Here is a 57,671-nt window from a genome sequence, read left to right as displayed (position 1 = left end):
ACCGCGCCACGCTGCATGGCTCGCTGAACCGTATCGTCGTCACCGTGCGCGGACATGAACACCACCGGAATGTCCCGATGCTCGGCGTTCAATCGACGTTGCACATCGAGCCCCTGCATCCCTCGCATTTTGATATCGAGCAGAACGCACATGGCATCGTCGACGGCCGACGATGCAAGGAACTCCTCGCCCGACGAGAACATTGCGGTCGCGTAGCCAACGGCCTTGAGCAAATTGCCGACGCCGCGTCTTACCGAGGCGTCGTCATCGACGATGCAGACAAAGCTCATGTATGCCAATGCTCCCGTGGCTCGCGTCGCGGCAGATTCATCGGGAAGCGGCCGATACCAACACGAGCCTGCCGCCGCGCGCCGCAGCACCTAGCGTTCGCATGCGCGGCTCAGTGCGTGCAGACATCAAGACGCCAGCATCGTCGGACTCGCCCGACTTGCGCAACGCATAGTCGCGCGTCGTCTCCAGCAGGAAATAGTCACGAGTCGTGCTGTCGAACGAAGTCATCAGAAGACACTTCGAGGCGAGGCCGACGATCGCCTCCATGACCTCGTTTCGCGATAACCATTCGCACGCGGCGACTGTGCAAGCCTCATCCAGCGAAAAGCGGTCGGGGAATACGGCGAGGCGTCGCAGCACTACGCGTTCGGCCGCGCCGAGCAGTTTGTAGCTCCAGTCGAGCGAAGCGGCCAAGGTCCGCTGCCGAGGCGGCGCAGTCCTGCGCCCGCCCGTCAGCGAATGGAACCGATCATCGAGTTCCGCGGCCAGCCTGCGTATGCCGAACACAGCCGCCCGCGCTGCGGCGAGTTCGAGTGCCAACGGAATGCCGTCGAGCCGGCGGCAGATCGTCGCGAGCATGTCGAGACTGCCGCGGTCCCGTTCGACCGACACATTTAGCGCGCTCATCTGCGCGAGAAACATCCGCACCGAGGCGCTGGCGAGAATCGCTTGCGAGGTGGACTCGACATCGGGCATGTCGAGCGGCGCGACCCGGTAGCACTTTTCGTCGTGCGTGCGCAGTGGCTCACGGCTCGTCGCCAAAATTCGCAGCGCCGCGCATGCTTCCACGAGTTGTTGGGCGAGCGACGCGGCTGCCTCGATTACATGCTCGCAGTTGTCCAGCAACAGCAGTATCTTGCGGCTCTGAAGAACTGTGATGAGCGCTTTGATCGAACCATCGCTCATGGAACGGTCGATGCCAAGTGCTTCGGCGATGGCATACGCGACCATGCGCGCATCGTTCACGGCCGCGAGCGAGACGAAGCACGCATCGATCTGTGCGTTAGCCGCAATCGAACGCGCCGCCGCGATGCCAAGCTGCGTCTTGCCAATACCGCCCGAGCCCAGCAACGTGACGAGATGCGCTTCCTGCAACGCACCGACGATCTCCGCAAGCGCGCTCTCGCGTCCGATCAAAACCGCGCGACCATGCGGCAGGGCATCGAGATGCATCGCTTTCGGATCAATTGAATCGGCAGGCGCAGACACGTCGACCGCATTCGCCAGCCGATAACCTCGACCGGACACGGTATGGATAGCCTGACCGTCAGCGCCGAGGACACGCCTGAGCGTCGAAAGCTGCACATGGATGTTGTTCTCGCCGACCACCGATTTCGGCCACACGTGGCGCAGAATCTCATCCTTCGTGACCGTTTTGCCATTTGCGCGAATCAGCAATTCGAGGATGTCGAACGCGCGCGAACCGACCTCGAGCAGTCGCCCATCCAGACGCGCCTCGCGCATTTCCAGCGACACTACGATTCGACCGATCTTGATCATGCCGCACTCACGCCTGGTTGATTAACGGAACCGCCACGTTGCGCGCATGCGCAATCAGTCCTCGTACGGACGAGCATCCGCGGATACGAGACACACGAAGGCGCTCGCCTTCAGCACGCATTCCACCGAAGACAGCAGAAACAGCAGCGGCGACACGCGGAACTCGACCGGCAGCCCGAATGACATTGCCATCAGACCGATCGTGCAGAGCAACGCATAGACGATGCGCGCGACGCGGCTGCCAGTCAGCACGAACCCAGCGAGCGCCAGCCACAAGAGTTTGCCGACGATGCATGCAAGCGCATCGCGCGCCGAGAGACTGATCCATAACTCGAACGGCAACTCGACGAGCGCCCATAGACCGGTCGCGAGAATCAAGCGGCGCGTCCACGCCCCAAGCGCGATGCGGCCGCTCAAGAACGTATTGGCAGAACTGGCTCGTCGTGAGGAGACTGGATCGTCGAGATAGCGCATGACAGTGGTTCCTTGGCGGACTTCCGCGCGTAACGACGCGGCCTTTATCGAACAACACGCATTACCCGGCGACGTTCGTCTTCGTCTTCCAGCAGTACGGGGTATCGCCGACCATTCGCTTGAATACGGTCGTGAAGTGAGCCTGCGAGCGGAAGCCGCAACTCAGGGCGACATCGAGCATGTTTTGCTTCGACTCACGCAGCAGGCGCTGCGCGTATTCCACGCGGCGGCGCAGGAGAAACTCGTGCGGCGGCATGCCCGTCGCGCGGCGAAACTGCGAGGCGAAATGCATGCGCGTGAGCCCTGTGCTACCGGCGATATCCGCGAGGCCGATCGAATCGGCGAGATGGGCATCAATAAATTCGATCGCGCGATTGAGCCGCCACGCGGGCAAGGCGCTGGCCTCGCGCTTTTGCCGGTCGGCCAGCGTGAAGTGCCGTGCGACCAGGCGCGACACGATGGCGAAGCTGACGCTATCGGTGAACACCTTGCCCACCGCCGCGTCCTCCGATTGCGATACCGCGAGCGCCTGTCCGAGCCGTTCCAGCGCGGGGTCGCGCACGAGCTTGGGATCGTCGATACGAATATCGCCTGCATGCGGCCGCCCGAACATGTCCTCGAAGCATTCGCTCAAGACCTGTTGCCCGACGAAAAGATGCAGCACGTCGGCAGGCGACTCGAACACTGCGCTGCAGCGCACGTCGGGCGCCGTGATCTGCACGGCTCCGGCGGCGACGCGTCCGCGCACGAGCGTCTTGCCTGCATGAGAAAACGTGAGTGACGTGCACTTGAGACTCAGTGCAATGCAATGATGCGTCGCGCTCTCGACACTCGCGACTTCCACCGGCGACTTATCGTTGCAGGTCCATCGCGAGAGGAGAATGCCGCCGCGCGGACGGCTGCTGCCAGCGTCGTCAGGAGGTGTGCGCCATGCATGTTCCATTCCGATTCCGTTCGCCCGGCTCTTCTGCGCGACCTCGATTACGGGCTCGGGATACGACATCGACGAAATGGTCATGACCGGTCATCCAGTGAAGTTGTTTGAGCGACTTTGCATGGACTCCACGGTATCGCACGGCAATTCGTACAGCCAGTCGTACGTTGGGGTGGCTTGAATGACCGATGGTTGGTTCAGATCATACGGAGGTTTAGTCGGGGTTCGATGCGGCGCGGGCGGGTTGACTAGCGCGAGGTCTAACGCGGTGCGGTTGTTCAGACGGAGGCGGCAGGTGAGTTATACGTGGGTATAGGGTGTGAGCGGTTCGTCGTCGCGTGATTCAGTACGCACACTGCGCAATGCCAGTCGCCCTCGCCCAAGGCCAACCATCTCAAACCCCACCCCGCGCGCGCCTCACCGGCAATGCGACTCCCAACGCCTCCGCCTTCCTCACGAAATCAGCAAGGGAGCGCGCCCCCATCTTCCGCATGGCCTGCCCGCGATAGATCTTCACCGTGATCTCGCTCAAGCCCATCTCCGCCGCGATCTGCTTGTTCATCAGCCCCGAAGCGACGAACGCCATGACCTCACGCTCACGTGCCGTCAACGTGTCGTAGCAATGCCGCAAATCCGCTACCGAACGGTTCGTCGCGCGACGCTGCGCATCGTTGGCCAGCGCCTGTTCCACTGCATCGAGCATGTCCTGATCGCGGAACGGCTTGGCCAGGAAGTCCTGCGCGCCGGCCTTCATCGCCTTGACCGTCATCGCGATATCGCCATGCCCCGTCATGAAGATGATCGGCAGACTCAGTTCGCTCGATGCAATCTGCTCCTGCACCGCAAGTCCGCTTTGTCCCTTGAGACGCACGTCGAGGATCAGGCAACTCGGCACATCCGGCATGTCGAACGCCAGAAACTCCTGCGCGGAGCCGAAGGTTTCGACCTTGAGGCCCACCGAACGCAGGAGATTGCTGACGGCTTGGCGCATCGATTCGTCGTCGTCCACCACGTACACCATGGCGCTCGCGGTGTTGTTGCTGGCGTCAGCGCTCGCATCGCTGCGCGGATGACTGCTCATCACATCTCCCTTCGTGAGCGGACAGAAGAAGATGCAAAGGCGCGCGGCCTTTTACATCGCCGAAAGCGCGCTGGAAGGAGCGGTCGAAGTGACGCGCTCCAGGAAAAGCGTGCTTCCCAAGCGATGATGCGCGAGGCCATCCACGCGACGGTACTTATTTTTCCTTAATCGTTCAAAAGGCGGCGCCGCGAGGCTCACCCACGACCGCTCCCATACGGCTGCAACGTCACCGTGCAAGTCATCCCCATCGCGAGCCTCATTCCCTCGGGAACACGATCGATATGAATCCGCACCGGCACTCGCTGCGCGAGCCGCACCCACGTAAAAATCGGGTTGACGTCGGCGAGCAAATCGCCGCTCGTCGGATTGTCACGGTCGGCGATCCCGCTTGCGAGACTATCCACGTGACCTTGAATGTCTTCACCGCCCGATAGCAGTCTGATCGTCGCCCGATCGCCCACTTGCACGTGCGGCAGCTTCGTTTCCTCGAAGTAGCCGTAGACCCAGAACGAGTGCGAGTCGATCAGCGCCATGCGCGCGGTCCCGGCCGTGGCGAAATCGCCCGGATAAAGGTTCAGGTTCGTGATGAAACCATCGGACGGCGCGCGCACCTCGCTGCGCGTCAGGTTCAGCGCGGCCGTCTCTTGCGCCACTACCGCTGCCTTCACGGCTGCCTCGGCCGCGTTGTAGGCGGCGACATCGGCGGCATGATCCGACGCCGATTGCCTGGCGAGCGATGCCGAATCCAGCCGGCTTTCGTCCGATATCACGTCGCCCGCAAGATTGGCGCGGCGCGCCGCCTGAGCGCGTTTCATCGCAAAACCGGATTCGCTCGCGGCCATGCGCGCCTTCGCCTGCGCCATTTGCGCCTGCGCACGCGCGAGATCGGCATCGGCCTGCGCCACGGCGTAATGGAAGCGAGCCGGATCGAGCACGAACAGAATGTCGCCCTTGCGCACGAGCTGGTTGTCCTTCACGCGTACGTCGCTGACGAGGCCGGAAACATCCGTCGCGACTTGCACGACCTGCGCGCGCACGCGCCCGTCGCGCGTCCACGGCGAGTACATGTAGTCGAGCCACAGCATGCGAACCAGCACGATCGCCACGACCAGTATCGTGAGCGTGAACCCCGCGCGCAGGATGGATTGCGTTTTCATCTTGATGTCATTGGGTGGTTTCATCGCCATGAGAGCAGCGAAGCGCCGCTGAACATCGCAGCGAAGAGCGCGACGCGAAAGAGGCTCGCGTGCCACGTAAAGCGATAAAACCCGAGCCGCGCCAGCACGAGATCGAGAACGACGAACAGCAGCACGCAGCCAGCAAGTATCGGCAGCAAGCCGGGCATGAGAAGCGAGAAGACGTCAATCTCGCGTGGCATCGGCGACTCCTTGCGTTGCTTCCCGCGGCATGGACGATGCAAAGCCGCCGCCCAGTTCCTTCATCAATAACGCCCAGGCATCGAGACGTTTCGCCCGAATCGTCGCGAGGCTTTGTTCCTGCTGCAACTGCGCATCCTGCGCGGCCAGCACGTTCAAAAACTCGGTGATGCCGCTGCGATACCCCGTGTCGGCAAGCTGAAACGACTTGCGCGCCGAATCGAGCGTGTCCTCGATCGATGCCTGCTGCTCGCCGAGCGAACGCAAGGTTACGACTTGCGTGGCAACGCCCTGCATTGCGCCGATCACGCTCTGGTTGTAGGCGTCGACGGCGGCATCGCGCGACGACACCGCGACGCCGTAGTTGCCGCGCCGCCGTCCGCCGTCGAAGATCGGCAGCGAGATCGCCGCGCCCACGCCGTGGCCCATGCCGTTGCTATCGACGAAGTTAAAGAAGCCGCCGAAAGTCGCCGCCGATCCCAGCGATGCCGTCGCCAGCAAGTTGATGTCCGGATAGAAATCCGCATGCGCCGCGTCGATGCCCTTGTCCGCTTGCAACACGCGCCAGCGCCCGGCCACCACGTCCGCGCGATGCCCGACGAGCTCGGCGGGCAGCGTCGCCGGCAGATCGACCGGCACGCTCAGCGCGAGGCCGGGACGGCGCAAGGCATCGGCATAACCCGGCCCCTTGCCCGCCAGCCCCGCAATGCCGATGCGCGAAAGCGCGAGTTGTTGCTGCGCTTCCTGCACGCGTGTCGTGCTCATGGCAAGTTGCGTCTGCGCCTGACTGACTTCGAGACCGCTGCCGACGCCCGCATGCCAGCGGCGCGTGGCGATATCGAGCGTGCGCTGCTGTTCGTTCTGCACGTCGCGATAGACATCGAGCAATGCGTATTGCAGCGACAACTGCACATAGCTGCGCACCACGGCCGTCTGCAGCTCGACTTCGGCGAAGCGCGCGTCGGCCGCCACCGCTTGCACGTTGTCGAGCGCGGCTTCGCGGATCGCGCGATTCTTGCCCCACAGATCGAGATCGTATGAAAGGTCAGCCTCGACATTGTTGCTCCACACGGTCGTGCCGCCAGGCGGCGCGGGCGTGGTGTAGCGGGCATAACGTCTGCGCTCGAAGCTGCCGTTCGCGCTGACTTGCGGCAACTCGGCCGCGCCTGCGATCTGCGCCTGAAAACGCGCCGCGTCGATTCGCTCTTGCACCGCGCGCAGCCCGGGATTGCCTGCGGTCGCGTCCTGCACCAGCGTATCCAACTGCGGGTCGTTCCATTGACGCCACCACGCGTCGGCGGGCCATTTCGCATCGGCTTGGGTCGCGCGCAGAGCGGCACCGGCATCGAGCGTGGCGGGGTCGATCATCGACTCGTGTGGGTGGATGCCGCCGCTCGTGATGCAGGCGGAAAGAAGCAGCGCGCAGCCGCTCGACGACAAGACCCACGACAGGCGGCGCGTGTTCATGCCGGCGTCTCCTTCGTTTGCCATAACGCGAGGCTGTCATCGCGCAAGGTCAGCTCGGTGAAATGCAGCAACGCGCGCATGCGATACCGCTTGAGCGTCGCCGTATCGGTCGCGATGTTGTCTCCGAGCGGCAGCATGTCGAGCGCCCGGCGCGTCGCTATGAGCGCGTTCTGCGCGGCTTCGGGCGTCGTGTTCGAGAACACGCTCGCCAGCGCCGCAAGCCATGCGTCCTGTTCCGCCGCCCAGCCTTCCGGCAAGGTCGCGCCGAGTTGCGCGGTGTCGAGACGAATCTGAATCATCGAGCGGCCGATCTCGAGCGCCGCGAACGCCCAGCCGATCAGACGGTCACGATTCACGCGGGCATCTACCGGCGCGGATGCAATCTGCAAGATGAAATCGCGCAAGCTCAGTTCGAATGTATAGAGCAGGTCGGCGAGGTCGCCATTGCGCGCGTCATGCACGATCAACCCGCGAATCTGCTTCATGTACCGCGCGGAGATCCAGTCGCCCGCGCGCGGAACGAGCACCGAGAACGCGACCGCCGCCACCGCGATTCCGCCTAGCAGCGCGAAGCCGGTGTCGAGATAAGCGCTCGGGTTATAGACCGTCGGGTTCGTAATGCCGACGATGAAGCAGAAGTACAAGCTGAAGCCGAGCCCGAGAATCGCCGTCTTCGGGAACGTGTTTAGATAGCTGCCGATCATCACCACGATCGCCATCGACGCCGCCAGCAACTCGAACGTCTCGATGCGCGGCAGCACGAAGAAATTAAACGCGAAGCCTGCAAGCCATCCTCCAAGACAGCCGCCGAAAATTTGCCAGCTCGCGACCGTCGGGTTCGGTGCAAGCGCGAACAACGCGCTCGTGATCGCCACCGCGACGATGGCGGTTGCGCCTCCGACCCAGCCCGAGGCGATCCACGCCGCGCCGACCGCGAGCACGGCGACGGCGGCGCGCGCACCGGCGATGGTCGCGGCCGTGCGATTAGCCGTGGCCCGAGTCCTGCCGATGCGGCCGATTGCCTGCAGCACCGACTGCGACCACGGCAAGCGGCCGATGGTGCGCGCGTCGATATAGCTTCGGCACATCAGGCGCAGATCGGCCATCGAAAAGAACAGTGCCGCGCCCGTCGTCGATACGAACTGACGCTGATGCGCCGACAGATCCGCGAGCGCCTGCAACAGCTTGCCGAGGCGCGTGGGCAAGGCATCCTCGAAGGCATCGAGATCGCGCATCAGCGTTTCCACCGCTTCGAGCGTGACGAGTTGCGCGTCTGCCTCGTTCGGCACGACGGCGAGCAACGCGTCGATGAGATCGTAAGCGGCCGCGAGAGCGCGCGGGTCAGCTTCGGCGGCGACACTTAACTTCAGTTGATGCAGCGCGTGAATCCACGCGACGGTATCGAGAAAACCGCGGTCGAGATCGAGATAGACATGGTTGTGAAGACGGATAGCCGGGTCTTCGAACACGGCGCCGCTGCGCAGGCTTTCCACTTCCACACGCTCGCGAATCAGCGAGAGGAAGGTGTCGAAACCGGTAAGCGTCGCGGTGCGGTCGAGCATCGCGTGCATGGCGTTGAGCAAGTCCGTGAAGTTCTTGCGGCTGGCCGCATAGAGCGCGGGCGTGACAGAGCGCGGAAAGATCACCGCGCTGACCACGCTCGCGCAGACCACGCCGATCACCACCTCGCTCACGGTGAATACGACGTTGTCGTACACGCCATAAGGATTGGACCACGCCGGTATGGCCGTGATGGCGGTGCCGTATCCTGTCAGCACGAAACCATACGACTGAAAATTGCGGTAGTAGGACGCGCCGAACACGCACACGCCGATCCACACCGCGAGCGCGATCAAAAAAAGCCACGGCTGCTGCGGAAACAGCGCGATGAGCACGAGCCCCGCAAAGCTGCCGCACACCATGCCGAGCCCGCGATAGAAGCCACGCGCGATCACCATGCCGCTTTGCTGATGCATCATCACGATGATGCACGAGACCATGGCGGTGGCCGGCGTGCGTAGTTCGAGCCGCATGCACACGCCCATTGCGAGCGACATGGCAAGCGCCACCTTCGCGATATGCCTGAAGCGCGGTCCGTCGTCGTTCCAGTATGTCTTCAGCTCTTCCCGCCATCGAAGCAGGGCCGCGCTGCCGGCATCGGCTTGCAGGGTCATGGGGCGCTCGTCGCTTGTTCGTGCGGATATTCGCGTGGTATGGAGTCTGCTGCGAACGCGGACCAGGCAATTGCACAATCGCACGCTTTTTGCGCATGCGCTGCATGAAATGACCGGCCATGAGACGTGCTCGCGTAGTCAGGTCCGGCTAATCTTTGTATGATGCGTCCCAACACAACAGGTACCAGCCAGCCATGCCGAGAAAAGCGCGGAACAGCGAAACCCCGCCGAAGATCGAAGACGTCGAACAGGAAAAGCTCGTCACGCGCCGCTTGGCGCCGGAGGTTCGCGAACGGCAGATCGTGCTCAAGGCCGTCGATCATTTCGCCACGCATGGATTCTCCGGCAGCACGCGTGAACTCGCGCGTCAACTCGACATCACGCAGCCGCTTCTGTACCGCTATTTTCCGAGCAAGGAAGCGTTGATCGACCGCGTGTACGAAGAGGTCTATCAGTGGGACACGAGCTGGGAGAACCTCATCAAGGACCGCGACCTGCCCATTCAGGAACGCATGGTGCGGTTCTATTCGGCGTATTCGGTGGTGATCCTGCGGCGCGAGTGGATTCGCATCTTCATCTTCGCGGGACTGACGCGCGAAGGCATCAACTCGAAATATCTGACGCGTCTGCGTGAGCGCGTGTTTCTTCCGGTGATGGCGGAGATTCGTCTTGCCTATGGACTGTCCGCGCCCGCCAGCGCGCGTCAGCGGGAGATCGACCTCGAACTGATCTGGAGCCTGCACGCCAGCATTTTCTATCTCGGCGTGCGCAAGTGGATCTACGGTCTGCCTGTCACCGACGACGTCGAAGATCACATCGCGCGTCAGGTCGACGCCTTCTTGAACGGCGTGCCCGCCGCGCTCAAACACGCAACCAAGCAGCCCGCGCGCATCAAACCGGGCGCCAAAGCCTGAGTCCGCTTCCAGGCCGGCAAACGCGCCGGCCGTTCGTCTTATTCCCATCGCATCACTCCCGCCTCGTGGTTTTTCAGGGTAAACACCGGCGATGCGCCGCTTTATCCCGCTCCTCGCTTCACCTACAATTTATCAAACGATCACTAATCGATCGATAAATAATTTGTCAGGAGCCGAAGATGCCTGTTACGAAACTTGCCCACTACTCGATCCGCACGACCGATCTCGAACAGTCGTGCCACTTCTATGAACGCATCCTCGGCTTCAAGCGCGGCTATCGTCCGCCCTTCGACTTTCCCGGCGCGTGGCTCTACAAAGGCGGCGACGAAGTGGACTTCGGCACGGTTCATATCATTGGCGTGGATCCGAACAAACCCGAAGGACTCACCGCATATCTCGGCGACAAGGCCTTGCCCGCGAGCGGAACGGGCACGGTCGATCACATTGCGTTTCTCGCGACGGGCGTCGAAGAGATGTGGCAGACGCTGACAAGCGAAGGCATCGCGTGGCGCGATCGCACGGTGCCAAGCCTCGGCTTGCATCAAGTGTTCATCGAAGATCCGTCGGGCGTGACTATCGAACTCAACTTCCCCGCCGAAGAACTGAGCCGCCTCACGCATGCACGACCGTCGAGCAAGCAAAACCCCGTCAGCGAAGGAGAATGAGCATGGTCCAGAGTTCCAAACGATCCAGAGCGATCATCGTCGGCGGTTCGCTCGGCGGGCTTTTCGCAGCGAACCTGCTGGTGCGTAACGGCTGGGATGTAGACGTGTTCGAGCGCGTGCCGGATGAACTCGCCGGACGCGGCGCGGGCATCGTGACGCATCCCGAACTTTTCGATGCACTCGGCGCAGCCGGCATTCAAATTGACGATGGCATCGGCGTGAAGGTGCGTTCACGCGTGACCTTCGCGCAGGACGGCGCGGTGCTGTCCGAACGCGATCTGCCGCAAACGCTGACCGCGTGGGGCAAGATGTATCACGTGCTGCGCGCTGCGCTTCCCGACGTGCACTATCACGCTGGAGTAACGGTGGCATCGGTGGAAGATGACGGCGATCGTGCAACCGTCACGCTCGGCGACGGGGCGGTATTGCATGCCGATCTCGTCATCGCGGCGGATGGCTTCAAATCGGCTATTCGCGAGCGCTTGATGCCCGAAGTGAAGCTGCAATATGCCGGTTATATTGCGTGGCGCGGTCTTGTCGATGAAGCCTCGCTGTCGCGTGAAACCCGCGACGCGCTCTTCGACAAGTTCGCGTTTTGCCTGCCACCGCGCGAGCAAATTCTCGGCTATCCCGTGGCCGGCCAGGGCAATAGCACGACGCCCGGCGAGCGCCGCTACAACTTCGTGTGGTATCGCGCAACGAGCGAAGATGTCCAGCTTCCCGATCTGCTGACCGATGCATCGGGCAAGCGCTGGACCGGCGGCATTCCGCCGACGCTCATTCGCGCCGACGTGCTCGCCGACATGGAAGACGCCGCGCTCACGCTGCTCGCACCGCAATTCGGCGAAGTCGTGACGCGCGCGACGCAACCGCTCTTTCAGCCTATCTTCGATCTCGAAGTGCCGCGCATGGCGATCGGCCGCATCGCGCTGCTGGGCGATGCCGCGTTCGTTGCGCGTCCGCATTGCGGAATGGGCGTGACCAAGGCAGCCAGCGACGCCATGACGCTCGTCAAGGCACTGAAGACGCATGGCGATGTGCAGGACGCGCTTGCCGGCTACAGCCTCGAACGCACGCAAGTGGGCACGGCTATCGTGCAGCACGCGCGCCATCTCGGCGCATACATGCAGGCGCAGTTGAAGACGGAAGTCGATCGCGAGATGGCCGAGCGCTACCGCACGCCCGATGCCGTCATGCGCGAGACCGCCGTTCCCGCGCGGTTCTGATGACAAAGGAGACGACGTGGACCACAGCGCCCCAACCTATGCGATGAACGCGCACGTCATCGCCGAAGAACCGCCGCCGCACATGGCGAACCCGTTGCTCGACGACCCGCGCTTTCAGGCGCTCGTGCAAAAACGCCGCGCCTTCTCGTGGATGCTCACGCTCCTCATGCTCACGGTGTACTTCGCCTTCATCCTCACGCTGGCATTCGCGCCCGCGTTGCTCGGCCGGCCGATTGTCGCCGGTTATCCCGCGACGTGGGGCATTCCAGTCGGCTTCGGCATGTTCGTCTTCACGTTCGGCATCGTGGCGGTGTATGTCGCGCGAGCCAACACTTTCCATGACCGCGCCGTGAACGAAATCCGGCAAGGAGCACGGCAATGAAACGTATCTCTCTTTCGCTCGGCGCGTTGATGGGCGCTGTCACTTCGATCTCTGCCGATGCCGCCGAAGTCACGTCGGAGTCACGCTCGCATAATCCGATAGCGATCGGCATGTTCCTCGTTTTCGTCGCATCGACATTGTTCATCACGCGCTGGGCGGCAAGGAAGAACCACAGCGTGTCCGATCACTACGCTGCGGGCGGCAAGATCACCGCGTTCCAGAATGGCTGGGCAATAGCGGGCGATTACATGTCGGCCGCGTCGCTGCTAGGCATCTCCGCGCTGGTATTCACGAGCGGCTACGACGGTCTCATCTATTCCATCGGTTTTCTCGCGAGCTGGCCGATTATCCTTTTCCTGATCGCCGAACCGTTGCGCAACCTCGGCCGTTATACGCTCGCCGACGTGGTGTCCTATCGCCTGCAACAACGGCCGATTCGCGCGTTCGCCGCGTGGAGCTCCATCGTGATCGTGCTGCTGTACCTCGTCTCGCAGATGGTCGGCGCGGGCAAACTCGTCGAACTGCTGTTCGGCTTCGACTACACGGCGGCGGTCGTGCTGGTCGGCGTGCTGATGGTGGTGTACGTGTTCTTCGGCGGCATGCTCGCCACCACATGGATTCAGATCATCAAGGCAGCGCTTCTGCTGGCGGGCGCGGCTTTCATGGCGTTCATGGTGTTGAGCCGCTTCGGCTTCAGCATGAACGCGCTCTTTGCACAGGCGATCCTCGCGCATCCGAAACACGCCGCGATCATGAGCCCTGGCGGTTTGGTATCCGATCCCGTCTCCGCCGTTTCGCTCGGCCTCGCGCTAATCTTCGGCACGGCCGGACTGCCGCATATTCTGATGCGCTTCTTCACGGTCGGCGACGCCCGCGCCGCGCGCAAGAGCATTCTGTACGCGACGGGCATCGTGGGAATCGGCTATGCGCTCATCATCGTCATCGGCTTCGGCACGATTGCGCTCGTGGCGACCGATCCGCTCTATCACAGCGCATCCGGCGGCGTGATCGGCGGCGTGAACATGGTGGCCCTGCATCTGGCGCATGCGGTGGGCGGCAACGTGTTCCTCGGCTTCATGTGCGCGGTCGCGTTCTCGACGATCCTGGCCGTGGTCGCGGGCCTGACGCTCGCCGGTTCCTCGGCGGTATCGCACGACCTGTATGCGAACGTGCTGCGCCGCGGACGCGCGACGGATCGCGAGGAAATGCGCGTGTCGCGGCTCACCACGCTCGTGCTCGGCGTGCTGGCCATCTTGCTTGGCATTGCGTTCGAGAAGCAGAACATCGCGTTTATCGTGAGTCTCACGTTCTCGATCGCGGCAAGCTCCAATTTTCCGGTGCTGTTGCTGTCGATCTACTGGCGCGGCCTCACCACGCGCGGCGCGGTGATAGGCGGTTCGCTCGGTCTGATCTCGGCCGTCACGCTCACCATCCTGAGCCCGACCGTCTGGGTCCAGGTGCTTGGTCACGCGCACGCCATCTATCCGTACGAATATCCCGCGCTCTTTTCCATGCTCGTCGCCTTCGTGAGCGTGGTCTTCTTCTCGATCACCGATCACTCGGCCCGCGCCGTGCGCGAACGTGCGCTCTATGGCAATCAGCTCGTGGACTGCGAGCTCGGCATGATCAAAAACGGCTGAGACAGGCCGATCGAAAATCCATCACGGAGACATGACTCATGGATTGCACTTGCTGCATCTCGCCGAAGCGCCGTCGTCTGCTTGGAACCATGGCCGCGCTCGCGGGCGGCTTCGCTTCGGGCCTTCCGAACGCATCCGCCCGAGCCAATGCGACAGTCAAAGGCAAATCGATCGACATTCACGCGCACTACTACCCCGAAAGCTATTGCGAACTCGTCGGCAGCGACGGCGACAGATTCGGCGGCAAGTTCACCTGCGATGCGAGCACCTTCAGCTTTCAGACGCCTGCTGGCGGCCTCGGTCCGCTGCCGCTCAAATTCATCCGTATCGACGAACGGCTTGCCGATATGGACGCGTCCGGCGTCGACGTACAGGCGCTCTCGCTCAGCGTGCCGATGGCCTATTGGGCCGACCGCGCCTTCAACGCGAAGCTGGCAACGACATGGAACACGGCGGCATCCGCGGTGCACGTGCAGCATCCGACGCGCTTCGTCGTCCTCGCGACGCTGCCGATGCTGAACGCGCACGACGCCATCGACGAACTCGAACGTGCGTCCGAATTGCCGGGCGTACGCGGCGTCTATATGGGCACGAACATCAACAACCGCGATCTCGACGATCCGTTGTTCGAGCCGGTCTTCGCGCGCATCGAACAACTCGATTTGCCGGTGTTCCTGCATCCGCAACAGACGGTCGGCGGCGCGCGGCTCACCGACTTCTACCTGAGCAATCTGCTCGGCAATCCATTCGATACCGCCATTGCCGGATCGCATTTGATTCTCGGTGGCGTCATGGACAGGCATCCGCGACTCAACGTCACCTTGCCGCACGCGGGCGGCGCGTTGCCTATCCTCATGGGCCGTATCGATGCGGGCTGGAACGTGCGGCCCGAAACGCGGAGGCTTGCGCAGAAGCCGAGCAGCTACCTGCGCCGCTTCAATTACGACACGGTGTCGCATTCCGGGCCGGTGCTCGATTTCCTGATAAAGAACATCGGCATAGACAGGCTCGTGCTCGGCAGCGACTACTGCTTCGATATGGGTTATGAACAGCCGGTCACGTTTCTGGACCGCCTAGAGCTGCCGCCCGAGCAGAAGAATCTGATCCTCGGCGGCAACGCGGCGCAATTGCTCAAGATATGAGATTGACGCCCGGCGACTGAACGAAAATTAATATTTGTTGCGGACAATTTCCAAGATAATCCACGGATTCCGCCGGTTATGACCATCGCTTGATTATGGCAACGCAAACGCCGCATGCGTGAGTGCAGCGTGACGAGCAAGGGTGACGGACCATGTTCAACCAGACAGATATTTCCAGCACCACGGCGCCGCGTCAGAAAGACTCGCTCGGCTGTCTTTCGACGCAGCTGCACAAGGACCTCGAACTGCGCGCGGGCGACTTCACGTTCTATCGCAAATGCAGGCGCGAGGAAAAGACGAGCGAAGTCGTCACGCCCGCGTCCGATCGCGGCTTTCTCATCGGTGTCTCGCTCGCGGCGGGACATCGCCGGCGCATCATCACGGGTAGCCGTTCGGCGCTGCACGAGTTCAGGAAGGACTCGGTCTATATCCGCAATTTCGAGGACAACTACCGCGCCGATCTGCATGGCGCGTTCGACTTCGTGCTGATGGAATTTTCGCGGTCGTTCATCGTGAACACGGGCTATGAGCGAAACGGCACGACCATTTCCGGCTTCTCGGCGCCGCCCGGACGCGAGGACGCCATCTTCGGCCAGCTCGCGCAGGTGCTCGCGCTGACGCTGGATCGTTCGTCCGAGACCAGTGCGCTTTTCCTCGAACAACTCGGCGTCACCATCGGCACGCATCTCGTGGATCGATACGGCGACGCGACCGCGAAAGCGCTCAAGCCGGGGCCGCGTCTTTCGAGTATTCAGGAAGCGCGCGCCAAGGAGATGCTGCTCGCCAAAACCGATGACAACGTATCGCTCGAAGCCATCGCGAGTGCATGCAACTTGTCGCGCAGCTACTTCATCCGCGCGTTTCGCGAGACCACGCAGCGCACGCCGCATCAATGGGTGCTGGAGCAACGCATCGAACATGCGCGCATGCTGCTTAGCAAATCGACGTGGTCGCTTGCGGAGATCGCCATTGCATGCGGCTTCTCCGATCAAAGCCACTTCAGCCGCACGTTCTCGCAACTGGTCGGCACGCCGCCCGGAAACTGGCGCAGGCAAGCGGGTAATTGACACAGCCTTTCTTCAGTCGATACCTCGCGTCGTCACATCCATAGACTTTCATACAAAGCATCGCACTTACGTGCAATACGCATGAACGGCGCTGCGCTAACTTGATCGTGCCGAGGCTGCGCACGCCACTTTCTTATCCCGCGCCGACCTTAGCTTCTCCCTCCCGTCTCGCTCCCTTTCCCCAACCTGGAAACGTCACGATGCAAATAGGCGGATTTCAGATCGATCTGGAGATGCGCGCCTTATGGCGAAACGGCGAACTCGTGCGTCTCGGCTCGCGCGCTTTCGATATCCTCGCCGTGGTCGCGGCGGCTGGCGGCCGTCTCGTCTCGAAGGACGAGGTGATGAACGCCGTATGGCCCGACACCGTCGTCGAGGAAAACAATATTCACGTTCATCTCTCGGCGTTGCGCAAGGTGCTCGGCGCGGACCGCGACCTGATTCTCACCGTGCCCGGCCGTGGCTATCAACTCCTGCAACGCAAGCCGAGCACGCCATCCGATGAAGCGCGGCTCAAGCCCGCTTGCGGCCGCCGTCTTCCGCCGCAAAAATCTGCGTTGCTCGGACGCGATACGGAAATCGCCACGATCCGCGCCATGCTGCGCAACTCGCACGTGTTGACGGTGACGGGCGCGGGCGGCATCGGCAAGACGCGGCTCGCTATCGAGGCGGCCCGTCACAGTGCCGAAGACTTTCCAGAACCGGTGTGCTTCGTCGAACTCGCCGCGTTGACGACGCGCGAGGGCGTGCTGTGCGCCATCGCGGAGAGTTGCGGCATTGCCTTGCCCGATACGCATATCGATGTAGCGCGCGTGGCCGCGACACTCGCCGGCCAGTCGAAACTCCTGCTGCTCGATAACGCCGAACATGTGGTCGGCGCCGTGGCGCAGATCGTCGATGCACTCGTCGCCGGCAACGAAAAGCTGCGCGTGCTGGTGACGAGCCGTGAGCCGTTGCGCGTGATGGCAGAGAGCATCTTCCGAGTGGAGCCGCTCGACGTGCCTCCCGCCGATGCCGCGGACGCCGATATTCTCCGATGCTCCGCCGTGAGCCTCTTCATCCTGCGCGCCGATTCGTTGCAGGAAAGCGTGGCGACCGACAGCGCGGAGATCCGGCTCGTCGGTGAAATCTGCCGGCGTCTGGACGGCCTCCCGCTTGCCATCGAACTGGCCGCCGCGCGCGTCGCCGCGCTCGGCGTGGAAGGCGTCTGCCGCAGGCTGGACGACCGCATGGCGATTCTCGCGGGCGGTTACCGCACCGCGCTGCCGCGTCATCAAACCTTGCGCGCCACTTTCGACTGGAGCTTCGCGCTGCTGGACCGCGACACGCAATCCGTGTTCTGGCGGCTCGCGCTTTTTAGCGGCAGGTTCTCTTTCGAGTCGATGTGCGCGGCAGTCTGCGACGAAGAGCACACGACAGCGGACGCCATCGGCGGCATCACCGAACTGGTCGCGAAGTCGCTCGTGAGCGTCGAATTCGAGCGCGCCACCGCGCGCTATCGTCTGTCGGAATCGACGCGCGCCTATGCGCTGGAAAAGCTGCGCGCCAACGGCGAATTGCGCGAGATCATCCGCCGCAATGCGCGTCATGTTGCACGACAGATCGCGGCCACAGCCTGCGGCCTCGACGACCATCCGGCCGCCTTCCAGCACACGCTGGACGATGCGCGCGTCGCGCTCGACTGGGCGATGTCCGTGGACGGCGATGTCCGCGTGGGTATCGAACTGGCGTCGCATCTCGTCGGCGCACTAAGCGTCGCGCATCTTTTCGACGAGTGCCGCATGCGCGCCGCGCTCGCCGTCGATGCCATCGCGAAGCTGCCGGCGGGAACGGCAGACGCAGCGATCGAGAAGCGGCTGCGCGCGGCGTTGACAGCGGCGGCGCCCGTGGTCCACGAGACGCCGCCGCTGCCTGCGCGACCCGCCCGCTGGCCGCTTTCCAGGCGCTTGCACAAGCCTGCGCTGACCGCCACGCCGCTTACGACTGGATGAACTCCAGCAGGTCCGCGTTGACGCGATCCGCGTGCGTGGTGCACATGCCATGCGGCGCGCCTTCGTAAATCTTCAGCTTCGCGTTCGGCATGAGCTTCGACGAGAGCTTGCCGGAATCGTCGAGCGGAACGATCTGATCGGCGTCGCCTTGCAGCACGAGCGCGGGCACCGTGACCTGCTTCAGGTCTTCGGTGAAGTCCGTCTCCGAGAACGCCTTGATGCAGTCGTACATGCCTTTGATCGAACCCAGCATGCCGAGCAGCCAGAACGAATCGATCGTGCCTTGCGACACTTTCGCGCCGGGCTTGTTGAAGCCGTAGAACGGCATCGCGAGGTCCTTGAAGAATTGCGCGCGGTTATCGTGCACGCCTTTGCGAATGTCGTCGAACACGGATAGCGGCAGGCCTCCCGGGTTCGCTTCGGTCTTGAGCATGATCGGCGGCACGGCCGAGACCAGCACGACCTTCGACACGCGCTTTGCGCCATGACGCGCGATATAGCGCACCACTTCTCCGCCGCCGGTCGAATGGCCGACCATCATGATGTCTTGCAGATCCAGCGCTTCGATCAGCTCGGCAAGATCGTCGGCATAAGTGTTCATCTCGTTGCCGTTCCACGGTTGCGATGAACGGCCGTGGCCGCGACGGTCATGCGCGATCACGCGATAACCGCGTTCGGCGAGGAACATCATCTGCGCGTCCCACGCGTCGGCATCGAGCGGCCAGCCGTGAGAAAACGTGATCGCCGGGCCCGTGCCCCAGTCCTTGTAATAGATTTCCGTGCCGTCCTTGGTCGTGATGTAAGCCATGTCCGCTACTCCTTCTCGATTGATTGACCGGCCCGTGCCGGTGTGTCATGCGTGAAGGGAGTATTCGCGATTCGTGGCACGGCACGCTTGGTTATCGCCCGGCTTTTGTGGATTTGCACGATAGCTTCACGCAACGACTTCAAGCGACCGACGACAGCGTGAAGACGAACACCGTCCCACGCGGATACGCCGGTCCCGCGGTGAGCGTCCCGCCATGCGCCTCGATGATCGACCTGCAAATGGCGAGCCCCATGCCCATGCCGGTGTCCTTCGTGGTGAAGAACGCGTCGAAGATGCGCTCGGCAATGTCTTCGCGAATGCCATCGCCGTTGTCCTGCACGGACACGATCACGGTGCCCCTGTCGTCGATGCAGGACGTGACGGCGAGCAGGCGCTGACGCGCATCGAGATGGCTCATGGCATCGGCGGCGTTTATGACGAGATTGAACAGCACCTGTTGCAGTTGCACGCGATCAGCCGTTACCGAACAACGCGCAGCCAGATCGAGCCGCATGAGGACTCCGCGTTGTTCTATTTCCGCCGCCGCCAGTTCGAACACTTCGCGCACGACGTAATCGATATAGACCGGCGCGAAAATAGGCTTGGTTTCCTTCGCAAGCGTCTGCAATGCGCGGATGATATCGCCCGCCCGCTTGCCGTCCTTGACGATCTCGCGCAGGCCGCTCGATGCCTCGGCCAGATCCGGCTCGGGCCGGTTGAGCCAGCGCACGGACGCACTCGCGTTCGACACGATGGAAGCGAGCGGCTGATTGATCTCGTGCGCGATCGAAGCGGCGAGTTCGCCCATCGTCGATGCGCGCGATGCCTTCGCCAGTTCGCTCTTCGCGTTCTGCAAGGCGAGTTCGGTCACGTGCCGTTCGGTCAGGTCGGTGACCACGCCGACGAAGCTGCTCACGCCGGACGGTTCGCCCAGCACTTCGAGATGCTTGATGGCGCCGTCCGGCGCGACCACGCGAAACTTCTGCCGGAAGGGCACGCGCTTGTGCGCGGCACGCTCGACCATCTCCCGATAAAACGCGACGTCCTCGGGATGAATGCGCTCCATGATCGCGCGTGTCGCGGGACCGCTCGCTTCCATCGGCAAGCAAAACACGTTGTAGAGTTCTTTCGACCAATAGCGCTCGCCCGTCAGCGTGTTCCAGATATAGCTTCCCGAGCGGCCTATCCGCTGCCCGAGCGCGAGCGCTTCCTCGCTCATGCGCAAGGCCGCTTCCGTTTCCTTGCGACGCTTGTTTTCTTCGAGCAACTCGGCATAAAGACGCGCCGTTTCGAGCGATATGGCCGCCTGCGACGCGAGCAATTCGAGCACCGACGTGCGGCTCTCCGTGAACACGCCCGTCGTCAGATCGTTTTCGAGGTAAAGCGCGCCGACGGCATGCCCTTGCTTCACGAGCGGCAGACAGCATACGGAACGAACCGGCCTGCTGGACAAGGCTGCATCGAAGGAAAAACGCGGATCGTGCTGCGCGTCTTCCACCACCACGGGCTTGCGCGTGCGCAGCGCCGTGTACAGGACCGATGCGGGCAAATCCTCGCGCACAGGCGCTTCGCCGGCCAGCTGAACCTGTACGCCCTCGGGCGTCTCCTGGCCGCGCGCTTCGGCCACGGGCACGTTGCCTTGCATGAGAATCAGGATGCCGCTGCGCGCGCCGGCGTGAACGATAGCGAGCGTGACGAGCGTGCGGATCAGCTTGTCGAGCACGATCTCCTCGGAGAGCGCCTGCGACGACTTCAGCGCCGACAGCAAATCGAAGCGATGCTGCGCATCCTCGATTTCGACCGATGGACGGGACGCCACCGGAACCTCGGGCAGCGCTTGACGCACGGCCGTCGCGCGTGCCGAACCCGCATCGCGTTCGAGTCGGCCGACGAGCGCATGCGCGCCCCAGCGCGCATAACCGTCGATCGCGCGCCGCCGATGTTCCCGCGCGGCCGTAAAGAGCCCGTTCGCTTCGCAGCACGCGCACGCCAGCCGATGCGCGAGTGCATCGATATGACTGAAGCCGCTTTCGGACGCTGCGGCTGCCGCTTCCTCATAACGCGCCAGCGCTTCGAGCGGCTTGGCGAGCAGACGAGCGATTTCGGCTTCGACCAGCAACAGCTTGTCGAGAAACGTCGCCGGATTGAGTTTCGCCCAGACCGTAAGCTTCGCGAGATGCGGTTCGATGCGCGCAATGGCTTCGTCCGCTTCGTACATTTGCGCGAGATTGAGCGCCGAATAGAAGTGATAGTCCAGTTGATGCACGTGCGCGGGCGTCGCCCACGTCAGCTCGCCGGCTTCAGCGAGGCAATACGACGCGTTGCGGTAATCGCCATGAAAGTAGCAGGACATGCCCTTTAGCAGCCAGATCCAGAAACGCAGCGTCGTCATCTGCGTGTCGAGCAGATCGGCGTCGAAGGTCATGCGTCCGTCCACCACCGAGCCGAAATTGCCCGGCAGTCCCGGCCCGCCCGTCAGGCTGTGTACGTATCGCTTTTGCAGTTCCAGGATGTCCTCGACATCCCGGAATCTCACGCGTCGCGCGAACGACAAACCCAGGTCGATTTCGCGATCGACCTGTTCGAGCGGTGCGCCCATCGTCAGCAGATCGGAGACGATGTGATTGCATGCGTAACAACTCATCGTGAGGTCGCCGCTCGGCCTGGCGGATTCGAACGCATCGCGCGCGCAGGCCAGCACGTAGGGCAGCGGCTGGGTCCAGACGGCGACCGTATCGAGCGCCACCAGCGTGCTCGTGGCGACCGTGTTGAAGCCGCGCGATTCGACCAGCGTGCGCGCCAGCCGCGAGAACTCGAAGCCTTCCTCGTAGCGCCCGAAGAACTCGGCGACATAAACGCCGAACCACGACAGACAGTGCGCCGATGCTGCCGTGATGCCGTGGTCGATGGTCATCTGCACCATGTGGCACAGATGCAGAAAACCGAGCCGTTCATCGACGAACGATGCGGGCGCGTAGACGCTCGCGAGCAGGTTCATCTCGGACTCGATCTTCTCGTCGCGCAACGTCGGCAGGTTCGCGAGCGAGGCGATGCTTCGCGATGCAAGCGACGCGTTGAGCTTGCCATACGCGGCTTCGACATCGGCGGCTTGCGGAAAGCGCGGCAGAACCGTGCCGAACAGCCGAACGCCTTCGAGCGCGGTTTCGACGGCGGCTTCATAGTCCGACAGATGCTGCTGCATGTCGACCTTGAGCTTGTAGACCGACGCGCGCGCGACGACAGACAGGTCCTCGCGCAAGAGCGTGGCGATCTCTTTACCGGCAGCGTCGAAATCGGCGTTCAGGATGTGACACTGCACGCGCAACACGCCCATTTCATAACTTGCGGCGTGGGCCTGCGCCGCGCCGTTCGCGTGCAGCAGCGCCTGCACGACGTCCAGATAATTCAGCGCGGAACGGATAGCGATCGCTTCTTTCGCCTGACGCGCCGCTTGCAAACAGACCGTGGCGAACACGTCGGTCTCGTCTGCATCGAGTTCGAGAAGCGCGCCCGCCGCCTGAGCGCGTTCGATATGGTGCGCCACGTCGAACGCCGATTGCAGCGTCCGCGCATTGAAGTCTCGCAGCAAAATGCGCGCGATGCGGGCGTGTTCGACACCGCGCTCGTGTTCGGGCGTCAACGCATACGCCGCCTCTTGCACGCGGTCGTGAGCGAAGGCAAAGCCCGTGCGGTCGGATACGACGAGCCCTGCTTCGAGCGCGGGTTGCAGACGCCGCGCCGACTCGACGCCATCGCCGGGATCGATCAGCATGAGTGTCGAACGGTCGAGCCGTCGTCCCATGAACGCGAGCAGCCTGAGCACCGCCTGCGCCGCTGGCGGCAGGCGCGAAAGCCGCGTCACCATCAGATCGACGACGTTATCCGACGATTCGTACTCGCCGATACGTTCCAGGTCCCACGTCCAGCGACGCGCCTCGCCGTCGTAGACGATCATCCGATGTTCCGCCAGCACGAGCAGCAGTTGCTTGATGAAGAACGGGTTGCCGCCGGTTTTTTCGTGCACCACCGCCGCGAGCGGAAAGACATGCGCGGCATCGGAATGAAGTGCGTCGGCGAGCAAGGCCACGACATTCGCCGGATCGAGCGGCCCGACAGCCAGCGAACTCACGCGCGCGCCGGCATCGGGCAACGAATCGAGGAACGCCTTGAACCGTGGCGAGCGATCCACTTCGTTATCGCGATACGCGCAGATCAGGAGCACATGACGCATATCGGCATGCGCCACGAAAGCAGCGATAAAGTTCAGCGTGGCCTCGTCGAACCAGTGAACGTCGTCGAAGAAGAGAATCAGCGGATGCGCTTCTGTCGCGAACACGGACAAGAGCCGCGAGATCAACGCCTGAAAGCGCAACTGCGCTTCCACGGGCGGCAACTCCGCTACGTCGGGCGGCTCGCCGAGCACGAGTTCCAGCTCGGGAATGAAGTTCACGATGAGTTTTCCCTGCAAACCGACCGCCTCGCAAAGCACGGCGCGCCAGCGGTCGAGTTCGCTGTCGCTCTCACCGAGAATGCGCTGAAAGAGCGAACGGATGGCCTGCATCAACGGCGCATAAGGCGCGTTCTGACCGTACTGTTCGAGCTTGCCGGAGGCGAAGAGCGCGGCACTCTGCGCGGTCGCGCGATGCACGCTGCGCACGAGCTCCGACTTGCCCGCGCCCGAATAGCCGGACACGAGGATGAGTTCGGCGGCGCCCTGTCGCGCGTTACGATCGAAGGCGTCCCGCAGCGCCTGATATTCATGCACACGTCCGAATAGACGATGCGTAAAGGCGAGATTCTTGACGTTGTCTTTCGCGGCCGGTTCGAACGGGACGATATGCTGCATCTCGTTCCAGTCGGCAAGACAGTGCCGCAGATCGGCTTCGAGACTCGACGCACTTTGATAGCGTTCCGCAGGACTCTTGGCAAGCAACTTGAGTACGATTGAACCCAGCACATCGGGCAATGACGCGCGGTAGCGGCGCGGATCGGCGGGTTGCCGCGCGACGTGATTGAAGATCCATTCAACCGCATCCGCCGCTTCGAACGGCAAGTGGCCGGTCAATAGCTCGTACAGGGTCACGCCGAGAGAATAGAGATCGCTGCGCTCGTCGGCCTGTTCTTCCGCGCGTCTCGCCTGCTCCGGCGACATATACGCCAGTGTGCCGCTCAAGGTATCGGCGTGGTCGATAAACTCAGCAGCTTCGCTCGTCGAAGCGCGAAAGCCGAGCAAGCGCATCGTGCCATCGGCGCCTTCCAGCAGATTCGAAGGCTTGATGTCGCCGTGCAGAACGCCGCGTTCGTGCGCGAGCGCGAGCGACTGCGCCGCGCCCACGGCAATGCGCAGAAAGCGGCCGAGTGCAATCGTGCCATCGGCGCGTGGAAGAATCGGCGCGCCACCCTGGTCTTCATAGACGAGCACCGGCCCGCGTTCGAGCCTCAAGAGCGCGAGCGGCCGCACGGCCCACGCGGAATCGAGCTTCCCGGCCGGCGCAAACTCTTGCCTGAGACGCCGCAACACGGCATCGGAAGAAGGACCAGCAGGCGCCGCGACGAGCCAGGACCGCGCGCCGTCTTGCGTTCTCGCGCGATGCCGCACGATCTCGCCATCCACGAGCAGCGCTTCGAGTACGAGCTGATCGAACCAGAGCTGATCGAAATGCACGGCGATGCCGGAGCCAGACGACGCCTTGCGCGTCCCGTCGATGAATGCCTCGGTGCTCAATTCATCTCTCCTTCGGCCATGTGCAAAAGCCTTCGATTTCAGTTCGGCCAGTCCGATCCCAACACCAGCCCGCAGAAATTCAGTCGCCGGTAATTCGGGTCCCAGCGATCGAGCACGTCGGCGTTCACCGTGCCGAAGGTCGTATCCGGCCGATGCTCCATGCCGCGCGCATACGCTTCGATCAACTTCTTCTTGAAGCCGGTTTCCCGCGGATACGCCTGCACGATCTCATCGCGCTCAGGCTCGCTGAACTGGTCGTAACGCGCGCCCGTCACGTCCATCTGCACGCCGGCGGCAATGAGCGCGACCAGCGTCGAAAGATGTTCCGGAATGCCGGGCGTCGTATGCAGCGCGATGCCGAGCCACACCTCTTCGATCTGACGCTCGGCCACGCCGTGCTGACGCATGAAGTCGCGCGCGGCATCGGCGCTGTCCACTTCGAAACGGTTCGGCGAGTGCTGGAAGCGCGTGTTCAGCCCGACATCGTGAAACAACGCACCGAGGTAGAGCAGTTCGGCATCGAAGGGCCTGTTCTCGCGGTGGCCGGTCAGTGCGCCGAACAGGAACGAGCGAAGCGCGTGATGAAACATCAGGACGGATTGCGTGGCGCTGATCAGATTCGTGGCGGCCTGAGCCATCGCGGTATCGGGAATCGCCACGCCTGCAATCGTCAGCTTCATGCCCGCTCCTGTGTGTCGAGACATGGCGAGCGGTCCGTCACGACGCGCTGCATTCGCATGACGTCGAGGACCGTTCGCAGTCCGCGTTCTTTGTCAGAGGGTAGCGAAACGAATCTTTAAAGGCTTTGGCGGGTTCTAAAAAAGCCTTAAGCGCTGCGATGCGGATTGGCGCCAAGAACCGTGAACGACGGTGAATACGCGAGATGCCAGGCAGTCTCAACGCACCACGCCCGAACCACGCGCCAACTAAGCGCCAACTAAGCGCGACGGTCCTTAAAACTTCTTAATCCGATGCGCGGCGAAGCATGTCGTTCAAGCGTCTTTCCCGCGCCCACGCGCCGCCTCAGAACATTTCACGTTTTTTGCAGGACTTTAGCCGCGCGGCGTTCCTACACTGCACTCAGTTCAAGAGCCTCGGTCTTCGCCCGAAGCGCGCAGACGCGTTTCGAGAAACTGCACGAGCGCGCGCACCTTGCTGGATTGCCGGCGATTGGACAGATACGCGGCGTAGACCACGGCATCGCCCGAGTGAGGACTGGCGTCGAACTGTTCGAAGAGACGCACCACGCGGCCCGCGCGAATGTCGGGCGCGACTTGCCATTCGGGCAGCAACGCAATGCCTCGTCCGGACACGACGCTTTCGAGAAGGATGTCGAGATTATTCGACAGCAGATGACCGCGCACATCGACACGCTGTTCGTCGCCATCGCGCCGGAAGGTCCAGACCTGGCGCGTGCGATAGCCGCCGCCGTACGCGAAGCGCAGGCACTCGTGCGCGTCGAGGTCCTGCGGTGTCTGCGGCGTGCCGTTGCGGGCGAGATACGCGTGGCTTGCCACGACATGGCGCGGATTGTCCGCGAGCTTTTTGACGATGAGATTGGCGTCGCGGTCGGCGCGGCCGATGCGGATCGCAACATCGATTCGATCGAGCGCGAGGTCCGTGAAGTGATCGGCGATGACGACATCGAGAAACACGCGCGGATGCTCCGCGAGGAACGTCGCAAGATGCGGTGCGAGGCACAGGCGGCTGTACGTGGACGGCGCCGAGATCCTAAGCGTGCCCACGGGCGCCGCGCCGCTGTCGAATACGCTTTCGTCGGCTTCGGCGAGGTCGTCGAGCACTTTCGAAACCTGCTCGACATACGCGATTCCGGCATCCGTGAGGCTGACTTTGCGCGGCGTGCGCGTGAGCAGCGCGGCGCCAAGCGAGTCTTCGAGCGAATCCATGAGACGCGTGACCGATGACGTGGCTACGCCCAGACGTTGCGCTGCCTTCGAGAAGCCGCCAGCGTCCGCGACTTCCAGCAGCGTCATGACCGCGAGGAGCTTGTCCATGTTCGCCCTCAATCCGAATTTCGTTGCGCCCGACGCAACGCGAACTTGCATTCTATCCATATTCAACAATCGCGACGCAACGCATAAGCTGCGTGCATCGGCTCCAGAAGGGTTCATCACCGCGCGGCGTTTAGCGGCGCAAAGGAAAGCAGCATGAACGCGTTCGATAAACCGCGTGCCGTCGTCATCGGCGGATCGCTTGGCGGCTTACTCACGGCCAACGCCCTGCGCGCGGCAGGCTGGCATGCCGATGTTTTCGAAACTTCGCCGAACCAGCTCGAAAGCCGGGGCGGCGGAGTCGTGTTGCAGCCGGATGTGCTGGAAGCGCTCGCATTTGCGGGCGTCGCGGTGCCGAATCCGCCGGGCGTGAATTCGGGCGATCGCATCTATCTGGATCGCGAAGACCGCGTGCTCGAACAGTTCCACATGCCGCAGATGCAGACGTCGTGGAGCCTGCTCTATCGCGCGATGAAAAACGCCTTGCCCGCGCAGGCGCTTCATGCGGGCGAGACCTTCGTCGATTTCGATCAGGACGGCGAGCGCGTCGTCGCGCGCTTCGAAAGCGGCCGCAGCGTCGAGGCCGATCTGCTGATCGGCGCGGACGGTATCCGCTCGACACTCAGGCGGCGGCTTTTGCCCGAGATCGTGCCGGTCTATGCGGGTTACGTGGCGTGGCGCGGACTTGTCGAGGAACCCGACCTGCCGATCTTCGCCGCGAACATGCTGCGCGACCGCTTCGCGTTTCAGGACGGCGACGGGCACTCGGGGCTTTCATACCTCATTCCCGGCGATGACGATTCGACCGTGCCAGGCGAGCGTCGCTGGAACTGGGTCTGGTATCGCAAGTACGGCGCCGAACGGCTCGGTGAACTGCTCGTCGATCGTCATGGCGAGAAGCGCGCGTTTTCGCTGCCGCCGGGTTTGACCAAGAACGCCGACATCGTTCAGTTGCGCGACGAAGCGCGGACCATGCTTGGCCCGACTTTCCGCGCACTCGTCGAATCCACGGACGATCCGTTCATGCAGCCGATCGTCGATCTGCGCTCGCCGCAAATGGTGTTCGGCCGTGCGCTGCTGCTGGGCGATGCTGCATCCGTGCCACGGCCGCATACGGCGGGCAGCACCGCCAAGGCGGCGGCCAATGCACATGCGCTGGCGCTGGCGCTGGCGTTGTCGGCGGCGGCGGGTGGCGGCGAGACCATCGATACCGCTTTGCGACGCTGGGAGCATCAGCAATTGCAACTCGGCCGGCGCATGACCGATCTAGGAATTTCGCTCGGCAACCGCCTGATGAACGTCGGGCATTGAGCGCGCCGCTTTCTTCTTTTTGATTCGAGGAGTCGTCATGTCGACCCAGGCATCCACCACGACGGGCAGTAGCAACCCCGTCAAGCTGACACGCGGCCTCATTGCGTTGTTCGCGTTCTGTTGCGGCGCTATCGTCGCGAATCTTTACTATGCGCAGCCGATCACCGAGCTAATTGCACCGGACATCCATATGTCGGGCGGCGCGGCGAGCATGATCGTGTCGCTCACGCAGATCGGTTACGCAATCGGCCTGTTCTTTCTCGTACCGCTCGGCGACCTGCTGGAAAACCGCAAGTTGATGATTATCACCGCGCTGGTGTCGATCGCGAGCCTTGCCGCCGCGGCGTTCACGCATCAGGCGGGCTTGTTTCTCGGCGTCTCGCTCCTGGTCGGCTTCAGTTCGGTTGCCGTGCAGATTCTGATTCCGCTTGCCGCGCATTTCGCGCCCGACGAGTCGCGCGGCAAGGTGGTCGGCACCATCATGAGCGGACTCTTGCTCGGCATTTTGCTGTCGCGCCCCATATCGAGCGTGGTCGCCGGTCACTTCGGCTGGCGCGCGGTATTCGGCTGCGCGGCCGTGTTGATGGCGGTCGTCACGAGCGTGCTCGCGTTGACCATTCCGCGTCGCCAGCCGGATCACAAGGCCACGTATTTCGAACTCATCGGCTCGCTTGGACACTTGATTCGCACGATGCCGGTCTTGCGGCATCGTTCGTTTTATCAGGCGCTGATGTTCGCTTCGTTCAGCCTTTTCTGGACCGCGATTCCCGTCGAGTTGACGCGTCACTTCGGACTGTCGCAAACGCAGATCGGCATCTTCGCGCTGGTCGGCGCTATAGGCGCGACGTCGGCACCGGTAGCGGGACGGCTCGCGGATGCGGGCCACACGGTGCGCGCGACGCTCATCGCGCTGGTGGTGGGCGCGCTGGCATACGCGCCGGCGTTGATTCATCCGGCGTGGGGCGTGATCGGATTGGTGGCGACAGGCATCGTGCTCGACTTCGGCGTGCAGATGAACATGGTGCTCGGCCAGCGCGAGATCTATGCGCTGCACGCGGCGAGCCGCAATCGTCTCAACGCGCTTTACATGACGAGCATCTTCGTGGGCGGCGCGGTCGGATCGGCGCTGGCGAGTCCGCTTTACGAGCATGGCGGCTGGCCGCTGGTGGCAACGGTGGCAACGGCGTTTCCGTTGATCGCGCTCACGCACTATCTCGCCATTGGACGGGGACATGCGGCTCGTCACGCTTAATGAAAGCTCGTTTGCCTTAACAAGATTTCAGCGCCGCTTCAGGACATTTTCGCGGGCGGCCGATACTTTGACCGGTAGTTGCATGACCACTTCCAAAGGTGCGTGAATGACTCGCAAGTCCCGATTGCTGGCGGGCGTAAGCGTGGTGGTCGCCGCCGCGCTGATGATCGCCGCATGGCTGATGTGGCAACCGGCCATCGCACCGGTCACGCCACCCGCGCCGGCATCGTTCGACGCAAACACGCGGCTCGCGGGCGCGCGCGTCGTCGCGTTGGGCGACTGCATCGTGTGTCACACGGCCAAGGGCGGCAAGCCGTTCGCGGGCGGCCTGCCGCTCGCCACGCCCTTCGGCACGATCTACGCGACCAACATCACGCCGGACGTTGCGACAGGCATCGGCGACTGGTCGCTCGAAGCCTTCACGCGCGCGTTGCGCCATGGAATCGCGCGCGACGGGCACTTGCTGTATCCCGCGTTTCCGTATATCCACTTCACGCGTATGCCTGACAGCGATATCGCGGCAGCCTATGCCTACCTGATGACGCGCGAACCCGTGAAAGCAAGCGCGCCCGCCAATCGGCTCATCTTTCCGTTGAACTTCCGGCCCTTGCTCGCCTTCTGGAACGTGCTCTTCTTGCGGCCGGGCCGGGAGCACCCGGATGCATCCAAAGATGCCGAATGGAATCGCGGCAAGCTGCTCGTGGATGGCCTCGGTCACTGTGCATCGTGTCATTCGCCGCTCAATCCGATCGGCGGAGAAAAGGCCGGGCATGCGTTCGATGGCGGCATCGTCGACGGCTGGGAAGCGCCCGCGCTCAACGCACTGTATGCAGCACCGAAGCCGTGGACGCGCGAGCAACTCGTGACGTATCTGCGTACCGGTCGCGCGAGCGAACACGGCGCGGCCGCCGGCCCCATGCTGCCCGTCACGCGCGATCTCGCAACCGTGCCCGAAGAAGACGTGCAGGCAATCGCCGCGTATCTCATGTCGATACAGAAAGCACGGCCCGCCATCGCCAATGGCGTCGCGCCGGAAGGCACATCGCCCGCGATACGACGTGGCGCGACGCTCTTCGCCGCATCGTGCGCGCAATGCCACGGCCCGGCCGCGCCGATGCAGTCTATCGGCGAGCGCCCCACGCTCGCGTTCAGCAGCGCCGTCAATGCCGCGACGCCGCGCAACGCAATCCAGATGATGTTGAGCGGCAACGGCTGGCATGGCGAAGACAGCACGAACTACATGCCCGGCTTCGGCCAGATCTACGACGACCGGCAGATCGCCGATCTCGCGTCCTACATTCGGGCGACGTACTCGCAACGCGATCCGTGGACCGGCATCGACGCCATGGCGGCCAGCATCAGAAAGGAGAATCACGCGCGATGATCAACCTCACCGTCAACGGCGCGCAGCACGCGCTCGACATCGATCCTTCGACACCGCTGCTCTATGCCCTGCGCGAGAACCTGCAACTGCATGGCGCGAAGTTCGGCTGCGGCCTCGGGCAATGCGGCGCTTGCACCGTGATCGTGGATGGCGAAGCCGTGTTCTCATGCCTGATTCCTGTCGCGGCCATCGGCAAGCGGCCTGTGCGGACCATCGAGAGTCTCGGCACGATCCAGCATCCCGGCGCGCTGCAAAAAGCGTTCATCGATCATCAGGCCGCGCAGTGCGGCTACTGCATCGCCGGCATGATCATGCGCGCGCAGGCGCTCATCGACCGCAATCCGCATCCGACCGAGAGCGAACTGCTCGAACACATGGAGCCGAACCTTTGCCGGTGCGGCACGCACATGCGGATTCTCGCCGCGATCCGCGAAGTCGCGCATCTGAGCGCACCGAACGGAGGCGCGCAATGAGCGTCGCGGAAGACAGGATCGACGAGAAACGACGACGCTTTCTCATGTCCGGCGCGCTCGTCGTGAGCTTCAGCATGCTTCCCGGCGTGAGCGCCACGGCTCAGGAAGTGATTGCCGACGAAGGCGCCGAAGTGCACATCGGCCGGGCGACGCAGGCCTTGGCGGGCAGCCTCAAGACCAATCCGTATCTCGATTCGTGGATCAAGATCGATCGCACGGGCAAGGTCACCGTCTACACCGGCAAGGTCGAGCTAGGCACGGGCGTGCGCACCGCGCTCCTGCAGATCGCCGCCGAGGAATTGGACATGGCGCCCGCGCTCATCGACTTCCTCACCGCCGATACGGGCGCCTCGCCGGACGAAGGCCTCACCGCGGGCAGTCACACCATTGCCGATAGCGGCAGCGCGTTGCTGAACGCATCGGCACAAGTGCGCGGGCTTCTCGTCGATGCGGCCGCTCGTCATTTCGGCGTCGCCAGCAATGTGCTCCGCACGCACGATGCGGTCATCGAAGCGCCAGACGGACGAAGCATGACGTACGGCGAAGCGGTCGGCATGATCGATCTGCATCGCGTGGCGTCGGCGGTCTCGCCGCTCAAGAATCCCGCGAGCTTCGACATGATCGGCACGTCGTTGCCGCGCGTGGATATTCCGCGCAAGGTCACGGGCGGCGTGAGCTATGTTCAGGACATGACGATGCCCGGCATGGTCCACGCCCGCGTGGCGATGCCGCCCGTGTACGAGGCGCGGCTCATGGAAACCGACACGCCCGCCATCATGAAGATGCCGGGCGTCATCAAGGTCATCAGAAACGGCAGCATGCTTGCCGTGGTGGCCAAAGGCGAATGGCAATCGGTGCAGGCGCAACGCGCGCTCGCCGCGGAAAGCCAGTGGAGCGCGGGGCGCGCCTTACCCGATCCGGCCACCGTGCATCGCGATTTGAAGACGATCTCGACGCAGCATATCGAGATCGCCGATACACACGGCGCGGCTGGCACGCCGGCAAAGACGCTCGACGCTCGCTACACGCGCCGTTACATGATGCACGGCTCGATCGGACCATCCTGCGCCGTCGCTATGTTCGAGCACGGCGCGATGACTGTATGGACGCATTCGCAAGGCGTGTATCCGTTACGCGACGGCCTCGCCGAGATGCTGTCCATGCCGAAGGAAAAGGTACGTTGCATCCATGTCGAAGGATCGGGCTGCTACGGTCACAACGGCGCGGACGATGTCGCCGCGCACGCCGCGCTCATCGCACGGGAACTGGAAGGCCAGCCCGTGCGCGTGCAATGGATGCGCGAACAGGAGCACACGTGGGACCACTACACGCCCGCGATGGTCACTGAAGTGAGCGCGTCGCTCGACGCTGGCGGGAATATCGTCGACTGGAATTATGCGCTTTGGAGCAGCTCGCATAACGAGCGGATTGTGAACGCGGGCCGGTTGATTCCGGCGCAGATGCTGGAACATCCGTTCGCGCCCGCGCCTTCGACGCCGATGGTGCAGCCTGAAGGCGGCGGCGACCGCAACGCCATTCCGCTCTACACGTTCCCCAATCTTCACGTGATGAACAACTTCTCGCCGACGATGCCGCTGCATACGTCAGCCATGCGTTCGCTCGGCGCGCATATGAACGTGTTCACCATCGAGATGTTTATGGACGAACTGGCGGCGGCCGCGAACGCGGACCCCGTCGCGTTCCGGCTGAAGCATATGCACGACCCGCGCGCCCGCGATGTCATCGCGCTTGCGGCGGAGAAGTTCGGCTGGCCGCGTGCGCCGCGCCAGCGCAATCACGGCGTCGGCTTCGCATTCGCCAAATACAAGAATCTGATGGCTTATGTGGCGATAGCGGTCGAGGTGTCCGTGGTCCCCGAAACCGGTCAGGTGGTGCTGGAACATGCCGAGGTCGCGGTGGATTCCGGGCAGATCGTGAATCCCGACGGTATTCGCAATCAGATCGAGGGCGGCGTGCTGCAGTCGGCGAGCTGGACGCTGTACGAGGAATTGCAGTTCGACACGAAGCGCATCCGCAGCTTCGACTGGAGCAGTTACCCGATCCTGCGATTTTCCGCCGTGCCCCGCGCGGTCAACGTGCATCTGATCGATAGACCGGGCGCGCCGTTTCTCGGTGCAGCGGAAGCGTCGATGGGACCGACCGCGGGCGCGCTCGGCAACGCGCTCTTCGACGCCACGGGGAAGAGGCTGCGCGACATGCCGCTAGCGGGCGACGGGCTGCGGCGGCGGTTGGACTAGCCGCCGCGTACGAATGCAGCGGGTTGAAACGCAAGCCGCTGACTGACGAGAACTCACGCGAGGCAGCGCCCCTGGAGACTTGAGGCGCTCGTGCTTGGGTTATTGCACGCGATCGAGCACCGCCCGCAACGCTTCGAGCAAGCTCGCCGCATCGCGCTCGCCGTCATAGCGATGCCCGTTGATGAACAACGTCGGCGTGCCATTCACGCCGCTTCGCAAGCCGCCATCGAAGTCTTGCTGGATGCGCGCGTCGAAGGCGCCATCGAACGCATTCGAAAGCGCGTGCGCGGGCACGCCGAGTTGCGCCGCGTATTGCGCGAGCGCGCGATCGCCAAGCGACGCCTGATGCTCATACAGCACGTCGTGCGCTTCCCAGAACTTGCCGATGCTCGCCGCGGCTTCCGCGAACTCGGCCGCATGAAGCGCATGCGCGTGCATGTCGGTCAACGGAAAATGCCGGAAGACGAACCGCAATTGCGCGCCCATGGCCGCCTGCACGGCCTTGATTACGCCGTACTCGGCGCCGCAATAGGGGCATTCGAAATCGCCGTATTCGACGAGCGTCACGGGTGCTTCAGCGTCGCCCTGAATGTGATCGAGCGGGCCGACCGGCGGAGAGAGATGGCTCATTGCGCGTCCTGTTTCGTGGATGAGTTCAATTGCTCGAGCGCGTCGAGAATTCCATCGACGCCCGGATTCACGGTGATCGGAGAAACGTAGGCCCAGCGCACCACGCCGTTGGCATCGAGCACGAACAACGCGCGCTCGGCGACGCCTTCGGCCACGCGATACACGCCGTAGCGTCGCGCCACTTCGCCTTTCGGCTCGAAGTCGGCGAGCAGCGGAAAGTGCAGCTTGCGTTGCGATGCGAACGCCGCGTGCGACCACGCGCTATCCACGGAGATGCCGACGAGCTGCGCACCCAGCCGATGGATCGACGATAGCGCGGCGTTGAAGAGACCGAGTTCATCGCCGCAAACTGGACTCCAGTCCGCCGGATAAAACGCGATGACTACCGGCGTGCCGCGCAATTCGGAGAGCGAGATTTTCTGATCCGGCGTGGCCTGCAAGGTGAAGTCCGGCGCGCTCGTGCCAATCTGAACGATGGGTGCCGCGTGAGAAAGCGAGGTGGTCATGGCCGGCTTGTTTCCTCCGATGTGGGTGAACCGCCCTGCCGCAGCGGTCGTCGTGTAAAGGAGGATAGGCCGGATGACGCTGCGTAAAAAGCTATCCGTGGGGATTGCCGGATCACGACCGAGGTGGATTTTTATAGACCTTCGTATAGTCGGCGACGCTGCCGTGCGTTTTCGGAACAGTTTTTCAAAGAATGGGTGAGTGGGCAATGCTTGAGTTGCCGCCGCGACTCCGTCTTTCCTCTTCACGTCCCTATTCTGCCGGCATTGGCGGGCCCGCTTCGGCGCCGCTTCACCCTCTCTGCATGGCAGCGAATGCAATGCTGCGTTGCCTTGAAGCCCCGTTTATCAATTTTTTTGGCATCAATAAGCTACATAACAAGTGGAGATACACCGGTGTCCTCTGGTTCAAGTGGAATCGTGAGTTCTGTTCCATCTTGAGCTGTCTGCCTTGCTGAACGCTCGACGCTGCGCACATTTACGCGTCGTGCCGAACTTCTATTGATCAACCGATAATTGGCGATTGCTTCCATGAATGTTTCAACGAACACACCAGGCGAATTCAGACGCGGATGGGCGCAGTTGATCGGCTCGACCGTCGGCCTTGGAATTGGCGTAATCGGCCTGGGCTCCTACAATCTCGGCCTGTTCGCCAAAGACCTGCAAAGTGCGGTCGGCCTGACGAAGACGCAATACGGCGCGGGCTATCTGGCATTCACGCTCGGACTCGCCATTGGCCTGCAAATGTGGGGACGGCTGCTTTCGCGTTTCGGCGCCGCCCGCACCGCAGCAGGCAGCGCCCTCGCTCTGGCTGCGTGCTTCGCAGGGATGGCGGCGTTCATCTCCACGCCCATCGCGTATATCGTGCTCGTGGGCCTGGCCGGTTTCTTCGGCGGCGGCACAAGCGGCCTCACGTTCACACGGGTAATCAGCGGCTGGTTCGACCGCAGTCGGGGATTCGCGCTGGGTCTGACACAAGTCGGGCTGGGACTGTGCGGAGCCATTTTGCCGCCGATCATCGCCATGACGATCGCCCGATCCGGCTGGCATGCCGGTTATCTGATGCTCGCGGCGATCGCGGCTATTGGTGCACCCGTCTCGCTCCTGATCCTTCGGGACAATCAGCAAGACATCTCGGGCGCTTCAAACAATCCCGAAGTCGCCGATCCGAAAGCGCTGGCGAAGGAGTTTGCCGCGGTCAAGCGAAGCCGGACTTTTTGGCTCATGTTCGTGGCCTTCACGTTGTCGACGCTATTCGTTGCAGGCAGCGCGCAGCATATGGCGCCGATGCTTCGCGAACTCGGTGCGACACCGACCTCGGCGGCGAAGTATATGAGCCTGATCGGCGTGGGCACGATCTGCGTGCGCCTGATCGTCGGTTGGCTCTCCGACCACGTGCATGCGCCGCGCCTCATGGCGTTCTCGTGCCTCGTCGGGATGGGCGGCGTGCTGTCGCTCAAACTGGGCGGCCTCGCGTTTGCACCGCTCTATGCCTTCACGGTCGGCTGGGCATTCGGCGGAGAGATCGATCTGGTCGCTTATATGTGCACTCGCTACTTCGGGCTGCGCATGTTTCCGCGCGCTTATGCATGGCAGTACGGCTCGTTGTGCATCGCGGCCGGTGTGGGCCCGCTTGGCATCGGCTGGCTCGCGGATCGTCTCGGCAGCTATCAACCGGCGCTCGTGCTGTGCGCTGCGCTCGCAGCTGGCGCCGCCTTCACTTTCCTCTTGCTGCCACGTTACGACGGCACCGCTGGCGACGCGCACCGGCAAGAGAACTTCGGACTGACCTCGACCGATTGAGCAGTCACATAACGAGTACGTATTACTTCATCAGGAATGACGCAATGATCCACTTCGACCATGTCTGCCTTGCAGCGCTCAACGTCTATGAAGCCACGTTCCGGCTCAGCCGTGAAACCGGCTTCGGCAACTACGACGGCGGCTTCTTTCCACTCTACGGCATCGGCCATAAAGTCGTACCGCTCGCGCCGGATATCTATATCGAAGTGGAAGGAATCGTCGATCACACCGTTCTCCAGCGCGATCAACCTCTGCCAAGGTTTTTCGAGCAACAGACACGAAATGGCGACTGTTTCGTCGGCTGGTGCCTGCGGACCGATTCGCTCGATGAACTGAAAGCGTTCGCCCGGCATCACGGAACAGTGATCGATGAAAGCACGACCGGCAAGGATGCCGGGCGCCAGATGATGAACGGCAATCGCGGCTTTGCGCTGCAAACGCCCAGCGCGATGACAGCGTGGCCTATTGGCAAGCCAAATTTGTACTTCAAGCCCGGTAACGCTCCGCATACCGCGAGTCTGCCCGTGGAACCGGGAACTGGAAGCGTACGCGGCGAAGGTCTCGACTGGATCGAGATCGGCGAAGACGAAAGCGCGCTGGCCAAGTGGCTCGGCGAGATTGCACGACCTTCCGATTTCCCGTTCGAGATTCGTTACAACGGCAAGACCTCGGGACTCTATGCGCTCGGCGTGAGAACGAGCGACGGAAAACGGGAGATCCGCCGCGCGTCCGTGCAGCTTTGAGCTTCCCGACATCGCAAACCGCGCAAAGGCAGTGACCGGCCTTTAGCCCGACGCCCACGTCCGTCTCACCGTGACGGGTGGGACAACCGCATCGACCCATTTCGTATTGCCGATATCGATCGTCGCGACCATGACGAGCCCGTTTGTCGCGCCAAAATCATGGAGTATCACGTGAAGTTCAAGCACCTCGCTGTTGCGGCAGGACTTTTGACTGGCCTGCAAGTCCCGATTGCGCATGCGCAAAGCAGCGTTACGTTGTACGGGTTGATATCGGTGGGCGTCGCTTATTCGCCGAATCAATCCGGTCATCATACGTATCAGGCCATCACCGGACAAAATCAGAGCCCGCGCTGGGGACTGCGTGGGATCGAAGATCTCGGCTCGGGCCTGAAGGCAGTATTCACGCTAGAAAACGGCTTCAATGCGTTGAACGGCGCATTGAGCAACAACGGCCGCGAGTTCGGCAGACAGGCTTTTGTCGGCCTTTCGAGCGACGCGTGGGGTACGCTTACCGCTGGCCGTCAGTACGATGCCGTCGTCGACTATCTGGGACCCAATACGGCATGGAGCTGGCTCGGGAGTATTGGCGATAGCGACAACACCTTCAACAATATTCGCATTCAGAATTCGTTGAAGTATGCGAGCCCGGACTTCCACGGTATCAAAGCGACTGCCTTGTATGGCTTCAGCAACTCATCCGGCGGCTTTGCGGACAATCGTGCCTTCAGCCTCGGCCTCCGATACGACCACGGTCCCTTCAACTGGAACGTTGCGTATGCGGAGTACGACTCGCCCTACAGCAACACCAACCAAACGGGCGCCGTCGACAACGATTACTCGCCCACGTACCTGCTATTCACGCACAGCGCGTTGCCTTCGAAGGCCTATGCCAGCAAACAAAGAATTCTCGGCACCGGCGGCTTCTATGTAGCAGGCCCGCTTCGCTTAGGCGCAATGTTCACGAACGTGGATTACAGCTATCTCGACCAGAGTCACTTGAATCTGAAAAACTTCAACGTGAGCGTCAACTACAACATTCGGCCCGACTTGCTGATCGGCACCGCCTACGTTTTCACGCGCGGAAAATACGACGATCCCGACCAGTCGCCGATGTGGCACGAACTGAACGTCACGGTGGATTACATTCTTTCGAAGCGCACGGATATCGCCATGCTCGCCTTCGCCCAGCAAGCTGCGGGCGATGCCACGCACGCCACCGTGCTCGGCTACGGACCGTCGAGCAGCAAGCGTCAGCTCGTGGTGACGCTCGGCATTCGTCACAAGTTCTGAACGCGATCATTCGATGCACCGAGTCTGCCCTCCTCTTTCTGGATGAGTACACTGTCAGCGACGCTCGAAGGTCGCGGCGTCGAACTCATAGAGAGCACATGGACAAGCTGTTGGCATTGAGAACCTTGCTGGCGGTAGCGGAATCCGGCGGCTTCACGGCAGCCGCGCATGAACTCGGCAAGACGACGTCTTCCGTCATGCGACTGATGGACGGACTCGAAGCGTCGCTCGGCACGTCGCTTTTGACACGCACGACGCGCAGCGTCACGCTCACCGACGCCGGTGTGACCTACGTCGAGCAAGTGCGCCAGGTGCTGGCCGATCTGGCGGGCGCCGACGATAGCGTCATCGACACCGGTATCGATCCCATGGGCTCGTTGCGCGTGAGCGTATCGGCAACTTATAGCCGGCTGCATATCGCCCCGCATATCGCGACGTTTCTACGGCAGCATCCGCGCGTGAATCTGGAACTGGTCGTGTCTGACAGTCACATGGATCTGGTCAGCGAGAAGATCGATCTGGCCTTGCGCGTTGGCGTGCCGACCGCCGACCCTCGTCTCATCGTGAAGCGGCTCGGCCACAGTGCGCGATGCGTCGTGGCAAGTCCGGCGTACTTGCAGAGGCGAGGCCATCCACACGCAGCTTCGGAACTCGTTGCACACGACTGTCTGCGGTTTGCGTATAAGCCCGGCAACCGGCAGAAGTGGGTATTCCGCTACCCTGACAGAACCGAATCCGTCGATGTCGGCGGTCAATTGTTGACGAACAATCTCGACATGCTCGCGGGCGCGGCGCTCGGCGGGCTGGGCATCGCTCTGCTGCCGCAATGGCTCATCGGGGCGTCGGTACGCGACGGATCGTTGACTGCCTTGTTCGACGACGCGCAGGTCACGCCGGAAGGCGGCGACGCTTTCGTCTATGCGACTTACCTGCCTAACCGGCGTCATTCGCGGAAGGTGCATGCGTTCATAGACTTCGCACAGCGCGCGATTGCGGCGCCGGGTCATGCGGTCAGAACCGGGCCTTAGTCCGTCGATACCGCATCAAACAAACCGCGCCAGCATCGGCAACAACACCGGCACGACGAACGCCGTGAACACACCGTTCAGCCCCATTCCAAGCCCGGCGAACGCGCCCATCTCCTCGCTCACCTGAAACGCGCGCGCCGTTCCGATGCCGTGCGACGCCACGCCGAGCGCAAACCCGCGCGCTTCGACTTCGTTCACACGGAGAAGGTTGAGGATGCCCCGCGCGGCAACCGCACCGAAGACGCCCGTCGATATCACCAGCACCGCCGTGAGCGACGGCACACCGCCGACCTGTTTGGCAACCGCCATGGCGATAGGCGTCGTAGCCGACTTCGGCGCAAGCGATGCCACCGTCTGGCGCGATGCGCCCATGAGCGCGCCCACCGACACCGCCGAGACGATCGCCGTCAACGAGCCCGCCGCAAGGCTTACGATGATCGGCAATGCGAGCCGCCGCAGATTCGCAAGCTGCCGGTAAAGCGGCAACGCGAGCGCGACGGTCGCGGGTCCGAGCAGAAAATGCACGAACTGCGCGCCATCGAAGTACGTGTCGTACGGCGTGTTGCTGGTCTTTAGCACGACGACGACGATCGCCACCGCGATCAAGACTGGGTTTGCCAGCGGATTGAATTTGAAGGCTGCGTAGATGCGCTGCGCAATGAGGTAAGCGAGCAGCGTGATCGTCAGCCCGAGCAGCGGCGTGGCCGCCAGATAGACCCAAATACCTCCGAGGCGTGGGATCGCGGTCATGCGGCGCCTTTCGTATCGTTGGAGAGGCGGCGCTGTCGGCGCAACATCGCACGCATGACGAGCGCGGTGACCGCAATCGCCAGCGTCGTGCTAACCGCGATGGCCACGACGACCGCGACGAGGTCGCCACTCAGCGCTTTCGCCGACACCATGATGCCGACGCCTGCAGGCACGAAGAGTAGCGAAAGATGACGGAGTATTTCGAGCGCGGTGGGTTCGAGCGCGTTGGCGGCCTGCGGACGTATCGCGAGAAAGCCGAGCAGCATGAGCATGCCGACGACAGGTCCAGGAACGGGAATGCTGAACAAATAGGAGACGCCTTCGCCCAGACACTGGAAGACGAGCAAGGTGGCTAGCGCTGCGAGCATGGAGTCTGTGTGGTCCGATTGAGAGAACGCGTTGCGCCCGTATTCTAGTCAATCGAACTCCGATGCGCCGCGTGACGCATCGGATGCCTTGCCTGCGAAGAGACGTTATTTGCCTTGCGTGGCGCTGGCCGTGGCAGGTTCGTCGCTCGTGGAACTATCCGGGTCCTCGGCTTCCAGTTGAGTGCGTGCCTGCTCCCAGAATTCTTCGGCACGTCCATCGGGGCTGCCTTCTCGCTCCCATAGTTCATAGGCGCGGCGGCGAATGCGGTCCTGTTCCTTATGATCTTCCATGTCTTCTCCATGATTGGCTACGAACCGGCGCCGACGCGCTACCTAAAGTCGAAGCCCCGGCAATTGTGATTACCCTCAACAACGCTTATTGCCGCGATACCAGTCCGACCAACGAGGTCTTGTCATAGATCGCCACTTTCCAGCACGACGAAGCCGGATCGGCTGCGCGCCTGCTTGATCATCGCCGCCCGGCCGATTGCCGGCGCATGCCTGATGAACAGAGCGAGTTCGGGCTCGGATACACCTGGCACGCCGTGACGATCGCGCAAGGCGTCGTGCGTGACGGCCCCGCGGTGTTCCACGCCACGCACATTGAAGCGAAAGTTGACCGCTTCGGAAAAGCTGTCGTCGACCGCGCCGAATACGTCGGCGGAATCGATGTTTCTTTGGGCAGCGCTGTCCTCATCGACCAGACCTTTTCCCTTCAGAAACTGGGAAAACTGGCGACCCATGTCGAATGACACGCGTTCGAAGTCCACGTTCTGAAGAAATGCGAATCTCATGGCTCTCTCCGTTGCAGCATTTGAGTTACGACAAGCAGGCGGCGTGCCGGGACGGACTTTCTCTCCGACGACTGTGCGCAAGCGCACGGCCGCAGTGCGTTTCACATGCATCGGAAGACTGTGAATCGGGCTGCGAGCGACTACCGCTGTTGCTAGGCATGGCCATTGCAGAGCCGAGCCGTAACCGTCGCGTACGCTAAATCCAGAATCAGCGCCCTGAAATGACGCCGCGAACACTCATCCCTTTTTGCAAGTAAGGAACGAAACGATGACCGCAACGAAGAACCAGTACACGATGCAGGACCCGCTCAAGCAGTACCCCGGTCCCGACTTCGAGCGCCAGCCGCAGTCCGCGCCCGGCCTCGCTCGGGACATGAAGCCGCGTCCCGATCACGGCGAGGAAAGCTATCAAGGGTTCGGCCGTCTCAAGGGCCGCCGCGCACTGATCACGGGCGCCGACAGCGGCATTGGCCGCGCCGTGGCGATTGCCTTTGCGCGTGAGGGCGCGGACCTCGTCCTCAATTATTTGCCGTCCGAGGAGCCGGACGCGCGCGAAGTGCTTGAACTCGTGCAGGCGGCAGGCGTGAAGGCCGTGGCGCTGCCAGGCGACATCGGCAGCGAAACCTTCTGCGGCGATCTCGTCAGCCGCACGGTTGCCGAGCTGGGTGGACTGGATATTCTCGTCAACGTGGCGGGCAAGCAAACGTCGGTGGAAACCATCGCCGAACTGACGACGGAGCAATTCGAAGCCACTTTCCGCACGAACGTCTTCGCGATGTTCTGGCTGTGCAAGGCGACGCTCCCGCATATGCCGCCGGGCGGGACCATCATCAATACGACGTCCATCCAGAGCTATCAGCCGAGCCCGTCCTTGCTCGATTATGCGCCTTCGAAGGCCGCGATCACTGCGTTCACGCATGCACTCGCCAAGCAGGTCGCATCGAAGGGCGTGCGCGTGAATGCGGTGGCGCCGGGCCCGGTGTGGACGCCGTTGCAATCGAGCGGCGGCCAGCCGCAGGACAAGATCGAGGTATTCGGTTCCGAAGTGCCGATGAAGCGGCCCGGTCAGCCCGCCGAACTCGCGCCCATTTACGTGCTGCTTGCATCGCAAGAGTCTAGTTTCGTGACTGGAGAAGTCTATGGTGTGACAGGCGGCAATCACTTGCCTTGATGCCTCGGTGCGGGCGGGCGCGATTGGCGATCAACATTTATGATGCTCGTCATGGCTCTGGCGCCTCGACGCCAGAACCGAACCGAACCATGCTCTCTTAGGCGAAGAAACCATGACCGAGATGCCCTACCGCAACGCGTTGATCATCGGAGCGGGCTCCGGCATCAGCGGATCGCTCACCCGGCTTTTGCGCGACGCCGGTCTGCCGGTCGTGATTGCCGCGCGCAACATCGACAAGCTGAAGCCGCTCGTCGATGAAACCGGCGCCATCGCCCTGACCGTCGATGCCGCCGATCCCGCTCAGGTCGAGCGGCTCTTTGCGGAAACCGAAGCGCGCATCGGCGCGCCGGAGATCGTCGTGTACAACGCGAGCGGGCGAGTGCGCGGTCCCATTGCGGAACTCGATCCGGCGGAGGTCGGGAAAGCGCTCGGCGTCACGGCGTTGGGCGCGTTCTACGCGGTGCAGGCAGCGGCGAAGCGCATGACGCCGGCGGGCAAAGGCGCCATTCTGCTGACGGGCGCGACAGCGGGCATCAAGGGCTTTGCGCTCTCCGCGCCTTTCGCGATGGGCAAGTTCGCGCTACGCGGTCTTGCGCAGAGCGCGGCGCGCGAACTGGCGCCGAAGGGCATTCATGTCGCGCATATCGTCGTCGATGGCGGCGTGCGGGCGGAGCATCGGCCTGATCCCGTGGACAAGCCCGACAGCACGCTCAATCCGGATGCCATCGCGCAAACTTATCTGGATTTGCTGCGACAGCATCGCAGTGCGTGGTCTTGGGAGATCGAGGTTCGGCCTTGGGTGGAGACGTTTTGAGGGGATTTTCCTTTCGATACCGACGCTCCCCATGAACCTCTCCTTCGAAGTCCTCCAGGCCCTCGACGCCATCGACCGCACCGGAACCTTCGCAAAAGCGGCGGAAGCGCTTCACAAAGTCCCCTCGTCGCTGACGTATCTCGTTCAGAAGCTGGAACTCGATCTCGGTGTGACGCTCTTCGACCGCACCGGGCGGCGCGCGACGCTCACGCAGGCAGGACGCCTCGTCGTCGATGAAGGCCGCCGTTTGCTCGAAGCCGCCGCCGATCTCGAACGCAAAGCCAAACGCGTGCAGCACGGCTGGGAAACGGAACTGCGGCTCGGCATCGACGAAATCATTCCATTCGACATGTTGTGGAAGCCCGTCAGCGCCTTCTACAGTCTCAAGCTCGACACGCGCCTCGTGCTCTCCAAGGAAGTGCTCGGCGGTTCGTGGGACGCGCTGCTCACGCGCCGCGCGGATCTCGTCGTCGGCGCGGCAGGCGAGCCGCCGCTCATTCCCGATCTCATCGCCAAGCCAATCGGCTCGCTCAAGCATGTGTTCGTGGTCGCGCCTAATCATCCGCTCGCGTCGGCAAAAGGGCCGCTTTCCGCCGATACCGTCGCGCAGCACCGCGCCGTTGCCATCGGCGATACCTCGCGTGAACTCGCGCCGCGCACCATCGCCATCGGGCCGAATCAGGAAGTGCTCACCGTGCCGTCGCTCGAAGCCAAACTGCACGCGCAGTTGCAAGGCATCGCGGCCGGCACCATTCCCGAATGTCTCGCCGATGAACATCTCCGGCGCGGCACGCTCATCAGCAAGGAAGTCATCGGCATGCGAGATATCACGTACTTCTATCTCGCGTGGCGCAGCGATCGCGTCGGACGCGCGCTGCAATGGTGGGTCGATCAGCTCGATCGCCCGGACCTGATCGATGAAGCCGCGCATCAACGCATCGCGGCCGCGTGATGGCGATGCGGTTCTGAAAGGCGTGCGGCGGACGCATCGCCGCATGGCGCTCGCGTGAGATCGGCTCAACGCCGCCTTCCATCGAATGCGCCGAATCGAACGCGTTCTTAGCGTATTCAGAGGGCACGAAGCCGCGCACAAGTTTGTCCAACTCGCGCGCCAGAGCAAGCAGATGACTCAGCGCCGCGCTTCCCTCGAATCCGCGGAATCCGCCGAATCCGCTGAATCGCACGCGGTCTTGAGCGTGTTCAAAAGGCGCAACGCCGCGCGAAAATCGTCCCACTCGCGCCATTGCGGAAAGCGCGCGCACGCCGTTTCCAGCACCGTCATCGCCTGCGCGTTGCGGCCGCTCACATGCAAGTGACGCGCGTAGCTCGTGGCCGCGGTCAGATAGAACGAATCGCTACCCTGCATCGACGCCGTTTCCAGCGCGGACGCAAAGCAGACTTCCGCATCGAGCGACACGGCCTCGCCCGGCGGCCCCATCAGCAGAAGTTCGCCCTGCGTGCGCAAGAGTTCGCTCGCATACCACGCGTCGCCGTTGTCGTTGCAACGCTTGAGCGCGCGCACGGTCGTGTCGATGGCTTCGCCGTGCCGTCCCGCCTGCCCGAGCGCACGCGCATATTGCGCGGCAAGCATGGAGCGCGGCGCGTTGAAGCCGAGCGTATCGAGTTCCTTCAAGGCCGCGTCGAACGCTTGAAGGACGTCGGGCGTGATGTCATCGAGCGAAATCAGGTACGCGTCGAATGCCGCGCCGCACGCCTGCGCAACGTTCAAACCCGTGCGCATCGAAATCCCAAGCAGCATGTCGATAGCCTGCCGCGCCGCCTCCCGTTCGCGCGAGAGCAACGCCAGCGGGATGCGCGCTTCGATCAGCACATAAGCGGTCACGATAGCCTGCTCGGCGGCGCATGCATCCACGACGCACGCTTCGGCCAACCGCCGCGCCTCGTCGCGCGCGCCTTGCAGCCAGAGCACGCGCGCAAGCGTGGCCTCCCCGACGATCCGCTGATCGACCGATCTCCCAAGCGGCATACGCGTCTGCAAGCGCGCCGCATGCTGCAGAAAGTGTTCGAGCGATGCCCGCGCCTTCGCCTGTTCGCCCGCATAGTGGGAAGCAATGCCGAGCAGCCGGTAGCCGAGCAGCACATCGGTCGATTCCGGCTCGGCGTCGGTGGTCTGCGAATCGGCGGCGAGTGCTGCGAAGCGCCGGGCGAACGACAACGCGCTGCGCACTTCGCCCGCGCTTTGGCTCGCGTTCCACATGCCCCAGAGCGCGCGCGCCTCGAAGACGCGATCCGCCAGCGCCAGCGACAACGCCAGCACCTCCGACCACAACGCGCGAGTCTCCTTGTCCGGACCATGCACATAGACGAGCGCGGCAGCAAGCGCCGCCTGCAGACGCATCCGCACGCGCATGCAGCGATGCGAGAAAGCTTCCGCCTCGCGTCCGGTTTGCAGCGCGGCAAGCGAGCGCCGCGCCCACACGCAGCATTCCTCGACGAGCGAAAGTTCGAACAGCAGCGAGACGAATTTCACGCACAGCGTTTCCGCCAAAATGGCATCGCCTTTGGGCGAAAGCGTCCATGTCAGCGCGGCGCGCAGGTCGCCGAGCATGTCGCGCATGCGCCGTTGCCAACCTTCGGAGTGATGTCCGCCGCCATGCTGCGCGTCGTCGTTCAAAAGGCTCGCGAAATGATTGGCGTGACCGAGCGATACGCGTTGCCGCTCGCCGTTGTCATCGAGTTTTTGCAAAGCGTAGGCGCGCGTCGATTCCAGCAGACGATACGCCGCGCGGCCATTCCCCGTCTGCCGCGCGACGAGCGATTTCTCCACGAGTCCCGATACCGCCGCGATCACATCGAACTCGCGCAATGCATCGTCGCCGACGATGGCGACCGCCGCTTCCATCGAAAAGTCCGCCACGAAAATGCCGAGACGGCGCAGGGTCGTGCGTTCGGCGTCATCGAGTAAGGCGTGGCTCCAGTCGAGCGTCGCGCGCAAGGTCTGATGCCGTGGCAGCGCCGTGCGATTGCCGCCCGTGAGCATGCGAAAGCGGTCATCGAGATGCGCCGCAAGGGTTTCGACACCGAGTATCGTGGCGCGCGATGCAGCCAGTTCGATGGCGAGCGGTATGCCGTCCAGCCGCCGGCAAACGGTGCCGATGAGTTCCATACTGCGTTCATCGCACGAAAAGCGCAGGTCGATGGCGCGCGCGCGAGCCAGAAACAGTTGCACGGCGCTGCATCGCTTTATGTCGACGCCCGAGGCGCTTGGCGCGGGCACGCTGAGTGGCGCGACCCAGTAAAGATGCTCGCTCACCACCTTGAGCGGTTCGCGGCTCGTGGCCAGTACGCGAATGGAATCGCTCACCGTGCAAAGCGCATCGGCGAGACTCGCCGCAGGCGTGAGAACGTGTTCGCAGTTATCGAGCAGGACGAGCATGCGGCGCTCGCGCAATTCCTGCGCGATGACGGCAAGCGAGCGCGACCCCGCCGCCGGATTGATGCCGAGCGTGCCGGTGAACGCCGCCAGCACGCTTGGCAAATCTTGCGCGGGCGAAAGCGAAACGAGATACACGCCGTCGGGGAAGCGGTCGAGCGAACGCCGTCCGGCTTCGATCGCAAGGCGCGTCTTGCCGATCCCGCCCGCGCCGATCAGCGTCACATGCCGCGCCGCTTCGAGCGCGAGCAGGATATCGGCGATGGCGGTATCGCGTCCGACGAGCGGGGAGGTATTCGAAGGCAGGTTGTGTGCAACGCCGGCGTTGGCGACGCTCGTGGGCGCATCGGCCGGTTGCCTCGTCCTGACGAGCCGGTAACCGCGTCCCGAGACGGTCTGGATCAGCACGCGGTTCGCGCCCAGCACCTTGCGCAGCGCCGACATGTGCACCTGCAGATTGTTCTCTTCGACGAGCGTATCCGGCCATACCGCCGCGAGCAGGTCGTTCTTCGAGACGAGCGCGCCGTCGGCGGCCACGAGCACGGCGAGAATATCGAACGCACGGCTTCCGAGTCGAACAGGTTCGTCATCGAGCAGCAATTGCCGACGCTCGAGATCCACCTGAAGCGGTCCGATGCGAATCATGCGCAATGGTCCAGCATATGAAGGTTTGAACGTAGCCCCGGCGCCGCACCCAAAATTCTGGCGCCCGGAAAGTGCCCCCGAAGCATAGAGCACCCGCCTTCTCCCATGTTTGGAAAAAACCGGGCTTATCGTTCAATAATTTTGCACATGCGTTTTGCACATGCGGCGCAGCGTCGAACCTAGTCGGGCAACGCGGAAGCCAAGATCATGGCGCGTGCATTGCCCAACGAAGCGCTGCGCCGTTGCGGCTTGTAGACGATATCGCCACGCACGATCCCCGCGCCCGTGAGCGCGCAACGGCCAATCTTGCGCGCCTGGCAACGCACCCAGACCTGATCCGCATAGCGGCAACGCGTCGCGTCCTGCCAGAGAATCGCGATGGTTCTCGACGACAGCCGCTCCAGCACCTCGATGCGCGCATGGTCCGCAAACGGCTGCGTCTCGCGTCCGCGCATGCGCTTCAAAGCTTCCAGCGCCGCACGATGCGCCATGTCGTTGCCGCCTTGCAGCGCATCGATCACATGCGTCCAGACCGCGCCGCGCGTGAGATTCGCGATCACCTCAGCCCCTCTTGCGGCACGCGGCGGCAGGGTTCTACGTTCTGCTACGAGGGCTTCTGGCATCGCGCATCTCCGCGTGGTCAGGCGCCGGGCGCGTCAATGGCCCGGATCGCCTTCGTAGTTGACGGGCACCCACTCGTAGCGGGCGCCCTCCTTTCTCACATGTCCCAAACCCGGAAACGCGATGTGCGCCGCCGCCACGAGATCGCCCTCGCGCGCCACGAGATCGAGCGCGGCGCGGCGCGAACGGCGCGCGGCCGGTGCATCGGTGTCGTACTCGACGGACGCCTGCGGATCGCGCAACTGAATGCTCGCCACGTGGATCACGTCGCCCCACGCGAGCATCGTCTTGCCGCCGCTTTCGATGCGATACGTCGTGTGTCCCGGCGTATGACCCGGCGTCGCGATGGCGCGAATGCCGGGTTCGAGTTCGACATCGCCCGAGAACGGCACGAAACGGCCCGCCGCCACGTAAGGCGCGACGGATGCGCTCGCGGCATCGAAGAAAGTCGAGAGGAACGCAGGCGCCTTCGGCTTGTTCGCGGCATCGAGCCAGTAGTCCGCCTCGGTCCGGTTCACGCGCAGCACGGCGTTTGGAAACGCCATCGCGCCATCGACGATGACGCCGCCCACGTGATCCTTATGCAGATGCGTGAGCAGAATCTCATCTACGTCTTCCGGCCGATACCCCGCCGCCCGCAGGTTCGCCATCATCCGGCCGCAGCACGCGCCGTACAACACGCCCGCGCCGGAGTCGATCAGAATCAGCTTCGCGCCCGTGTTGACGAGGAACGCGTTGATCGAGCCTTGAACCGGCGCATCGAGGAAATCGCGCCGCAAGTCCTCGGCGATTTCCTTCTTCGATACACCCTCCACCACCGTATCGATGGGAAACGGATGCGTGCCGTCGGACAGCGCCGTGACTTCGAATCGCCCGAGCATCAGGCGATAAAAGCCCGGCCCTTGCGTGCCGACCATCGGCGCGCGGGCGAATGCCGCGTCCGTCGTCATGAAGGCGCTGACGCAAAGCACGAGGCATCCGAGACTTCTCCACTTCGACATGAGCGTTTCCCTTGCACGCACCGGTTCTCACGAAGCATAGCCACGCATAAATCGGCAGACGCGCTAATCGTCCTTAAATGTTATTAATCGGCGGTGACCGACAAGCTCAGGTACGCATGAATCTGACTGACCACCGCCGCGCCGTCGCCGACCGCGGAAGCCACGCGCTTGGCCGATTCCGAGCGCACGTCGCCAACCGCGAAGATGCCCGGCACGCTCGTCTCCAGCGCGAAGCGCAGCCGCGTGCCGTGTTCCGTGCGACCCGATCCCGTCATCACGAAGCCGCGGTTGTCGAGCGCGACGCCGCTCGCCGCGAGCCAGCGCGTCTCCGGGTCCGCGCCGATGAAGAGGAACAGATGCCGCGTCGCGATGGCCTCGTCACGCGCCTCGTCCGCATGATGGACGCGAACGTGCGTGAGGCCCGCCTCGTCGCCTTCGAGGCCGCTCAACGTGCAGCGCGTGCAGAGCATCACGTTCGGCAGGGAAGCAATGCGGTCGATCAGATACCGCGACATGCTCGCGCTCAGGCTTTCGCCGCGCACGAGCACCCGCACGCTGCGCGCGAAGTTGGCAAGAAAGACGATCGCCTGACCGGCCGAATTGCCGCCGCCGATCAACACGATGTCCTGCCCCTTGACGAGCCGCGCCTCGATGGTCGACGCCCAGTAGTACGTGCCGCGCCCTTCGAAGCGGTCGAAGTCCTCGACGTCCGGCTTGCGATACGCCGCGCCGCTCGCCGCCACGATCGTGCGTGCGCTCACGCGCTGGCCATCGGTGAGCGTGACGACGAAGACGTCGTTCTCGGGCGTGACGCACGTCACCTTGCCTGGAATGGCGAGGTGCGCGCCGAACTTGAGCGCCTGCTGAAACGCGCGGGCCGCCAACGCCTGGCCCGAGATGCCGGTGGGAAAGCCGAGATAGTTTTCGATCCGCGCGCTCGCGCCCGCCTGACCGCCGGGCGCGCGCTGATCGAACACGGCCACCGAAAGCCCTTCGGTGGCCGCATACACCGACGCCGCGAGCCCGGCCGGTCCCGCGCCGACGATAGCGACATCGTAGATATGCGAAGGCTCGAACGCCGGCACGAGTCCCAGGCACGACGCGAGTTGCGCCTCGTCCGGCGCGCGCAACACGTAGCCGTTCGGGCAGAAGACGAGCGGGAAGTCGTCCGGACCGGTCGTCATGCCGGAGAGCAGCGTCACCGCTTCGGGATCGGTGCGGGCATCGACCACGGTTGCCGGGTGCGCGTTGCGGCGCAGGAAGCCTTGCAGACGGATCAGCCGCGCATCGTCTCCATTGCCGACGATGATCGGCCCGAGCCCCTGCTCGATCAATCCGAGCCGCCGCAGGATCAGCGCACGCATGATGTGCTCGCCGAGTTGCGCGTCGGCGACGATCAGCGCGCGCAGCTTGTCGGGTTCGATGACGAGCGTTTCGGCGTCGGTGAGCGCGACGCCGTCGATCAGCGCGGGCTTGCCCGAGAGTTGCGCCATCTCGGCCATGAAATGCCCGTCGTCGTGTTCGGTGACGAGCGTGGAGCGCCCGAAGCTGTCGCGCGAAGAGATACGCACGCGCCCCTTCAGCAACACGAAAAGACCGAGCGCCACCTTGCCCGTTTCGAAGATCATGTCGCCTTTTTTGAACGACATGGGCCGCGCGAAACGCCGCACGCTTTCGATCTCGGTATCCGAGAGACGCGGAAACATCTGGTGCTGACGAAATTCAAGCGAGGAAAAAGGCACTTCGAGTTCGGATGGCGTCGCGGCACGCCCGAACGGCCTCGGTAGATCGGAATCGCTCATGACTCAGGCTCCATCGAATGCTTTACCAGCCGAACTTGAGTTCGGCGCCCACGTAGTCGGCATTGCTCGCGCCGAGATCGCGCAAGGACGAGCCGACTTGAAAATGCACGGCCTCGACCGAGGCCACGAGATTCGCCGCGACGTTATAGTCCGCGCGCACTTGCGTATAGAAGCCGGTCCAGCGCGAGCCGCGCCCGGCTGTTCCCGGCACGACCGCCGAGCCTTGTCCATAGACGGCGTCCGCGGTGGTCTCACGCCATTGCAAGCCGACGCCCGCGAGCAGCGAGAGCTTGCTGTTGGGCTTGAGCGTGAGCGACGGCTTGATATGAATCAGGTTGGTGTATCCCGTGTAGCCCGCGAGCGTGAAGTAATAGCCGTTCGGAAAGAGCGGATTGAACGTGCCGACGCGCCCATCGCCCGGATGACGATCGCCCGAGGCGGCATCGATCTGAATGCCCAGACGCGGGGTCCAGGGCGCCGCCGCCAACGTGTAACCGGCGAGCGAACCCACGGCCCATGCGCTGATCGTCTTCTCGCCGACATGACCGCTTTGATACATGCCTTCCACGTCCCAGTCGATATGCGAGACATTGCCCGCGTATCGCATGTCGAAGACATCGCGATGCTCGTCGCCGCTGGCATCGAGAAAGCGCGCATTGCTGCGGTTATAGCGCGAGTAATATGCGGACAGATCACCCGGCCCCACGCCCTGACGTTCGACGCGCGCGCCGCTGAAGGTGAGATGACGATTGGAGACATCGTCGAAATCCGTGTTGAAGCGATACTGCACCGGCTGCGTTGCATAGGCGATCCAGCGCCACGGACCGGTCTCGTAGTCGCCCCAGAAACCGTCGAAAGCCTGCCGCACGTTCGGGCCGTCGCGCACCGATACGAAGCGCTGCAAGTCGAACGCCATCTCCTGCCGCCCCGCGCGAAATTTGACGAGCCCGCCCGCGAGCGGATGCGTGAACGCAATGAACGCCTGACGCAGATCGAGCGGATTCTTGTCGACGGAGGTCACGTTGTCCTTGCCATACGGACGCGCGTCTTCCAGTTGCGTGAACACTTGCACATAGGGGCCGAGATGCACATCGGCGTGGACTTCGAGACGTTGCAGCACGTAGGTATCGTCGCGGCCGGAGCCTAAGCCGAAGAGCGGCGCGTCGTTCATCTCGACGCGTTCTCGCAGCACCGCTCCGAGCGACACATACGCGTCCGGATTGCCGAACAGCGGAATGTACTTGAGCGCGTCGAGCGGGCGTTTCGGCACGCAAGGCAGACCGAGCACGGACCAGTCTTCCTGCCAGCGATTGAACTTGATCGCCGGGCGAGCGCACGATGCCCCTGGCGCGGCGCTGGCGTTGGTATCGTCGCCTGCGCTGCCGAGCGCCGTATCCGCTGCGGATACGGGCAGCGCCGCCGCGATCCCCGTGCCGATCAAGAACATACGCAGCGAACGCAGCGCACGGCAGCGTCTGTAACGATCAGCGGCCATCGTGGATTTCGGCGATATATCCGCCCGGGAACTCGACCATCGCCGTCTTGTAGCTTGCGCTCGCATAAGGCGGGACCAGCACCTTCGCGCCTGCCGCTTGCGCACGTTGCAGGGTCGCGGCGAGGTCATCGACACCATAGCCGGTCGTTTCCTTGCCGAACGGAAACGGCAGCTTGCCATCGGTCACGAAGACGACCATGCGCCCGAAATTCGAGTCGATGCGAATCTGCCGGAACGTCTCGCCCGGTTTGCCGATCACGCCCGCATCGGCACGCGCATTGTCCGAGACCACCTTGCCGTGAGAAAAGCGCAGCCAGCGGCGCACGAAGTTATTCGCTTCGTAACGCGAGACATAGACGCGGTTGTCGGGCACGCTTTGCAGCGGCGCGTAGTTCGGCGCCTTGGTGTGCCAGTAGAGCTGCATGACGAGGCCGCCCGGCCACTGGATGATCGCGTCCTTGCCGATGGGGTCGTCGAACGGTTCGACGATCACGTCCGCGCCCGCCGCGCGCGCGGCCTTCACGGCGTCGTCGATATCGGTCACGAGATAGCCCGTGCGCTCGTTGCCGAACGGATAAGGCACGGGCGTTTCGAAGCCGAACACGGACAGCATGCCCACGGGCGTCTGCACGTATTGCGAAGCCGTCTTGCTCAGCGTGGGCGTCACGGTGAAAACCGCCTTCTGCGATGCCTTGCCGCCGAAGGTCGCGAGAAAGCTCTGCACGAAGGTATCGACATCGGCGGATGCGACGTAGACGTGGGTCGTATCGTATTGCGGACCGACCGCGACTCGACCCTTGATGGCGGACGCGGCGGTAGCGTCATGCGGACCGGCATCCGCGAACGATGCGAGAGGCGCAATGCCGATGAGAAATGCCGCCGCGATGGCGCTTGAGCGAACGAGCTTGATCATGTCGATACTCATTGATGTTTGAAGTGAGCGAACCATAAGTCACGCCGCCCGGGCAACGCGCGGCGGCCATGCGAGCAACAGAAGCAGCGCGATGGGCAAGATCAGGCCGTAGAACGAGAGATGCACGAAGGCGAGCGCGCCGCCCACCGCGCCGATGGAAAAGGCAAGCATGGCCGTGAGCGTGGCGCGCAAACGCGTGAGCACTTGCGGCCCTTCTGCATGATGCGAACCGCGATGCGCGAGATCGACCAGATCGAGCACGATCTGCGTGACATTGCCGGTCATCACTGTGTTGGGCAGCCCGGGCTTCTGCAAGACTTTCGGGCGCGCGTTCTGCACGCCCATTGCGGTGGCGCCCAACACGCCGCAGAGCAGCACCATGCCCGATGAAGCGTCATCGATAGGCAACGCGAGCAGTCCTGTGCCGAAGAACGCGAACAACAGCAACGCTTGCCACAGATGCAATGCTGCGGCGATGTAGGCGTCGCCACGTGCCTTCATGATCTTTGCCGCCACGCTCGCCGATCCCACGCCGACGATGAACGCCGGAAACGCCAGCAGCTTGAGCAGCACGCCTTGCCCCACGCCCGCGACCTCCGCGCCGATCAGCACGAAGTTGCCCGTCACATGTGCCGTGAAGAGGCCGAACAACGCGACGAATCCCAGCGTATCGACGTATCCCGCTATGAACGCGAGCACCGTCTCTTCATGCTCTTTCAAGGGATTTCTCCGGTGAAACCTCAGCCGCCTTCACGCGACGTGCCTGCCTTGTCCTTCGATACGACGTTCACGCTTTCGGTTTGCGCGAAGAACTGCGACTTCACGACCGGTATTGCGTGTTCGCCGAGTACCATGCCGAGCAGTCCCGCTAGCGCGATCAAAGGCGGCGCGGGTGACTGCACGCGCAAGAGCCAATAGAGCAGGCCGACCGCGAAGCCCACACCGAGTGAAATGACATAGCCCATGTTCTCTGTTCCATCCTTTCCTAAAGAAGAAACCCTGTCTCTCCCTTAAGGGAAAGCCTAGCAAGCCGATTGATAATTGGCCTTGGATAAAGCTTAAAAAACCTTAAGACCTCAAAAGGTCAATTGATGAAAACGCTTCACGCTCTCGCGAATCCATCCGAAAAGACTGCTATGTTCCGATGCCTGCCCGGCAGGCGCCGCGCGCAACATCTGGTCGCTCGCACGATGCTCGGAAAGCAGCCTGCACATCTCGCTCGTGACCTCGGGACGTCGCGCGAGGATGGGCGTGAGCGCCTCCTTGTCGAGCCGGTACACGACGACGCGCGTCGTCGCACGCACGGTCACATCGCTTTGCACGCCCGCGAGAATGCCGGATTGACCGATGGAATCGCCGGGTGCAAGTCTTCGCACTTCGAGATCGTGCGATGCTTTCGGTACCGTCACGCTTGCCACGCCACGCGCAATGATGTGCAACGCCTGACCTTCGTCGCTGCCCGCTGCAAACACCGTTTCGCCCACTTCGAAAACATGACGCGTGAGGCGTTTGGAGAGCTCGTTCAGTTCGTCCGCATCGAGCGTATGAAAGATTGTCACGTCGCGCAACAACACGAGCTTCTCGTCGATGGCTTGCGTCGTTTGCCGTGGCGCCGACAACGGACGCAACACGACCGCACGCGAACCTAGATGCCGATGCGCCAGATCGAAGAGATCGCTGCGCACCGAAACTTTCTTGTCGAGCGAATCGACGTAACAAAGAATCTCGTATTCGATGGCGTCTTCGGTCGCGCGCCGCACACTTACGACCGGCGCGGGACGGCCGATAACGTCGATGCAACTCGCTGCGGCATCGCCGAGCGCATCGAGCACGACAGCGGGACGCACCGATGGATCCACCGAGAGCACGACGCTGATGCCGTTCGTATCGAACGGCTGATTCGAATTAACGATGTTCGTGCGCGCCGCGACGCTGTTCGGGATCACGACGATGTTGCCCTGCCCGTTGAGCAGGCTCGTCGCGCGCCAGTTGCTCTCGACGACCTTGCCTTCGGCATCGCCGATAGTGATCCAGTCGCCCAGACGAAACGGCTGCGTGGCGTTGAGCACGATGCCCGAGAACACATCGTTGAGCGTGCTCTGAATTGCAAGGCCGATGACAATGGCCACCGCGCCCGAGGTCGCCAGCAACCCGCGCACGGGCAACTGCAACACGAACGCAACGGCCGCGACCGCGGCAGCCAGATAGACGAGCGCACCGAGCACGTCCTGAAAGAGCCGCTCCTTGTGCCACGCCTCGGGCAGCACGATGCGGTCGAGCATGATCGTGACGAGCCGCGCGCCTTGCAGCCACCACATCAACTCCAGCACTTGCGCAAGCAGATGCCGCAGCGGTTCGTTGGGCCAGGGCGCCGCAAAGAGCGGATTCATGCCGTGCGCGAACAACACCCACGTCGATAACGCGAACATGGACGCACGAAACGCAAGCCGCATAGGCTCGCTTCTTCGGTCCATGAAGCGCCACGCGAGGAAGTCTACGACGAGTATCGCGATGCCGAAGAGCAGGCCGTCGGTCAGGGTCGGCATCGCGTCACTCGCCCTTGTTCAAAACGCGAAACAACTGCATCCCAGCGCGCCCCAGAAGCCGTTCGAGTCGCTGACAGGTACGTTCTTGCGCCACGCGAAACCGTGCGCATGCGCATGCACGTTGCAAAGATTCACGCAACCGTCCACGCAGGCAACCGCGGTCGGCTTGTAACGGCTATAACCGCCGAACTCCGCCACCGGCGACCATGACGGACTCACCGGCAAGTCCGGGGGACCGTATGGGGTGAACTCGTCGCTTGCATAGACGACCTTGCCGCCCACCACGGTCATGACCGAATCGAGAAACTTGATGCGGCTTTCATCGACGGTGAAGAAGTCTTCCGATAGCACCGCGAAGTCCGCGAACTGCCCCGCGACGAGCGCGCCCTTGCGATCGTCCTCGCTTGAAAACCACGCGCTGCCAACGGTATAACGGCGCAACGCTTCCATGCGGTCGAGTTTGTTCGCGCCGTTGTACATGGCCGTGCCGCCGACCGTCTTGCCCGACACCATCCAATAAAGCGAGACGAACGGGTTGAAGCTCGCCACGCGCGTGGCATCGGTGCCCGCGCCCACGGGCAGACCGGCATCGAGCATGTGGCGGATAGGCGGCGTGCGCTTCACGGCTTCCTCGCCGTATCGTGCGATGAAGTACTCGCCTTGATACGCCATGCGATGCTGGATTGCGATACCGCCGCCAAGCGCCTTTACACGGTCGATATTTTTCTGCGTGATGGTCTCGCAATGATCGAAAAACCAGCGCAAGCCATCGAAGGGAATGTCGGCATTCACACGTTCGAACACATTGAGGAAGCGTTCGATCGATTCGTTATAGGTGGCATGCAGACGGAACGGCCAGCGGTTTGCAACGAGCAGACGCACTACCGCTTCGAGTTCGGTTTCGAGCGTGTCGGGCAGGTCGGGGCGCGGTTCCAGAAAGTCTTCGAAATCAGCCGCCGAGAACACCAGCATTTCGCCTGCGCCGTTCACGCGCAGGAAGTCGTCGCCTTCGCCGGGCTTCGTCATCTTCACCCACTTCGCGAAGTCTTCAATCTCCTTCTTTGCGTTCTGCGTGAAGAGGTTGTACGCGATACGCACGGTCAATTCGTTGTGCTTCGCCAAGTCCATGATGACAGCGTAATCGTCGGGATAAGCCTGATATCCGCCGCCTGCATCGATCGCGCTCGTCACGCCAAGACGATTCAACTCGCGCATGAAGTGGCGCGTGGAATTGCGCTGCTCGTCGGGCGGCAGCTTCGGACCCTTGGCGAGCGTCGCGTAAAGAAGGCCCGCGTTGGGCCGCGCGATCAGCATGCCGGTCGGATTGCCGCGCTTGTCGCGCTGAATTTCGCCGCCGGGCGGATCGGCTGTTTCCTTCGTATAGCCGACCGCGCGCAAGGCCGCCGCGTTGAGCAATGCGCTGTCATACAGATGCAGGATGAACACCGGCGTGTCCGGTGCAATCGCGTTGATCTCTTCGAGCGTCGGACCACGGCGCTCCGCAAACTGAAATTCGTTCCAGCCGCCGACCACGCGCACCCATTGCGGGGCGGGCGTGCGTGCAACCTGCTTCCTCAGCATGTCGAGCGCGTCCGCAAGCGACGGAACGCCATCCCAACGCAACTCCATGTTGAAGTTGAGGCCGCCGCGTATGACATGCAGATGCGAATCGTTGAGGCCGGGAATCACGGTGCGCCCGTTGAGATCGATGAGGCGCGTCGCGTCGTTCGCATAACGCATCACGACTTCACGCGATCCTGCTTCGATGACCTTGCCATCGGCAACCGCGAGTGCATCCGCGAACGAACGCTTG

50 protein-coding genes (2 of these 50 cut by a window edge) are annotated in these 57,671 nt (G+C 62.9%); 21 read left to right on the top strand and 29 right to left on the bottom strand.

Annotation, left to right across the window (positions count from 1 at the left end; genetic code table 11):
- The 9 genes from P9250_RS04330 to P9250_RS04290 all read right to left on the bottom strand — a co-directional run.
- Positions 1 to 290: the 5' portion of a response regulator transcription factor gene (locus P9250_RS04330; protein ID WP_250493974.1), read on the bottom strand. It extends 94 nt beyond the left edge of the window; the window shows 290 of its 384 coding nt (coding positions 1-290); it begins with the start codon at positions 288 to 290; its stop codon lies off the left edge, out of view.
- Between the two features lie 37 nt (positions 291 to 327).
- Entirely contained in the window at positions 328 to 1,791 is a 1,464-nt protein-coding gene (locus P9250_RS04325) for a winged helix-turn-helix domain-containing protein (RefSeq protein ID WP_310391302.1), read from the bottom strand.
- A 54-nt stretch (positions 1,792 to 1,845) separates the two neighbouring features.
- Complete coding sequence (locus P9250_RS04320; protein ID WP_250527220.1) at positions 1,846 to 2,265, bottom strand: hypothetical protein; 420 nt, start codon at positions 2,263 to 2,265, stop codon at positions 1,846 to 1,848.
- 61 nt (positions 2,266 to 2,326) lie between these two features.
- Positions 2,327 to 3,283: an AraC family transcriptional regulator gene (locus P9250_RS04315; RefSeq protein WP_310391299.1), complete on the bottom strand. Its 957-nt coding sequence runs from the start codon at positions 3,281 to 3,283 to the stop codon at positions 2,327 to 2,329.
- 310 nt (positions 3,284 to 3,593) lie between these two features.
- Positions 3,594 to 4,280 carry a response regulator transcription factor gene (locus tag P9250_RS04310; RefSeq protein WP_244831250.1) on the bottom strand — a complete coding sequence of 229 codons (687 nt, stop codon included), beginning with the start codon at positions 4,278 to 4,280 and terminating at the stop codon, positions 3,594 to 3,596.
- Between the two features lie 194 nt (positions 4,281 to 4,474).
- Positions 4,475 to 5,437, bottom strand: coding sequence for an HlyD family secretion protein (locus tag P9250_RS04305; protein WP_310391297.1), 963 nt, complete (start codon positions 5,435 to 5,437; stop codon positions 4,475 to 4,477).
- 20 nt (positions 5,438 to 5,457) lie between these two features.
- Positions 5,458 to 5,658 carry a DUF1656 domain-containing protein gene (locus tag P9250_RS04300; protein ID WP_244831248.1) on the bottom strand — a complete coding sequence of 67 codons (201 nt, stop codon included), beginning with the start codon at positions 5,656 to 5,658 and terminating at the stop codon, positions 5,458 to 5,460.
- Positions 5,642 to 7,123: an efflux transporter outer membrane subunit gene (locus P9250_RS04295; protein ID WP_250467924.1), complete on the bottom strand. Its 1,482-nt coding sequence runs from the start codon at positions 7,121 to 7,123 to the stop codon at positions 5,642 to 5,644. Before P9250_RS04295 ends, P9250_RS04300 begins: the two co-directional genes overlap by 17 nt.
- Positions 7,120 to 9,297 carry an FUSC family protein gene (locus tag P9250_RS04290; protein WP_310391295.1) on the bottom strand — a complete coding sequence of 726 codons (2,178 nt, stop codon included), beginning with the start codon at positions 9,295 to 9,297 and terminating at the stop codon, positions 7,120 to 7,122. Before P9250_RS04290 ends, P9250_RS04295 begins: the two co-directional genes overlap by 4 nt.
- 194 nt (positions 9,298 to 9,491) lie before the next feature.
- On the opposite strand from P9250_RS04290, the gene P9250_RS04285 reads away from it, so the two are divergent.
- From P9250_RS04285 to P9250_RS04250, 8 genes are all read left to right on the top strand, one after another.
- On the top strand, positions 9,492 to 10,211 hold the full coding sequence (locus P9250_RS04285) for a TetR/AcrR family transcriptional regulator (RefSeq protein ID WP_244831245.1): 720 nt from the start codon (positions 9,492 to 9,494) through the stop codon (positions 10,209 to 10,211).
- A 179-nt stretch (positions 10,212 to 10,390) separates the two neighbouring features.
- Positions 10,391 to 10,876, top strand: a complete 486-nt coding sequence (locus tag P9250_RS04280; protein WP_310391293.1) for a VOC family protein — start codon at positions 10,391 to 10,393, stop codon at positions 10,874 to 10,876.
- On the top strand, positions 10,873 to 12,102 hold the full coding sequence (locus P9250_RS04275; RefSeq protein ID WP_250467920.1) for an FAD binding domain-containing protein: 1,230 nt from the start codon (positions 10,873 to 10,875) through the stop codon (positions 12,100 to 12,102). Before P9250_RS04280 ends, P9250_RS04275 begins: the two co-directional genes overlap by 4 nt.
- Before the next feature lie 16 nt (positions 12,103 to 12,118).
- Positions 12,119 to 12,484, top strand: a complete 366-nt coding sequence (locus P9250_RS04270; RefSeq protein ID WP_244831242.1) for a DUF485 domain-containing protein — start codon at positions 12,119 to 12,121, stop codon at positions 12,482 to 12,484.
- Complete coding sequence (gene actP / locus P9250_RS04265; protein ID WP_310391291.1) at positions 12,481 to 14,124, top strand: cation/acetate symporter ActP; 1,644 nt, start codon at positions 12,481 to 12,483, stop codon at positions 14,122 to 14,124. Before P9250_RS04270 ends, actP begins: the two co-directional genes overlap by 4 nt.
- Before the next feature lie 38 nt (positions 14,125 to 14,162).
- The gene (locus P9250_RS04260; protein ID WP_250510507.1) at positions 14,163 to 15,266 is read left to right on the top strand and encodes an amidohydrolase family protein; all 1,104 of its coding nucleotides are present in this window, start codon (positions 14,163 to 14,165) and stop codon (positions 15,264 to 15,266) included.
- A 152-nt stretch (positions 15,267 to 15,418) separates the two neighbouring features.
- Positions 15,419 to 16,333 carry an AraC family transcriptional regulator gene (locus tag P9250_RS04255; protein ID WP_310391288.1) on the top strand — a complete coding sequence of 305 codons (915 nt, stop codon included), beginning with the start codon at positions 15,419 to 15,421 and terminating at the stop codon, positions 16,331 to 16,333.
- A 200-nt stretch (positions 16,334 to 16,533) separates the two neighbouring features.
- A complete protein-coding gene (locus P9250_RS04250) occupies positions 16,534 to 18,324 on the top strand; it encodes a winged helix-turn-helix domain-containing protein (protein WP_310391286.1) in 1,791 nt (596 codons plus the stop codon).
- On the opposite strand, the gene P9250_RS04245 is transcribed toward P9250_RS04250, so the two are convergent.
- The 4 genes from P9250_RS04245 to P9250_RS04230 form a co-directional block, all read right to left on the bottom strand.
- Complete coding sequence (locus P9250_RS04245) at positions 18,311 to 19,132, bottom strand: alpha/beta fold hydrolase (RefSeq protein WP_244831237.1); 822 nt, start codon at positions 19,130 to 19,132, stop codon at positions 18,311 to 18,313. The genes P9250_RS04250 and P9250_RS04245 overlap by 14 nt on opposite strands.
- Positions 19,133 to 19,271: 139 nt before the next feature.
- The gene (locus P9250_RS04240) at positions 19,272 to 24,857 is read right to left on the bottom strand and encodes an AAA family ATPase (RefSeq protein ID WP_310391283.1); all 5,586 of its coding nucleotides are present in this window, start codon (positions 24,855 to 24,857) and stop codon (positions 19,272 to 19,274) included.
- Between the two features lie 38 nt (positions 24,858 to 24,895).
- The gene (locus P9250_RS04235; RefSeq protein ID WP_244831936.1) at positions 24,896 to 25,537 is read right to left on the bottom strand and encodes an HD domain-containing protein; all 642 of its coding nucleotides are present in this window, start codon (positions 25,535 to 25,537) and stop codon (positions 24,896 to 24,898) included.
- A 405-nt stretch (positions 25,538 to 25,942) separates the two neighbouring features.
- Entirely contained in the window at positions 25,943 to 26,872 is a 930-nt protein-coding gene (locus tag P9250_RS04230; protein ID WP_310391280.1) for a LysR family transcriptional regulator, read from the bottom strand.
- Here P9250_RS04230 and P9250_RS04225 point away from each other — a divergent pair.
- From P9250_RS04225 to P9250_RS04200, 6 genes are all read left to right on the top strand, one after another.
- The gene (locus P9250_RS04225) at positions 26,871 to 27,029 is read left to right on the top strand and encodes a hypothetical protein (protein ID WP_310391278.1); all 159 of its coding nucleotides are present in this window, start codon (positions 26,871 to 26,873) and stop codon (positions 27,027 to 27,029) included. The two genes, P9250_RS04230 and P9250_RS04225, sit on opposite strands and share 2 nt — an antisense overlap.
- A complete protein-coding gene (locus P9250_RS04220; RefSeq protein WP_310391276.1) occupies positions 27,026 to 28,180 on the top strand; it encodes an FAD binding domain-containing protein in 1,155 nt (384 codons plus the stop codon). Before P9250_RS04225 ends, P9250_RS04220 begins: the two co-directional genes overlap by 4 nt.
- Positions 28,181 to 28,217: 37 nt before the next feature.
- A complete protein-coding gene (locus P9250_RS04215) occupies positions 28,218 to 29,432 on the top strand; it encodes an MFS transporter (RefSeq protein ID WP_310391273.1) in 1,215 nt (404 codons plus the stop codon).
- A 163-nt stretch (positions 29,433 to 29,595) separates the two neighbouring features.
- Positions 29,596 to 30,816 carry a c-type cytochrome gene (locus tag P9250_RS04210; RefSeq protein ID WP_409014805.1) on the top strand — a complete coding sequence of 407 codons (1,221 nt, stop codon included), beginning with the start codon at positions 29,596 to 29,598 and terminating at the stop codon, positions 30,814 to 30,816.
- The gene (locus P9250_RS04205; RefSeq protein WP_244831231.1) at positions 30,813 to 31,289 is read left to right on the top strand and encodes a (2Fe-2S)-binding protein; all 477 of its coding nucleotides are present in this window, start codon (positions 30,813 to 30,815) and stop codon (positions 31,287 to 31,289) included. Before P9250_RS04210 ends, P9250_RS04205 begins: the two co-directional genes overlap by 4 nt.
- Positions 31,286 to 33,547 (top strand): molybdopterin cofactor-binding domain-containing protein, encoded by a 2,262-nt coding sequence (locus tag P9250_RS04200; RefSeq protein WP_310391269.1) that lies wholly within the window; start codon positions 31,286 to 31,288, stop codon positions 33,545 to 33,547. Before P9250_RS04205 ends, P9250_RS04200 begins: the two co-directional genes overlap by 4 nt.
- Positions 33,548 to 33,646: 99 nt before the next feature.
- Here P9250_RS04200 and P9250_RS04195 read toward each other — a convergent pair whose 3' ends face one another.
- Together P9250_RS04195 and P9250_RS04190 are read right to left on the bottom strand one after the other, a co-directional pair.
- Positions 33,647 to 34,177, bottom strand: coding sequence for a DsbA family protein (locus P9250_RS04195; RefSeq protein WP_244831229.1), 531 nt, complete (start codon positions 34,175 to 34,177; stop codon positions 33,647 to 33,649).
- Complete coding sequence (locus tag P9250_RS04190; RefSeq protein ID WP_244831228.1) at positions 34,174 to 34,683, bottom strand: redoxin domain-containing protein; 510 nt, start codon at positions 34,681 to 34,683, stop codon at positions 34,174 to 34,176. Before P9250_RS04190 ends, P9250_RS04195 begins: the two co-directional genes overlap by 4 nt.
- A 528-nt stretch (positions 34,684 to 35,211) precedes the next feature.
- Here P9250_RS04190 and P9250_RS04185 point away from each other — a divergent pair.
- From P9250_RS04185 to P9250_RS04170, 4 genes are all read left to right on the top strand, one after another.
- Complete coding sequence (locus tag P9250_RS04185) at positions 35,212 to 36,483, top strand: MFS transporter (RefSeq protein ID WP_310391267.1); 1,272 nt, start codon at positions 35,212 to 35,214, stop codon at positions 36,481 to 36,483.
- A 44-nt stretch (positions 36,484 to 36,527) separates the two neighbouring features.
- A complete protein-coding gene (locus P9250_RS04180; protein ID WP_310391265.1) occupies positions 36,528 to 37,226 on the top strand; it encodes a VOC family protein in 699 nt (232 codons plus the stop codon).
- 171 nt (positions 37,227 to 37,397) lie between these two features.
- A complete protein-coding gene (locus P9250_RS04175; RefSeq protein WP_310391263.1) occupies positions 37,398 to 38,516 on the top strand; it encodes a porin in 1,119 nt (372 codons plus the stop codon).
- Between the two features lie 98 nt (positions 38,517 to 38,614).
- A complete protein-coding gene (locus P9250_RS04170) occupies positions 38,615 to 39,544 on the top strand; it encodes a LysR substrate-binding domain-containing protein (RefSeq protein WP_310391262.1) in 930 nt (309 codons plus the stop codon).
- Between the two features lie 15 nt (positions 39,545 to 39,559).
- Here P9250_RS04170 and P9250_RS04165 read toward each other — a convergent pair whose 3' ends face one another.
- The 4 genes from P9250_RS04165 to P9250_RS04150 form a co-directional block, all read right to left on the bottom strand.
- Complete coding sequence (locus tag P9250_RS04165; RefSeq protein ID WP_244831223.1) at positions 39,560 to 40,294, bottom strand: LrgB family protein; 735 nt, start codon at positions 40,292 to 40,294, stop codon at positions 39,560 to 39,562.
- Positions 40,291 to 40,662 (bottom strand): CidA/LrgA family protein, encoded by a 372-nt coding sequence (locus P9250_RS04160; RefSeq protein ID WP_250467901.1) that lies wholly within the window; start codon positions 40,660 to 40,662, stop codon positions 40,291 to 40,293. The genes P9250_RS04165 and P9250_RS04160 overlap by 4 nt, the downstream gene beginning before the upstream one ends.
- Before the next feature lie 105 nt (positions 40,663 to 40,767).
- Positions 40,768 to 40,953 (bottom strand): DUF2934 domain-containing protein, encoded by a 186-nt coding sequence (locus P9250_RS04155; RefSeq protein ID WP_310391255.1) that lies wholly within the window; start codon positions 40,951 to 40,953, stop codon positions 40,768 to 40,770.
- A gap of 122 nt (positions 40,954 to 41,075) precedes the next feature.
- The gene (locus P9250_RS04150) at positions 41,076 to 41,417 is read right to left on the bottom strand and encodes a hypothetical protein (RefSeq protein WP_310391254.1); all 342 of its coding nucleotides are present in this window, start codon (positions 41,415 to 41,417) and stop codon (positions 41,076 to 41,078) included.
- A gap of 307 nt (positions 41,418 to 41,724) precedes the next feature.
- Here P9250_RS04150 and P9250_RS04145 point away from each other — a divergent pair, with 307 nt between their 5' ends.
- The 3 genes from P9250_RS04145 (at position 41,725) to P9250_RS04135 (ending at position 44,393) form a co-directional block, all read left to right on the top strand.
- Positions 41,725 to 42,627, top strand: coding sequence for an SDR family oxidoreductase (locus tag P9250_RS04145; RefSeq protein WP_310391253.1), 903 nt, complete (start codon positions 41,725 to 41,727; stop codon positions 42,625 to 42,627).
- Positions 42,628 to 42,739: 112 nt separating this feature from the next.
- Complete coding sequence (locus tag P9250_RS04140) at positions 42,740 to 43,441, top strand: SDR family NAD(P)-dependent oxidoreductase (RefSeq protein ID WP_250493943.1); 702 nt, start codon at positions 42,740 to 42,742, stop codon at positions 43,439 to 43,441.
- A gap of 31 nt (positions 43,442 to 43,472) precedes the next feature.
- On the top strand, positions 43,473 to 44,393 hold the full coding sequence (locus P9250_RS04135; protein WP_250510492.1) for a LysR family transcriptional regulator: 921 nt from the start codon (positions 43,473 to 43,475) through the stop codon (positions 44,391 to 44,393).
- 177 nt (positions 44,394 to 44,570) lie between these two features.
- Here P9250_RS04135 and P9250_RS04130 read toward each other — a convergent pair whose 3' ends face one another.
- The 10 genes from P9250_RS04130 to P9250_RS04085 form a co-directional block, all read right to left on the bottom strand.
- Entirely contained in the window at positions 44,571 to 47,480 is a 2,910-nt protein-coding gene (locus P9250_RS04130) for a winged helix-turn-helix domain-containing protein (RefSeq protein WP_310391249.1), read from the bottom strand.
- Between the two features lie 179 nt (positions 47,481 to 47,659).
- Positions 47,660 to 48,103 (bottom strand): DUF3331 domain-containing protein, encoded by a 444-nt coding sequence (locus P9250_RS04125; RefSeq protein WP_244831215.1) that lies wholly within the window; start codon positions 48,101 to 48,103, stop codon positions 47,660 to 47,662.
- 33 nt (positions 48,104 to 48,136) lie between these two features.
- Entirely contained in the window at positions 48,137 to 49,102 is a 966-nt protein-coding gene (locus P9250_RS04120) for an MBL fold metallo-hydrolase (RefSeq protein ID WP_409014794.1), read from the bottom strand.
- Between the two features lie 83 nt (positions 49,103 to 49,185).
- The gene (locus tag P9250_RS04115; protein WP_244831214.1) at positions 49,186 to 50,904 is read right to left on the bottom strand and encodes an FAD-dependent oxidoreductase; all 1,719 of its coding nucleotides are present in this window, start codon (positions 50,902 to 50,904) and stop codon (positions 49,186 to 49,188) included.
- 22 nt (positions 50,905 to 50,926) lie between these two features.
- Positions 50,927 to 52,399 carry an alginate export family protein gene (locus tag P9250_RS04110; protein ID WP_310391247.1) on the bottom strand — a complete coding sequence of 491 codons (1,473 nt, stop codon included), beginning with the start codon at positions 52,397 to 52,399 and terminating at the stop codon, positions 50,927 to 50,929.
- Entirely contained in the window at positions 52,389 to 53,324 is a 936-nt protein-coding gene (locus tag P9250_RS04105) for a glyoxalase (protein ID WP_409014793.1), read from the bottom strand. The genes P9250_RS04110 and P9250_RS04105 overlap by 11 nt, the downstream gene beginning before the upstream one ends.
- A gap of 27 nt (positions 53,325 to 53,351) precedes the next feature.
- Positions 53,352 to 54,032: a YoaK family protein gene (locus tag P9250_RS04100; protein WP_310391243.1), complete on the bottom strand. Its 681-nt coding sequence runs from the start codon at positions 54,030 to 54,032 to the stop codon at positions 53,352 to 53,354.
- 20 nt (positions 54,033 to 54,052) lie between these two features.
- Positions 54,053 to 54,277, bottom strand: a complete 225-nt coding sequence (locus tag P9250_RS04095; RefSeq protein ID WP_244831210.1) for a DUF1427 family protein — start codon at positions 54,275 to 54,277, stop codon at positions 54,053 to 54,055.
- A 111-nt stretch (positions 54,278 to 54,388) separates the two neighbouring features.
- Complete coding sequence (locus tag P9250_RS04090) at positions 54,389 to 55,858, bottom strand: mechanosensitive ion channel family protein (protein WP_250467891.1); 1,470 nt, start codon at positions 55,856 to 55,858, stop codon at positions 54,389 to 54,391.
- An 18-nt stretch (positions 55,859 to 55,876) separates the two neighbouring features.
- A protein-coding gene (locus P9250_RS04085; RefSeq protein ID WP_310391241.1) for an amidohydrolase crosses the window boundary here: on the bottom strand, positions 55,877 to 57,671 show its 3' portion. The gene runs 92 nt beyond the window's last position; 1,795 of the gene's 1,887 nt are visible here — the last part of the coding sequence; the start codon falls outside the window, past its right edge — the gene reads right to left on this strand; it ends in the stop codon at positions 55,877 to 55,879.

Origin of the sequence: Caballeronia sp. LP006 (assembly GCF_031450995.1) — a bacterium.
Taxonomy (GTDB): domain Bacteria; phylum Pseudomonadota; class Gammaproteobacteria; order Burkholderiales; family Burkholderiaceae; genus Caballeronia.
This window is presented reverse-complemented; position numbering and strand designations above follow the sequence as displayed.

Bases quoted from the DNA above. Each gene is read 5' to 3' on its own strand.
- P9250_RS04135 (WP_250510492.1), top strand. From the start codon at position 43,473: ATGAACCTCTCCTTCGAAGTCCTCCAGGCCCTCGACGCCATCGACCGC.
- P9250_RS04220 (WP_310391276.1), top strand. From the start codon at position 27,026: ATGAACGCGTTCGATAAACCGCGTGCCGTCGTCATCGGCGGATCGCTT.
- P9250_RS04120 (WP_409014794.1), bottom strand. From the start codon at position 49,102: ATGTCGAAGTGGAGAAGTCTCGGATGCCTCGTGCTTTGCGTCAGCGCC.
- P9250_RS04185 (WP_310391267.1), top strand. From the start codon at position 35,212: ATGAATGTTTCAACGAACACACCAGGCGAATTCAGACGCGGATGGGCG.
- P9250_RS04275 (WP_250467920.1), top strand. From the start codon at position 10,873: ATGAGCATGGTCCAGAGTTCCAAACGATCCAGAGCGATCATCGTCGGC.
- P9250_RS04115 (WP_244831214.1), bottom strand. From the start codon at position 50,904: ATGAGCGATTCCGATCTACCGAGGCCGTTCGGGCGTGCCGCGACGCCA.
- P9250_RS04325 (WP_310391302.1), bottom strand. From the start codon at position 1,791: ATGATCAAGATCGGTCGAATCGTAGTGTCGCTGGAAATGCGCGAGGCG.
- P9250_RS04090 (WP_250467891.1), bottom strand. From the start codon at position 55,858: ATGCCGACCCTGACCGACGGCCTGCTCTTCGGCATCGCGATACTCGTC.
- P9250_RS04160 (WP_250467901.1), bottom strand. From the start codon at position 40,662: ATGCTCGCAGCGCTAGCCACCTTGCTCGTCTTCCAGTGTCTGGGCGAA.
- P9250_RS04140 (WP_250493943.1), top strand. From the start codon at position 42,740: ATGACCGAGATGCCCTACCGCAACGCGTTGATCATCGGAGCGGGCTCC.
- P9250_RS04110 (WP_310391247.1), bottom strand. From the start codon at position 52,399: ATGGCCGCTGATCGTTACAGACGCTGCCGTGCGCTGCGTTCGCTGCGT.
- P9250_RS04280 (WP_310391293.1), top strand. From the start codon at position 10,391: ATGCCTGTTACGAAACTTGCCCACTACTCGATCCGCACGACCGATCTC.
- P9250_RS04230 (WP_310391280.1), bottom strand. From the start codon at position 26,872: ATGGACAAGCTCCTCGCGGTCATGACGCTGCTGGAAGTCGCGGACGCT.
- P9250_RS04295 (WP_250467924.1), bottom strand. From the start codon at position 7,123: ATGAACACGCGCCGCCTGTCGTGGGTCTTGTCGTCGAGCGGCTGCGCG.
- P9250_RS04310 (WP_244831250.1), bottom strand. From the start codon at position 4,280: ATGAGCAGTCATCCGCGCAGCGATGCGAGCGCTGACGCCAGCAACAAC.
- P9250_RS04130 (WP_310391249.1), bottom strand. From the start codon at position 47,480: ATGATTCGCATCGGACCGCTTCAGGTGGATCTCGAGCGTCGGCAATTG.
- P9250_RS04155 (WP_310391255.1), bottom strand. From the start codon at position 40,953: ATGGAAGATCATAAGGAACAGGACCGCATTCGCCGCCGCGCCTATGAA.
- P9250_RS04315 (WP_310391299.1), bottom strand. From the start codon at position 3,283: ATGACCATTTCGTCGATGTCGTATCCCGAGCCCGTAATCGAGGTCGCG.
- P9250_RS04125 (WP_244831215.1), bottom strand. From the start codon at position 48,103: ATGCCAGAAGCCCTCGTAGCAGAACGTAGAACCCTGCCGCCGCGTGCC.
- P9250_RS04205 (WP_244831231.1), top strand. From the start codon at position 30,813: ATGATCAACCTCACCGTCAACGGCGCGCAGCACGCGCTCGACATCGAT.
- P9250_RS04145 (WP_310391253.1), top strand. From the start codon at position 41,725: ATGACCGCAACGAAGAACCAGTACACGATGCAGGACCCGCTCAAGCAG.
- P9250_RS04225 (WP_310391278.1), top strand. From the start codon at position 26,871: ATGTTCGCCCTCAATCCGAATTTCGTTGCGCCCGACGCAACGCGAACT.
- P9250_RS04300 (WP_244831248.1), bottom strand. From the start codon at position 5,658: ATGCCACGCGAGATTGACGTCTTCTCGCTTCTCATGCCCGGCTTGCTG.
- P9250_RS04190 (WP_244831228.1), bottom strand. From the start codon at position 34,683: ATGACCACCTCGCTTTCTCACGCGGCACCCATCGTTCAGATTGGCACG.
- P9250_RS04200 (WP_310391269.1), top strand. From the start codon at position 31,286: ATGAGCGTCGCGGAAGACAGGATCGACGAGAAACGACGACGCTTTCTC.
- P9250_RS04180 (WP_310391265.1), top strand. From the start codon at position 36,528: ATGATCCACTTCGACCATGTCTGCCTTGCAGCGCTCAACGTCTATGAA.
- P9250_RS04195 (WP_244831229.1), bottom strand. From the start codon at position 34,177: ATGAGCCATCTCTCTCCGCCGGTCGGCCCGCTCGATCACATTCAGGGC.
- P9250_RS04320 (WP_250527220.1), bottom strand. From the start codon at position 2,265: ATGCGCTATCTCGACGATCCAGTCTCCTCACGACGAGCCAGTTCTGCC.
- actP (WP_310391291.1), top strand. From the start codon at position 12,481: ATGAAACGTATCTCTCTTTCGCTCGGCGCGTTGATGGGCGCTGTCACT.
- P9250_RS04165 (WP_244831223.1), bottom strand. From the start codon at position 40,294: ATGACCGCGATCCCACGCCTCGGAGGTATTTGGGTCTATCTGGCGGCC.
- P9250_RS04215 (WP_310391273.1), top strand. From the start codon at position 28,218: ATGTCGACCCAGGCATCCACCACGACGGGCAGTAGCAACCCCGTCAAG.
- P9250_RS04095 (WP_244831210.1), bottom strand. From the start codon at position 54,277: ATGGGCTATGTCATTTCACTCGGTGTGGGCTTCGCGGTCGGCCTGCTC.
- P9250_RS04210 (WP_409014805.1), top strand. From the start codon at position 29,596: ATGATCGCCGCATGGCTGATGTGGCAACCGGCCATCGCACCGGTCACG.
- P9250_RS04105 (WP_409014793.1), bottom strand. From the start codon at position 53,324: ATGAGTATCGACATGATCAAGCTCGTTCGCTCAAGCGCCATCGCGGCG.
- P9250_RS04285 (WP_244831245.1), top strand. From the start codon at position 9,492: ATGCCGAGAAAAGCGCGGAACAGCGAAACCCCGCCGAAGATCGAAGAC.
- P9250_RS04290 (WP_310391295.1), bottom strand. From the start codon at position 9,297: ATGACCCTGCAAGCCGATGCCGGCAGCGCGGCCCTGCTTCGATGGCGG.
- P9250_RS04255 (WP_310391288.1), top strand. From the start codon at position 15,419: ATGTTCAACCAGACAGATATTTCCAGCACCACGGCGCCGCGTCAGAAA.
- P9250_RS04260 (WP_250510507.1), top strand. From the start codon at position 14,163: ATGGATTGCACTTGCTGCATCTCGCCGAAGCGCCGTCGTCTGCTTGGA.
- P9250_RS04235 (WP_244831936.1), bottom strand. From the start codon at position 25,537: ATGAAGCTGACGATTGCAGGCGTGGCGATTCCCGATACCGCGATGGCT.
- P9250_RS04245 (WP_244831237.1), bottom strand. From the start codon at position 19,132: ATGGCTTACATCACGACCAAGGACGGCACGGAAATCTATTACAAGGAC.
- P9250_RS04305 (WP_310391297.1), bottom strand. From the start codon at position 5,437: ATGAAAACGCAATCCATCCTGCGCGCGGGGTTCACGCTCACGATACTG.
- P9250_RS04250 (WP_310391286.1), top strand. From the start codon at position 16,534: ATGCAAATAGGCGGATTTCAGATCGATCTGGAGATGCGCGCCTTATGG.
- P9250_RS04170 (WP_310391262.1), top strand. From the start codon at position 38,615: ATGGACAAGCTGTTGGCATTGAGAACCTTGCTGGCGGTAGCGGAATCC.